The sequence below is a fragment of the Bradyrhizobium sp. CFUWI genome (genome assembly GCF_056429085.1).
Map to the genome: position 1 here is coordinate 114,226 of NZ_JBWJZE010000004.1, position 55,625 is coordinate 169,850.

Genomic DNA, 55,625 nt, shown 5'->3' on the forward strand with positions numbered 1-55,625 from the left:
TTCTCGCCGCGGCCGAAGCGCTCAATTACGACATCCACGTGCTGGCGCAGCGCTTCAATTCCGGGTTCGAGCAGGTCTGCCATCGCCTCACCACCTTGCAGCGGCCGAACGCGCGCGGCATTCCGTTCTTCCTGCTGCGCGTCGACAATGCCGGCAACGTCTCCAAGCGCTTCTCCTCCGGCACGTTCCCGTTCTCGAAGTTCGGCGGCACCTGCCCGCTGTGGAACGTGCATTCGACCTTCGACACGCCGGACCGCCTGCTCAAGCAGGTGATCGAGCTGTCCGACGGAACGCGCTATTTCTCGATCGCACAGATGGTGCGCCGCCCGGTCGCGCCGCACCCGCTGCCGCAACCGCGCTTCGCCATCGGCCTCGGCTGCGAGATCCGTCACGCCGCGCGCCTGACCTATGCTGCCGGCATGGACCTCGAGAAGGCCGAAGGCACGCCGATCGGCGTTAATTGCCGCCTGTGCGAGCGCGAAAACTGCGCCCAGCGCGCCGAGCCGCCGATCACGCGCACGCTGATCCTGGACGAGACGACGAGAAGGGTGTCGAGCTTCGCGTTCTCGAATGCGCGGGAGTTGTGACGTTTGACGGAAGGCACATGCCACTCGTTCCGCTGTCATGCTCCGCGAAAGCGGGGCATCCAGTACGCCGCGGCCTATCGGCTCCATCACTGCCGCCACGGAGTACTGGATCGCCCGGTCAAGCCGGGCGATGACAGTTGAATGCGTGGCGACAGCCAGCGCCTCACGCCAGCGTATGCACGATCACCGGCCCCGCCACGGCGCGCGCGTCGCCGGCCAGCAGCGGGCCCAGATTCTTCTCGATCCAGGCAATGGCGCGTCGGTTCGCCTCCTCGGCCTGCTCGAACTTGTCGAAGATCGAGATCGCAGTGACGGTGTCGTCGCCGGCATAGACGACGTAGTAGGCGCGAAAACCGTCGACGTCGCTGATGATCGGAACGGCGCCGTCCTTGATGCGACGCGCCAACTCCTCCGCGCTCCCGCTCTTCGCCTTGGCCTGACGGATGGCGGCATACATGGCGTCCTCCCTTGTGGGCCCGGTGCCCGGAGAGGATGTTACGCCGAAGCGCGCCGCCGATCCATGCTTGGTTAACCCGGCCCTAATCCGCGCGCACGATCTGCAACCAGCGGTTAAGCACGCCTCAACGTCGGCGCCTTAGTCTTGCCCCACTCACTTTTCGCAAACAACGGTGGCCTATTCTGCCGGGCGAAGTGACATCAGGGGGTTTTCATCATGCGCATTGCGTTGCTGCTGACCGCAACCATCGTCGGCGCGCTCTTCGCCAGTCCATCCGGTGCCGGATCGCTCGATGCCGACGCGGCGCAGCCGCTGCCGCCGGGCTTCCAGAGCTATCGCGGCTACATGTTCGACCTCTCGGAGAATTCCGAGCGCAAGGACGTCGACAAGCTCACCGACAATCTGAAGCAGCAGATCGACCTCGTCGAAGGCGCCGGCCTGTCGCCGCGCGTGTTGCGCTTCTTCCATACCGTGCCGATCGTCGCGAGCGAGCTGGCCTGCCTCGACGAAGGCGCCGCGACCGCGTGCTACGGCCGGGTCACGCCGGACATCCGCCGCACCGCGCCGCGGACCCTCACGGTGTGGGATCCGGACAAGCAGCGCTGGACCAATCCGAACGCCGTCGACCTCGCGGTCGATTCGGGGCTCGGCGTGATCATGCTGCGCCCGGACATGATGCGCTACGAAAAGGAGGCCGTGCTGCTGCACGAGCTGCTGCACGCCTATCATGCGCGGCTGCTGCCGGACGGCTATGCCAACAAGGGCGTGATCGCCTATTACGCCCTTGCCAAGTCCAAGGATCTGTTGCCCAAGGACAGCTATGCGATGAAGAATCCCATGGAGTTCTTTGCGGTGACCGCCAGCATCTTCCTGGCCGGAAAGAGCGAATTCCACGACCCGAAGTCGCGCGAGACGCTCAAGGAGAAGATGCCGGACTATTACAAATACCTGGTCGGCGTGTTCGGATTCGACCCCGAGCCGGCGGCGGCGAACGGTCCGGTTGCCTCGCTGAAGTGAGACGCCTCGCCGAGACGTTCAAAAAGCCGCGCGACATGCGCGGCTTTTTCAGTTTTGGCCCGCTGGAAGCTGCGGATGACGCACAGCCGGGAATTGCCAAGGCGGGGTCCGATCTGCATAGTCCGGCCCGCATCGATAGCGTTTTTTCGAAGGGAATAAGAGAACATGGCGGACGCCGACCTGGATGTCGTGATCCGGCAACTGGCCAGACAGCTGCATACGGGCCTGATGACCCGCGCCAAGGAGCGGCGGGATCGCTTCAACGGCCTGGCGGCCAAGGCCAAGAGCAAGGAGACCGCCGACCGCTTCAAGATGATGGCCAAGGCCACCCTTGAGCAGGCCACCGCCGCCGCCAAGCGCCTCCAGATGTCCGCCGACAACGTCGCCGACAGCTACGCGCGGTCGATGCGGATTGCCGCCAGCACGCCGGTTGCGGTGAAGGTGGCGAAAACGGCGAAGGAAAAGCCGGAGAAGAAGGCCGCGAAGAAAGCCAAAGCGAAGAAGACGAAGTAGCCGTTGCTCGTCCCGGCTCCCGCTGCTCGTCGTCCGGAAGAACTCGTCCGGTTTGTCGGGTCATCTCCGGCGTAATCGGCTCGCGGGCCTCCACCGCAGCAATGTTCGCGTACGATCTTGCCATCCGGACGACGTGCTCTCGAAGTGCGATAGGGTCGGCCAAGACGTGCGAAGCGGCGGCCCCAGCCCCGGGGCTGGCACACGTGCGCTAATACGTGGTCGATTCCTCATCCGTCACATGTAGCGCCTCACACTTTCGAGAAACCGTTGTTTCTCGCCCGGCGCGTAGCCTTGGGACGCTCCATAGTACGGTTCATAGAACTGATTGTACGGTGAGGCCCGGTAGTGGACCGGCGGCCGTGGTGGCACGAAGGTTTGACGGTGCTGACGCCGTTTGTTTCCTCTGGCCGCCGCACTAACGTAGTAGGGATTGAGGACGCACATCTGACCGTTCGCCGACGCCCTGCATTGGTCCATCGTCATGTAGTTGCATCGGTAGTATGGGGTCGTTCCGTAAGAAACGACGTTCAGGCAAACCGGAAAAGCCGGGTCGTATCTTTGGGCCCGGGCGTGCCCCGCTGTCAGGGCGAGACTCAAGGTCAAGATCGTTAAAGCCCATTTCCGCATTGGAACCTCCTCCTAGTCCGCACGACACCGGTGCACTCTGGCCGCGGTCGGCGTTGATCCAAATCAATTCCGGGAGATTGGTTCGAAAGCGCGCCGTGAGTTGGCCGCGACATTATTGATCGGCGGCCGTATCAGTCACAATTCTACGGCGAGCCACCTCTCTCAGACACGGAGCGGGAAGGTGCGGGCGGCGACCGCTGCTCCAGACCCGTCACCTTCTCGACGCGGCAATCGGTGCCGGCTCGGCGCTCGCGAGTTCGGCGAGCTTGGCGCGCGCGGCTTCGCGCGCGCGACTGTCCTTCCCGGGGGGCAGCGCCAGCGCCGCCTCGAAATCGGCGCGCGCGTCATCGGCCTGGCCACGGGCGAGGAACGCCAGGCCACGGTCGAGACGGGCCTCGGCATCCCTGGGATCGAGGCGGACCGCCGTGTTGTAGCTCAGGATGGCGCGATCGAGATCGCCGGTGGCGGCGAGCGCGAGACCGCGCTGGTGATAGGGCGCAGCGACCTTGGGATCATGCGCGATCGCCTCGTCATAATCGGCGATGGCGAGCTCGAAGTCGCCGTTCAGGCGGCGCGCGAGCGCACGGTCGCGATAGAGCGCAGCGCGGTTGGGATTGAGGTGAAGGGCTTCGTTGAAATCGGCGATCGCCCGCCTGAAGTCGCCACGGCGCAGCGCGATCCGTCCGCGCCCTTCATAGGCAAAGGCGATCAGCGAGCCGCGCAGCGGCGAGAAGCCGATCACGGCCGAGCAGATGTCGGGATCGTCCTCGTCACCGCAATTGACGACCATGTGCGTGGACAGTCCGACGAGCACAGCCAGGACGATCAGCAATGGCACGGCAGTTCTGGTCATCTTCGACGGCGGCCGACACTGGGCCGGCCACGCATCCCCTTTCGAAGAAAGCATCATCCGTGCGTGTTAGCACCGGCTCTGGCGATCCTGTGTGCGCCAGGTCACAAAGCCGGTCTCGAATTCTGGCCGGTTCCGTCAGCCCCAAGGACCAGGAGAAGGGCGGCGCGGGGATGAGCGCCCCCACGGGCTGCGAGCGGGATAATTCTCGTTGGCGCCGACCGACGGCGCGGCCCGCGTGCCAAGCTCGGCCGCCAGCTGCTGAAGCGCGGCGATGCGGTTCTGCGTCGACGGATGGGTGGCGAACAGATTGTCCACGCCATGACCCGACAGCGGATTGATGATGAACATGTGCGCGGTCGCGGGGTTTCGCTCGGCCTCGTAGTTCGGGACCTGGTGCGCCGCGCCCTCGATCTTCACCAGCGCGGAAGCCAGCCACATCGGTTGTCCCGCGATGCGCGCGCCGAGATTGTCCGCGGCGTATTCACGCGTGCGGCTGATCGCCATCTGCACCAGCATGGCGCCGAGCGGGGCGAGGATCATCATCAGGATCGAGCCGACGACGCCGAGACCATTGTTGTTGTCGCGATTGCCGCCGAAGAACATGCCGAACTGCGCCAGCATCGAGATCGCGCCGGCGATGGTCGCGGTGATCGTCATCAGCAGCGTGTCGTGATTCTTGATATGGGCGAGCTCGTGCGCGATCACGCCGGCGAGCTCCTCGCGGCTGAGCTGGCGCATCAGGCCGGTGGTAACGGCGACCGCGGCATTTTCCGGGTTGCGGCCGGTCGCAAACGCGTTGGGCTGCGGCTCATCCATCAGGAAGACCCGCGGCATCGGCAAGCCGGCGCGGCCAGCAAGCTCGGCGACGAGCCCGACCAGCTCCGGCGCGGTCGATCGGTCGACCTCATGGGCGCCGTACATCGACAGCACCATGCGGTCGGAGTTCCAGTAGGTGAAGAGATTGGTCGCGGCGGCAATGACGAGCGCGATCATGGCGCCCGAGGCGCCGCCGATCAGATAGCCCACGCCCATGAACAGGGCGGTCAGGCCTGCGAGCAGCATTGCGGTACGAAAATAGTTCATGGCCGTCTCCCGAGACCGGCCGCGGGCGAACCTCCGGCCGGCGTCCACGAGGTATGAATGCGGTGGGAGACCGCAAGGTTCGTGCGTCGCCCCGCCGCACACCTCTGGCGAAGGGCCAGTCTTTCGGCCCTCGCTAAAGCTTGACGGGGATTTGCGCGAAAACATGCGCGGAAGCTTAGCAACCTGGAAAGCGCAATTTCGGATTGAGCCATAGTACCCCGGCACGCAGCACGGTTCCGGCGCATTGACCCCCTCTCGTCGGCATTCCGTCCGCAAGGTGACCATTATGATGGACCGCTCGCGCGCCGCCTCCGTCGATCCCGCACCTGCCCCCTCCCTTGGCCAGACGGCTGATGCGAAAGGCTTGCAGGAGGCGTTGCACGAGCAGCTGTTCGCCAATGACGAGCCCAGCCATGCGCCGGACGGGCAGACGGCGCCGGAATCCGGACGTCGCTGGTCGTATCTGCGGCGCGGTGCCAAGATCGCCATCGGGCTCGCCATCGTCGCCGTGTTCGGCTGGCTGCCGCTGCGCGCGATCTGGGAGAATTCGAGCGTCGAGGCGGTGCTGAATTCCCGCCTCGTCACCTTGCGCACACCCATCGGTGGGCGCGTCGCGGCCGCCCAGCGCGTCACCGACCAGACCGAGTTGGATGCCGGAACCGTCGTCCTGCGCGTCGTCAACTCGCGCGGCGATCGCACCCTGCTCGACAATCTCCGGCGGCAGAAATCGCGCCTGGAGAACGAGCGGCCGAGTCTTGCCGCCAAGCTTGCCTCGGCGCAAGCCGCGCAAAAGGACCTGGCGCGGCAGGCTGCGCAATTCCGCGACGGACGCGTGCTCCAGCTCGAGGCCCGCATCGCCGAGATCCAGACCTCGATCGAGGCGGCAGCGGCGCGGCGCGAGGAGGCCAGCGCCGCCGTCGAACGGGCCTCGTCGCTGGCCAAATCCGGCAATGTCTCGACCGTCGAGCTGTCGCGGCTAACGCGCGAACTCTCCGTGTCGCAGCAGACCGAGCTCGGCGCGCGCAAGCGGCTGGATGCCGCCAGGGTCGAGCTCGCCGCGGCGCAGAACGGCTCGTTCCTCGGCGACAGCTATAACGACCGGCCGAGTTCGGTGCAGCGCGAAGAGGAGATGCGTCAGCGCGCCGGCGACCTCGAAGCTGATCTCGCCCGCACCGACACCGACATCGCCTGGCTTGCCAACGAGATCATCGTCGAGGAGGTCCGCTTCGCCGATCTGTCCGAAGCCAACATCACGACACCCGTCGCGGGGCGCGTCTGGGAGATGATGACCTCGCCCGGCGAGGACGTACAGGCCGGCCAGCCCCTGCTCAAGGTGCTCGATTGCAGCGGCACCGTCATCACCGCCAACGTCACCGAGGCCGTCTACAACCGCCTGCAGCTCGGCGATCGCGCGACCTTCGAGCCGAATGACGGCGGCAAGCCGATCTCCGGGACCGTGGTCAATCTGACAGGCGCCGCCGGCGCACCCGCCAATCTCGCCATCAATCCGGATGCGCTGAGCAAGGAGCCCTATCGGGTGACCGTGGCATCGCGCGATGCCGCGGCCCGCGCCTGCACCGTGGGACGCACCGGCCGCGTCGTATTTGCCCGGCACGAGACAGCGCCGTGGTGATGGCGCTGACGCCCGGCCTGATAACGCTCGGCGCCTTCATGGCGATCGTGCCGCTGCTCAGGCGCGACAGCACGATGGCGCGCTCGTTCCTGACCATCATGTCGGTGGCCCTGCTGCTGCGTTATCTCTATTGGCGGGTCACGTCGACGCTCCCGCCGCCGCAGCTGACCCTCGATGCCATGGTCGGCTACCCGTTCCTGCTGCTGGAAGCGGCCTCGCTCGTCGGGGTCGCGTTGTCGCTGCTGTTCCTGAGCCGGACGCTCGACCGCACCGGCGCAGCGAGAGTCGACGGCCGTGCCACCGATCCGCGTGCGCCGTTGATCGACGTCTTCATCTGCACCTACAACGAGGAACGGTCGATTCTGGAGCGCACCATCATCGGCGCGACCGGCATGGCCTACGGCCACTACCGCGTCTGGGTCCTGGACGACGGACGGCGGCCCTGGCTGCGGCGCCTTTCGGGCGAGCTCGGCTGCCATTATCTCACGCGGCCCGACAACCTCCACGCCAAGGCCGGCAACATCAACCATGCACTCAAGCATGTCGGCGCGCTGTCGGAGCGGCCGGAATTCGTCGCCATTCTCGATGCGGACTTCGTGCCGCGGCCCGATTTCCTTGCGCGTACCACCTCGCTCATGGACGACGAGTCGATCGGCGTGGTGCAGACGCCGCAGCACTTCATCAATCCAGATCCGATCCAGACCAACCTTGCCGCGACCGATGTCTGGCCCGACGAGCAGCGCTTCTTCTTCGACATCCTGCTACCGGCCAAGGACGCCTGGGGTGTCGCGTTTTGCTGCGGCACCTCGTCTCTCATTCGCTATTCCGGGCTGATGCAGATCGGCGGATTTCCGACCGACTCGGTGACCGAGGACTACCTGGTCACGCTGCGCCTCAAGGAATGCGGCCTCAACACGATCTATCTCAACGAGCGCCTGACGATCGGGCTCGCGCCGGAGGGGCTGAAGGAATACATCACCCAGCGCGCCCGCTGGTGCCTCGGCTTGATGCAGATCGTGCGCGGTCGCAGCGGACCGTTGTCGCGGGACTCGAAGCTGTCCTTCATCGACCGGCTCTCGCTGACCGACGCCTTCATGAGCTGGTCGGCGGTGTACGCGTCGAAGGTGGCGGGCCTCGTCGTGCCCTGGTTGTTCCTGCTGTTCGGCATCAAGGCGGTTCAGGCCGACCTCACCGAGCTGTTGCGCTTCTTTCTGCCCTTCTATGTCTGGCATAGTCTCAGCATGGCCTGGCTGTCGCGCGGCCGCTCGCTCGCGATGATGACGGACGTCTCGCAGCTCATCGCGGCGCCTGCGGTGCTCCAGGCGGTGGCGGCCGGCCTGTTGAATCCGACAGGACACAAGTTCAAGGTCACCGCGAAAGGCGGCGACCGCAACAGGCGATTCGTCGAATGGCCCCTGCTGCGGCTCTATGGCGGCGCGCTCGTCATCACGCTCGCAGCCATCGCCTATGCCTTCATCCTGCACCTGCGCGGCGAGAACATCGCCTATGGCGGACTGGCTCTGGCCTGGAGCCTCTACAACGCGGTCATCCTCACCGTGGTCTGCTTCGTCTGCATCGAGCAGCCGCGCAAGCGAAAGGCGGAGCGGTTCAGCCGCAATGAGACCGTCCTGCTGCGCCACGACGGCAGGTCGCATCTCGCGCGGCTCGCCGACATCTCCATCACGGGCGCGCGCCTGATCGACCCCGATCCGCCGGCGCCGGGCAGCACAATCGAATGCCGGATCTACGGCCGCCCGATCGCGGCCATCGTGGTGCGGCGGACCGCGGACGGATTCGCCGTGCGGTTCGAGGAAGGCATGGACACGCGCGTGCACGCGATCAGGGCATTCTATGCCGGCGAGTATGTTCGCGCCTTTCAGGGAGTGAGGGCGCTCCCGGTCGGGAAAGCGCTGCTGATGCGGCTGTTCGGCTAGGCCGATGCAGCATCACCCGCATTCCCTCTGCTGGCGGAGCATCGAAAGGATGGCTTGAGGCCGTCACTTCACCTAAACTTCGGGCGAATCCACGCCCGTCCTTTCCCCGCCGGAACTCCCATGGTCCAGACCCGATTTCTGATCGCGGCCGTCACGCTTGTCGCGTGCACCGCCACCGCTTCCGCCCAGATGCTTCCACCTCCCGCCAGGCCCGCAGCGCCCAAGGCCCCCTCGCCGCGCGCCGCCTCGTGCCACAATGGCGCGAGCTTCGATCGCTTCCTGGCCGAGGTGAAGCAACAGGCGGTGGCGGCCGGCGTGTCGCAGCGGACGATCGCGGAAGCCTCGCCCTACCTCGTCTACGACCAGGGCATCGTCAACCGCGACCGCGGCCAGCGCGTGTTCGGCCAGCTCTTCACCGAATTCGCCGGCCGCATGGCCGCGCCCTATCGCATGCAGAACGGCCAGCAGCACATCAAGCAATACGCGCCTGCGTTCGCGCGCGCGGAGAAGGAATATGGCGTGCCGCCGGCGGTGATCGCCGCGTTCTGGGGGCTGGAGAGCGACTTCGGCGCCAACATGGGCAATCTGCCATCGCTGAAATCGCTGGTGTCGCTCGCCTATGACTGCCGCCGCTCCGAGATGTTCGTGGGCGAGACCATCGCCGCACTGAAGATCATCGACCGCGGCGATCTGCATCCCGACGAGATGATCGGCTCCTGGGCCGGCGAGCTCGGGCAGACCCAGTTCCTGCCCGTGCATTACGTCAACTATGCCGTCGACTATGATGGCGACGGTCGACGCGACCTGTTGCGCTCGCCAGCCGACGTGATCGGCTCGACCGCGAACTACATCGCCAACGGCTTGAAGTGGCGGCGCGGCGAGCCGTGGCTGGAGGAGATCAGGGTGCCGCCAAACCTGCCGTGGGAGAAGACCGATCTCACGGTGCGGGAGCCGCGCTCGACCTGGGCGCAGCTGGGGGTGACCTATCCCGACGGACGGCCGCTGCCGAATGACAATCTTGCGGCTTCCGTGCTGCTGCCGATGGGCCGCTTTGGTCCCGCCTTCCTCGCCTATCCGAATTTCGCGGCCTACACCGAATGGAACAACTCGCTGATCTATTCGACCACCGCCGGCTATCTCGCCTCGCGCATCGCCGGCGCCGCGCCGATGCGCAAGCCCTCCACGCCGGTCGCGCAGCTGCCGTTCAACGAGCTGAAGGAATTGCAGCAACTGCTGGTGCGTGCCGGATACAATGTCGGCAAGGTCGACGGCGTGCTCGGCCAGCAGAGCCGCACTGCCGTGAAGGCGATGCAGCTCAAGTTCGGCCTGCCGGCCGATTCCTGGCCGACCGCCGAGCTGCTCGCCCGTATGCGCGGCGGCACGGCGCAGGCGCCCCAGGCGACGATCCGCTAAACCCTCCTCCGTCATCCCCCGGCTTGACCGGGGCATCCAGTACGCCGCGGCCTATCGGTTCAACCCAAACTGTCTCGGCGTACTGGATCGCCCGGTCAAGCCGGGCGATGACAGCGAGGATGACGCCGTAGAGAACTTTCGCATCGCACAAGCCGCGCTCTGCGATTGTATTTTTCCACGAGGCTCCCATGTGAGTGGCTCAGGTTTTCTCCTGAGATTTCCCATTCACAAGCGAGCATCACATGTCCTTCTACGACGCGGTCGTCCCCGCCTATTTGCAAATGCTGAACAGCGTAACCGGGCTGCTGACCAAAGCCGAGGCGCATTGCGCGGCCAAGAAGATCGATCCCAGCGTCCTGCTTGGCTCGCGCCTCTTTCCGGACATGCTGCCGCTGTCGAAGCAGGTCCAGCTCGTCAGCGATTTCGCCGCCAAGGGCTGTGCCCGGCTGACCCATAGCGAGGTCCCCTCAACGCCCGACACCGAGACGAGCTTTGCGGAGTTGAAGCAGCGGCTGGCGAGGACGATCGACTACGTGAAGTCGTTCAAGCCCGAGCAATTTGAGGGCGCCGATGCCAAGGACGTCACCTTCCCGACCGGGCCCGACAAGACCACGACCTTGAAGGGCCAGCAATTCCTCAGCGCGTTCTCGCTGCCGAACTTCTATTTCCACTGCGCGACCGCCCACGGCATCCTGCGTCACAACGGCGTCGAGATCGGCAAGCGCGATTTCATGGGCTTGAGCTGACTTGCCAATCGCACGCGGCAGTCGAAGTCTGCTGCCGCGGCCGGAATTGCACATGAATTATGCTACGCGGGACTTGCCGCGTAGCTCGCCTGCACTTTCCGTATGGCTCGTCCCTTGCGCATGATGCCGCGATGCACAAGTGTTCCTGACCTTTCACTGTCTGGAACATCCCAAATGAGCCGTTCGACCAAATTGTTTGAGACCTACAAGCTCGGCCCCATCACGCTTGCGAACCGTTTCGTGATGGCGCCGCTGACGCGCAACCGCGCCGTTCCCGGCACGTTCGTCCCCGGCGCGCTCGCCGCCGAATATTACAGCCAGCGCGCCTCCGCCGGCCTTCTGATCACCGAAGCAAGCCAGGTCTCGCAACAAGGGCAAGGCTACCAGGACACGCCTGGCATCTACAGCAAGAACCAGGTCGCGGGCTGGCGCAAGGTCACCGACAAGGTGCATGAGCGCGGCGGCAAGATCTTCATCCAGCTCTGGCATGTCGGCCGCATCTCGCACGTCGATCTGCAGGCAGGTGGCGCAGCGCCGGTGGCGCCGAGCGCGATCCGCGCCAAGGGCAAGACCTTCGTGAACGGCGGCTTCGCCGACGTCTCCGAGCCGCGTGCACTCGAGCTTTCCGAAATTCCGGGGATCATCGACGACTTCAGACGCGCCACGAAGAATGCGCTCGAAGCAGGCTTCGACGGCGTCGAGATTCACGGCGCCAACGGCTACCTGCTCGACCAGTTCGCCAAGGACGGCGCCAACAAGCGCAACGATGCCTATGGCGGCTCGATCGAGAACCGCGCGCGGTTGATGCTGGAAGTGTCCAAGGCCGTCGCCGCCGAGGCCGGCGCGGACCGCACAGGCATCCGCATCTCGCCGGTGACGCCGGCCAACGACATCTCCGACAGCAACCCGCAGCCGCTGTTCGATCATATCGTCGACGGGCTCAACGCGCTCAAGCTGGTCTATCTTCACGTCGTCGAAGGCGCCACCGGCGGGCCGCGCGACATTGCGCCGTTCGACTATGCGTCCTTGCGCAAGCGCTTCTCCGGCGCCTACGTCGCCAACAACGGCTATGATTTCGAGCTTGCGACCAAGGTGCTGGACGCGAACGCGGCCGATCTCATCGCCTTCGGCAAGCCGTTCATCTCCAACCCCGACCTCGTCGAACGGCTGAAGCAGGGTGCGCCTCTGAACGACTGGGACAAGAACACCTTCTACGGCGGCGGCGCCAAGGGCTACACGGACTACCCGACGCTGGCGGCCGAGCCGGCGGAGTGAGGGCCCATCCACCCACGACGCTGTCATGCTCTGCGAAAGCGGGGCATCCAGTACGCCGCGGCCCCTCGTTCAATCACGACCGCCTCTGGAATACTGGATTGCCCGCCTTCGCGGGCAATGACACCGGGTATGTGGGACGCGCGTCCCCACAAGCTCGTCACCACAAGCACAAAACAAAAAGGCCGGGATCGCTCCCGGCCTTTCGTCGTGATGATGCGCTCTGCGCGAGGTTTACTTCGCTTCCGCGCGCTTCGGGGGCTGCGCCGGCCACGACTTGATCAGGGTGTCGTAGTCCACCGTCTCGCCCTTCGGCTTCTCGTTGGCGAGCTTGCGCTGGGGCGCGATGGTGCCGTCCTTCTCGGCCTTCGCGAACCAGTATTCCGGCTTCTCCTTCTTGTGCAGCTTCGGACCGCAGGCGCCCTGCACACCGGACTTCTCGAGGCGCTCCATGACGGAGTCCTGAGCGGCCGCGAGGGCATCCATCGCCTGTTGCGGCGTCTTCGCACCGGACGACGCATCGCCGATGTTCTGCCACCACAGCTGCGCGAGCTTCGGATAGTCGGGCACGTTGTTGCCGGTCGGGGTCCACTGCACGCGGGCGGGCGAGCGGTAGAACTCGACCAGGCCGCCGAGCTTCGGCGCACGTTCCGTGAACGACTTGTCCCAGATGTCGGATTCACGGACGAAGGTGAGACCGACATGGCTCTTCTTCAGCGACACCGACTTGGAGACGATGAACTGGAGATACAGCCACGCTGCCTTGCGACGATCCGGCGGGGTGGACTTCAGCAGCGTGAGTGAGCCCGCGTCCTGATAGCCGAGCTTCATGCCTTCCTTCCAGTACGAGCCGTGCGGCGACGGAGCCATACGCCATTTCGGCGTACCGTCCGCGTTCATCACGGCGATGCCCGGCTTCACCATGTCGGCGGTGAAGGCGGTGTACCAGAACATCTGCTGGGCGATGTTGCCCTGCGCCGGCACGGGGCCGGACTCGGAGAACGTCATGCCCTGGGCCTGCGGCGGCGCATACTTCTTCATCCACTCGAGGTATTTGGTGATCGAGTAGACCGCGGCCGGTCCATTGGTGTCGCCGCCGCGTTCGACCGAGGAGCCGACGGGGCGGCAGCCTTCCATGCGGATGCCCCATTCGTCGACCGGCAGACCGTTCGGAATGCCCTTGTCGCCATTACCGGCCATCGACAGCCAGGCGTCGGTGAAGCGCCAGCCGAGCGAGGGGTCTTTCTTGCCATAGTCCATATGGCCATAGACCTTGACGCCGTTGATCTCCTTGATGTCGTTGGTGAAGAACTCGGCGATGTCCTCATAGGCGGACCAGTTCACGGGCACGCCGAGCTCGTAGCCATACTTGGCCTTGAACTTGGCCTTAAAGTCGGGGTTAGTGAACCAGTCGTAGCGGAACCAGTAGAGGTTGGCGAACTGCTGGTCGGGCAGCTGATAGAGCTTGCCGTCCGGCCCGGTGCCGAACGACTTGCCGATGAAGTCGTTGACGTCGAGCATGGGGTCGGTGACGTCCTTGCCCTCACCGGTCATGTAGTCCGACAGCGCGATGGTCTGGCCGTAGCGGAAGTGGGTACCGATCAGGTCGGAATCGTTGATCCAGCCGTCATAGACGTTTTTCCCGGACTGCATCTGGGTCTGCAGCTTCTCGACGACGTCACCTTCCTGGATGAGGTCGTGCTTGAGCTTGATGCCGGTCAGCTCGGAGAACGCCTTGGCGAGCGTCTGCGCCTCGTATTCGTGGGTCGTGATGGTCTCGGAGACGACGTTGATCTCCATGCCCTTGAAGGGTTCGGCGGCCTTGGCGAACCACTCCAGCTCCTTCTTCTGGTCCTCCTTCGACAGCGTCGAGGGCTGGAACTCGGCGATCCACTTCTGGATCGTGGCCTCGTCGGCGGCGCGAACCGGAGCCGAGAGGGCGAACGAGACCGCAACAATCGCGGCAGCGCTCGACATGGTCAGAAAACTGCTCTTGGTCAATGGACCTTTCCTTCTCCTAAACTGTCGCATGGTGTTCCTCCGTTGCAGCGACAAACTTTTATACAGGTCCGGGTTGCCCCCGGATCTGGCCGTCCCTTCGCGAGCTTCAGACCGTGCGAAAAATAAGCACGGCCGTGGCCAGCGAAATTCCACTTGCGAGCCACAGGCTCGAAATCTCAAACCCCTCCTCGCCGATCGGCAGCGTGGCGAGCGGATCAGTACCGACGAGACCGATCCACACGAGGTGGATGACGGCAGCCACGATCAACGAGACGAACAGTCGATCGCCGCGCGTGGTCGGGATGCGCAGCACGCCGACGCGCTCGGCCTCGGGATAGACCGCGGCGAGCCAGGTCATCACCGCAAGCGTGCAGGCGAGCGCGGCGAAGAAGATCGCAGTCGGCAGCGTCCAGGCCATCCATGCGATTGATTCCATCCTCGCCTCCCCCTCAGACCCGGCCGAGCGCGAAGCCGCGCGCGATGTAGTTGCGGACGAACCAGATGACCAGCGCACCCGGAATGATGGTGAGCACGCCGGCGGCCGCGAGCAGGCCCCAATCCATGCCGGCCGCCGACACCGTGCGCGTCATGATCGCGGCGATCGGCTTGGCATGCACCGACGTCAGCGTGCGCGCGAGCAGGAGCTCGACCCAGGAGAACATGAAGCAGAAGAAGGCGGCAACACCGATGCCGCTCGCGATCAACGGCACCAGGATCTTGATGAAGAAGCGCGGGAAAGAATAGCCGTCGAGGAAGGCGGTCTCGTCGATCTCGCGCGGCACGCCGGAGACGAAGCCTTCGAGGATCCACACCGCCAGCGGCACGTTGAAGATGCAGTGCGCCAGCGCGACGGCCCACGGCGTATCGAACAGGCCGATCGCCGAATAGAGGTTGAAGAACGGCAGCGCATAGACCGCAGCCGGCGCCATGCGGTTCGACAAGAGCCAGAAGAACAGGTGCTTGTCGCCGAGGAAGCGGTAGCGCGAGAAGGCGTAGGCCGCGGGCAGCGCCACCGAGATCGAGATGACGGTGTTGAGGATGACGTATTGGAGCGAGTTGATGTAGCCGGAATACCAGCTCTCGTCGGTGAAGATGCGCTTGTAGTGCTGTAGCGTCGGGGTGTGTGGCCACAGCGTCATCGTCGAGACGATCTCGCTGTTGGTCTTGAAGCTCATGTTGACGAGCCAGTAGATCGGCAGCAGCAGGAAGATCAGGAACAGCCCCATGATGAGGCGGCGGCCGGAGATCGAATGCATCAGGCCACTCCTTCCTTTGGCTTGAGCGCGGGCACGGGCTTGAGCGCGGCCGCAGGCTTCGGCTCCGCAGCCGGTTCACTTTCCGCCTGAACCTTCCGTTCGACACCGGCATTGGTCATGACGGTGTAGAAGATCCAGCAGACGATCAGGATGATCAGATTGTAGACCAGCGACAGCGCCGCGGCCTTGCCGAGGTCGAACTGGCCGAGCGCGATCTTGACCAGCTCGATCGACACGAAGGTCGTGGAGTTGCCGGGTCCGCCGCCGGTGACGACGAACGGCTCAGTGTAGATCATGAAGCTGTCCATGAAGCGGAGCAGCACGGCGATCAGCAGCACGCGATTCATCTTCGGCAGCTGGATCGCCTTGAACACGGCCCAGCGCGAGGCGCCGTCGATCTGCGCGGCCTGGTAATAGGCCTCGGGAATCGACTTCAGGCCGGCGTAGCAGAGCAGCGCGACGAGGCTGGTCCAGTGCCAGACGTCCATCACGATGACAGTGACCCAGGCATCGAACTCGTTGGCGACGTAGTTGTAGTCAATGCCGATGGCGTTGAGGGTATAGCCGAGCAGGCCGATGTCGGGCCGGCCGAAAATCTGCCAGATCGTGCCGACCACGTTCCAGGGAATCAGCAGCGGCAGCGCGAGGATGATCAGGCAGGCTGCAACCGTCCAGCCCTCGCGCGGCATCGACAGCGCGACGACGATGCCGAGCGGCACCTCGATGGCGAGGATCACCAGCGAGAAGAACAGATTGCGGCCGAGGGAAGCGAGGAAGCGGCCGCCGAGATCGGTCGAGGGATCGAGCAGCTCCTTGAACCAGCCGACACCGTTCCAGAAGAACTGGTTGTTGCCGAAGGTGTCCTGCATCGAATAGTTCACCACCGTCATCAGCGGCAGCACCGCCGAGAAGGCGACCACCAGGAACACCGGCAGCACCAGGAACCAGGCTTTTTGGTTGATGGTCTTGTCCATCAGGCGGCTCCCTCCACCAGAAGGCTGTCGGCATAGACGTGGACGTGCGACGGATCGAATTTCAGTCCGGCCATGCCATCCGAACTGGCGAAGCCCGCCGGCGCGCGCGCTGCGAGCTTGGCGTCGCCGAAGCGCGCGCGCGCAAAACGGATGCGGCCGAGATCGTCGAGGCGCTCGATCTTCGCCGTGAGCAGGCCAGGCGCTGGCGCGACGACCTCGACGAATTCGGGTCGGACGCCGATCTCGATCTTCGCGCCGGCCGGCAGGTTGTCGTAAGCGCGGTTGAGCGCGATGACGTTGCCGCCGACCCTGGCCTCGCGCCCCCTCACCTCGGCCGGCAGGATGTTCATGCCGGGCGAGCCGATGAAATAGCCGACGAAGGTATGCGCCGGCTTGTCGAACAGCTCGGCCGGCGTGCCGCTCTGCACCACGCGGCCGTCATGCATGACGACGACGGTGTCGGCAAAGGTCAGCGCCTCGGTCTGGTCGTGGGTGACGTAGATCATGGTGAGGTCGAGCTCGCGATGCAGCGCCTTCAGCTTGGAGCGCAGCTGCCATTTCAGCTCGGGATCGATCACCGTCAGCGGCTCGTCGAACAGCACGGCGGCGACGTCGGAACGGACAAGGCCGCGGCCGAGCGAGATCTTCTGCTTGGCGTCGGCGGTCAGTCGCGTCGCCTTGCGGTTCAGATAGGGCTCGAGGTCGAGCAGGCGGCCGATCTCGGCCACGCGCTTGTCGATCTCGGCCTTCGGCACGCCGCGGTTCTTCAGCGGAAACGCCAGGTTCTGCCCCACCGTCATGGTGTCGTAGATCACCGGAAACTGGAACACCTGGGCGATGTTGCGCTTCTGGGTTGACAGCGGTGTGATGTCCTTGCCGTCGAACAGGATTTTCCCCCGCGACGGGGTGATGATGCCGGAGATGACGTTGAGCAGCGTGGTCTTGCCGCAGCCGCTCGGCCCGAGCAGCGCATAGGCGCCGCCCTGCCGCCAAGTCATCGTCACCGGCTTCAGCGCGAAAGTCTCCTGCGGCGCGTTGTTGCCAGCGTAGGAATGGGCGAGATCGACGAGGTCAATGCGGGCCATGGCGCACTCCTCAGGAGCTCGGTGCTGCGACGAGGCGATCCGCCGCGTCGAACACGAAGACATCGTTGGGATCGAGCACGGCGTCGAGCGTCTGGCCGGGCTCGAACTCGTGCACGCCATGCAGCACCGCCACCCAGTTCGATCCGTCGCGGGTCAGATGCACGAAACTCTCCGAACCGGTGATCTCGGTCACCGTGACAGTGGCGTGGAACGCATGGCGGTCGGCCTCGCCGTTGGCGAGTGTGAGCTGATGCGCGCGGAAGCCGACGCGATAGGCCCCGTCGGCGAGGCCTGAATAGAGACCGGAGGCCGGCGAAGCCGTGCCGCCGGCATATTGCACGGAGCCGTTCTTCTTCTCGATGCCGACGAGGTTGAGCGGCGGATCGGAAAACACCTGCGCGACGCGCAGCGTCTGCGGCCGGCGATAGACACTGGTCGTCTCGCCCATCTGCAGCGCCCGGCCTTCCCACATGCAGACCGTGTTGCCGCCGAGCAGCAGCGCCTCGGTCGGCTCGGTGGTGGCATAGACGAAGATCGCACCCGAGGCCTCGAAGATGCGCGGCAGCTCGGCGCGCAGCTCCTCGCGGAGCTTGTAGTCGAGATTGGCGAGCGGTTCGTCGAGCAGCACGAGATCGGCGCCCTTGACCAGGGCGCGCGCGATCGCGGTGCGCTGCTGCTGGCCGCCGGAAAGTTGCAGCGGGGTGCGCTTCAGGAACGGCTCGAGCCGCAGCAGCTTTGCGGCCTCCGCCACCCGCGCCTCGATCTCGCTGCGGGGCTTGCCCTGCACGCGCAGGGGCGAAGCGATGTTCTCATAGACCGTGAGCGAGGGGTAATTGATGAACTGCTGGTAGACCATGGCGACCGAACGCTGACGCACGTCGGCGCCGGTGACGTCCTTGCCGTTCACCACCACCTTGCCCGTGGTCGGCTTGTCGAGACCGGCGAGCAACCGCATGATCGAGGTCTTGCCCGATAGCGTCGGCCCGAGCAGCACGTTCAGCGTGCCGCTCTCGAACGTCAGCGAGACATCGCGGATGTGGGGAATTCCATCGACGGTCCGGGTCACGTGGTCGAGTGTCACGGTCATGAGCGTCCTCCCGCTTCCAGCAGGGGACTTTGCGGCACGGCGTGGGTCCTGATCCAGTCGTCAAGCGCGGCGATCTCGTCGGCAGATAGTCGCAGGCCGAGCTTGGAACGGCGCCAGACCACGTCCTCGGCGGTCACGGCCCATTCATTGGCCATGAGGTAGCGAACCTCGCGCTCGGTCAGCGTCGCGCCAAAGGACTGGCCGAGATCGGCTGCCGATTTCGCGTCGCCGAGCAGCTTGACGGCCATCGTGCCATAGGCGCGCGCGAGCCGCCGCGCATGCTCGTGGCTGAGGAAGGGATAGCCACGCTGGAGCTCGGCGATCAGCCCGTCGATATCGGACACGTTCATGTCACCGCCGGGCAGCGGCCATTTGCCGGTCCAGCCCTCGCGCGCCTTCGCGCTGCGCAAGTAAGGCGCGAGCCGCTCCAGCGCCTCTTCGGCGAGGCGGCGATAGGTCGTGATCTTGCCGCCATAGATCGACAGCAGCGGCACCCCGCCGGGCGTGTCGAGCTCGAACACATAGTCGCGCGTCGCGGCCTTGGCTTCGCTGGCACCGTCGTCATAGAGCGGGCGCACGCCGGAATAGGTCCAGACCACGTCATCCGGCCTTACCGGCTTGGCCAGATATTCGCTCGCCGCCGTGCAGAGATACTGAATCTCCTCGGTCGTCGCCTTCACCTTGGCGGGATCGCCGTCATAGTCGCGGTCTGTGGTGCCGATCAGCGTGAAATCATCCTGATAGGGGATCACGAAGATGATGCGGCCGTCGGCATTCTGGAACATGTAGGCGCGGTCGTGGTCGTAGAGCTTCCTGACAACGATGTGCGAGCCTTGCACCAGGCGCACCTTGGCCTTGGCGTTGACGCCGGCGCCGCGGCCGAGCACGTCCTCGACCCAGGGGCCGCCGGCATTGATCAGCGCCTTGGCCTGGATCTGCGAGCGCTCGCCGGTCAGCGTGTTGACCATGCCGACGGTCCAGAGGCCGCCGGACTGGCGGATCTCGGTGGCGCGGGTGCGGGTGCGAATCTCGGCGCCCTTGTCGGCAGCATCGCGCGCATTGAGCACGACGAGACGGGCGTCATCGACGAAGCAATCCGAATATTCGAAGGCGCGGCTGTAGCGATTCGGGATCAGCGGCTTGCCGACCTCGTCACGCCCGAGATCGACCGAGCGGGTCGCCGGCAACAGATGGCGGCCGCCAATGTGGTCGTAGAGGAAGAGGCCGAGGCGCAGCAGCCAGGCCGGCCGCAGGCCGGCATGATGCGGCAGAACGAAACGTAGCGGGCGGATGATGTGGGGGGCGATGCCCCAGAGAACCTCGCGCTCGATCAGCGCCTCCCGGACCAGGCGAAACTCGTAATATTCGAGATAGCGCAGGCCGCCGTGCACAAGCTTGGTCGACCAGGACGATGTCCCGCTCGCCAAATCGTTCATTTCGCACAGGAAAACGGTATTGCCGCGGCCTACCGCGTCGCGCGCGATGCCGCAGCCGTTAACACCGCCTCCAATGATGGCGAGATCGAAAATACGCTCCAACAGACGCATCCCCCGGCGACCGCTCGTTCCGTCGAGCGGCTACTTTCGCTTTTGATTAGATCATACCAGAAAACGAAAGCAAGATGAAAGAGAAGCGAAAGGAAGCGAAAGCAGACATTTTTCCACGGCATGACGGCGTAAAAATCGGCAGCAAAACCGACAGATATTAAGGCACCCGGCTCCATCGAGTCGCACGGAACCCGTTTTCCCGCACCCTCTCCATGCCAAGAGCTTGCATGTAGTAACATATCTACATATGCTTACGAGCGATGTGGCGCTGCGACCAATGAGACGCTGACGATGGTGACCACCCTAACCAGCCGAGAGTTCAATCAGGATACGAGCGGCGCCAAGAAGGCGGCGTCGAAGGGGCCTGTCTTCATCACCGATCGTGGCCGCCCGGCCCATGTCCTGCTGACAATCGAAGACTATCTACGCCTGAGCGGCGGGCACATGAGCCTCGCCGAAGCTCTGGCACAAGCGAATGCGGCGTTCGATTTCGATCCACCTCGCATCGCCGGCGGAATCTCCAGGCCCACCGATCTCGACTGATGTTTCTGCTGGACACCAATGTCATTTCCGAACTGAGGCGGCCGGACAAGGCCGATCGCAAGGTCCTCGCTTGGGCCAATGCGCTGCCCGCGGCAAATTTCTTCATATCCGCCATCTCGATCCTTGAAATTGAACTTGGCGCACGACTGATCCAGCGCAAGGACGCGGCGCAAGGTGCCGTCCTGCGCGCCTGGATCGACGATCACATTCTGGTCCACTTCGAGGGGCGAATCCTGGCGATTGATACGGCTGTGGCGCAGCGTTGCGCGCAATTGCACGTTCCCAACCCGACGGCTGAGCGCGATTCACTTATTGCAGCAACCGCGCTTGTTCACGGCCTGACCGTCGCTACGCGTAATGTGGGGGATTTCGAACCAACTGGCGTGGCACTGCTTAACCCATGGAGCAGTCCGTAAGCCTCAGCGCAGCCGCACCACCGGCGCGGCTTCAGGCACCGCATCCTGGGCGTCGGCCGGCGCATCGTCGATGTCCGCGTCCTTCGGCATCGCCGCGACCACTTCGATGCCCTTGCTGTGGCAGATGGTGGCGAGGCGCTCGGGAAGCTCCTGATCGGTGACGAAGGTCTGGATCTGCGTGATATGGGCGATGCGCACCGGCGCGCTGCGACGCAGCTTGGTGGAATCGGCGACCAGCATGACGCTGCGGGCATTGGCGATGATGGCCTGCGCCACCTGGACCTCGCGATAGTCGAAGTCGAGCAGCGCGCCCTCCTCGTCGATCGCGGACGCGCCGATGATGGCGTAGTCGACCTTGAACTGGCCGATCAGCTGCGTCGCGGTCGAGCCGACCACCGCGCCGTCGGCGCGCCGGACCGTGCCGCCGGCCACGACCACCTCGATGCGGGGATGGCGGTAGAGCAGCATCGCGACATTGAGATTGTTGGTGATGACGAGGAGATCCTCGTGCGAGGTCAACGCGCTCGCGACCTCCTCCGTCGTGGTGCCGATATTGATGAAGAGCGAGCAGCCGTTCGGGATCAGCGAGGCGGCTGCAGCTCCGATCGCCTTCTTCTCGTCGGCGGCGACGAAGCGCCGCGCCTCATAGGCGAGATTCTCGACGCCGGAGGCGATGATGGCGCCGCCATGGATGCGGGTCAGCGATCTGCGCTCGCAGAGATCGTTGAGATCCTTCCGGATGGTCTGCGCCGAGACCTCGAAGCGGCGCGCGAGCTCCTCCACCATGACGCGGCCCGAGGCGCGCGCGATGTTGAGGATTTCGGCTTGGCGATGGGTCAGTCCGGTCACGGCAAGGGCCTCAAATCAGGAAGCTGCATGGTGCGGCGGTTCGCAGCTGCGGTCAATGCGCGCGCCGATCACGGTTAACGGATGAGGCGGAGCTCACCACGCCATCGCGGCGCCAAGGCGCGCGAGCAGATCCGGGTCGTCGAAGGCGCTTGCAGAGGCAACAGCGCCGGCACCGACAAGATCGTCATGGCTGAGGCTGGTCCGGATTCCGATCGTCGGAATGCCGGCGGCGGCGGCCGATTGCACGCCGGAGCGGGAATCCTCGAACGCAATCGAGGATTCGGCACTGGCCCCGACGAAGCGCAACCCTTCCTGATAGGGCAGCGGATGCGGTTTGCCGTAGGGCAGCTCGTCGCCGATCACGATCGCCTTGAACCGCTCGGTGATGCCGAGGCCCGACAGCAGCAGCTCGGCGTTGAGACGCGGCGCATTGGTCACGGCAACCATGGGAACGCCGGCCGCGTCCGCGCGGTCTAGCAGCGCCAACAGCCCCGGCAACGGTTCGACCTGTCCGACCACGAGCGTGCGGAAGATCTCTTCTTTCTCGGCGAGAATCGCGGCGCGCCGCGCCGGCGTTTCGTCGGGCAGAAAGCGGTCGCCGATCGACACATTGGCGAAACCCTGCAGCTCCCTGGAGAATCGCGCGTGGTCGAACACATGGCCGCGCGGCCCCAGCACCTGGTTGAAGGCCTTGAGATGCAGCGGGTCGGTGTTGGCGAGCGTGCCGTCGATGTCGAACAACAATGCCCTGCCGATTGCCTCGATCATTTCCCTACTTTCCCAAATCCGCGACGCATTAATGCGGAAGACGTATCAATACGGGTTCGAACGCGCAATGACGCATCGACATGACGACAATGCACCACTCGACAAAGCCGGGCGCGGCTGCAACACTCCTTGCAAGATCAAAAAGGAGGAAACGATGATCAACCGACGCGACCTTGCTCTTTCGGCTCTCGCGGTCTCCGCGCTTGCGCTCACGGCACCGGCGCTCGCCGCCTCGGCAGACGAAGAGGCGGTGGCAAAAAAGGTCGAGGCCTTCCGTCTCGCCCAGATCGCGGCCGACCCGAAGGCGCTCGCGGGGCTGTGCTGGGACGATCTCAGTTACAGCCATTCCAGCGGCAAGGTCGAGGACAAGGCGACCTTCATCGCCAACGCCACCGACGGCAAGTCGAAGTTCCTCTCCATCGAATACAAGGACCCCACCATCAAGATCGTCGGCCCCGCCGCCATCGTGCGCTTCCATTGGCTGGGCGAGCAGGAAATGGCGGCCGACGGGAAGAAAGTGTCGACCAATCTTCACATCCTGATGAACTGGCAGAAGCAGGGCGACGAGTGGAAGCTTCTGTCGCGGGCGGCAACGAAGCTGTGATGAATGGCGTCATTCCGGGACGCGCCGAAAGGCGCGGGCCCGGAATCCATTGGTCGGCAATTTCTGCAGCATGATAGATTCCGGGCTCGCGCTGCGCGCGCCCCGAATCGACCGGCAGCCGCTTATGCGGCTTCCTTCATGTCGCCGTTCACCAGCTTGCGCGCAGCGCGCTCGGCTTCGCGGGCGTTGCGAAAGAGCTGGCCTTCGAGACGGTTGAAGCGGTGCGATGAGGCGAAGAAGCAGTAGCCTCCCTGAGAACGAACGACGATACCTGCGGTCTGCGAATCGACTTCGATAATGTAGCTGTCCGGCATGGTCCGTGGTTTCCTCAGTGCGGGCAAATAACGGTGCTCCTGCCCAATGGTTCCCAGGCATTTGAGGCCGTTTCCACCCCGAATCGACACGCAATGGAGTACGCCGGGACCTCATCCGTTTTATGACTGGTTCTTGACTGGTTCTTGGCGAAGCCGCGACGAAGATGACCTGCTGGCGCCGCGTTTGGCGGCGGGGCACACATTCGCGAGATGAGGCAGCGCGTCGCGCGCGATTACGTCGCGATCGTCGTCTCGGTCGCGCGGACCGCTTGCGGACGGCCGTGCTCGTCGATCGAGACATAGGTAAAATTGCCGTCGGTGACGAGGAACGGATGCTCCTCGCCGCGACGCAGCGCCCAGGCTTCCAGATGCACGGTGAGGGAAGTTCGTCCGACGCGGACGAGATTGGCATAGACCGAGACGAGATCGCCGACATAGACCGCCTTGCGAAAATTCATCGCCTCGATCGCGACTGTCACGGTACGCGACTTCGCGACCTTCGAGGCAAACACGCCGCCGCCGACGTCCATCTGGCTCAGCAGCCAGCCGCCGAAGATATCACCATTGGCATTGGTGTCGGCCGGCATCGCCAGCGTGCGGATGCAGAGATCGCCGCGCGGCACGGTATTCGCCTGTTCGTTCATGTCTCTCTCACTTGAAACTGTCCCAGCCCGGATCGGGCGCGAACCGCTGGCCGAACCTTTCGGCGAGCCCGCGCAAGGTGGATACGACATTCTCCACACCACGGGTGCGCGCATAGTTCAGCGGACCGCCACGGAACGGTGCATAACCCGTGCCGAAGATCATGGCACCGTCGACCGCGTCGGCGTCGTCGACGATGCCTTCGCGAAGCGCAGCAACGCAGACGTTGGACATCGGCAGCACCAGGCGGTCGATCATCTGGTCGGTGACGCGCGGACCGGTCTCGGGGAGCGGCGCCTTTTCCGCCTTGCCATCCTTCCAGGTGTAGAAGCCCTTGCCGGTCTTGCGGCCGAGCTCGCCCCTGGCGACCTTGTCGCGCAGCCAGGCCGGCGTCGGCGGCAAGAGATCGCCGAACTTGGTGCGCAGCATGTCGCCGACGTCGAGGCAGATGTCGAGCCCGACCTGGTCGGCGAGCTCGATCGGTCCCATCGGCATGCCGAACTGCTCGGCCGCGGCGTCGATCAGGCGCTGGTCGATCTTCTCGTCCAGCATCACCATGGCTTCCAGCATGTAAGGCGTCAGCGCCCGGTTAACGAGGAAGCCGGGCGAGCTCTTCACAGGCAACGGCAGGCGGTCGATCGCACCGACGAAGGCAAGCGCGTCCTTCAATACCTGCGCGTCGTTGCCGTCGTGACTGACGACTTCGACCAATTGCAGCCGCGACACCGGATTGAAGAAGTGCAAGCCGACCAGCCGCTCCGGCCGCGCCAGTGTGGGACGCAGGTCCTGAAGCGGAATGCTCGACGTGTTGGTGGCAAGGATCGCACTCGGCTTCATCCGCGGCTCGAGCCCCGCATAGACCTTCTGCTTGAGCTCGAGCTTTTCCGGGACCGCCTCGATGATGAGATCGGCGTTGCGGACGCCCTCCCCGTCCATGTCGGGGATGAGCCGATCGAGTGCGTCGCGTACCTCAATCGGCTTGCGGATGATCTTGCCGTAAAGCTCGGCGGCGCGCTTCACCGCGCCCGCGATCGGCTCGGCCTTCATGTCGGCGAGCGAGACGCGTAGCCCCTGCCCGGCTACCCAAGCCGCGATATCGCCGCCCATGGCGCCGGCGCCGATGACGTGGACATGCTTGATGGTGTTGCCGGAGCCTGCCGCCTTCTTCATCTGCTCGCGCAGGAAGAACACGCGGATCAGGTTCTGCGCGGTCGGCGTCACCATCAGTCTGGCGAAGGACGCCTGCTCTGCCTTCAGCATCGCGGCCTTGCTGCCGCCATGGCTCTCCCAGAGGTCGATCAGTGCGTAAGGCGCGGGATAGTGCTCGCTGGACGCGGCCTTTGCCGCCTCGGAGCGCATGCGCTTTGCCAGGAGCCCGCGCACTGGGCCGAGTTTGGCGGCGCGCGTCAGAAGACCCGGACGCGCGCGCTTCAGGCGTCCGAACAGCGCACCCTTCACCGCGCCCGAGACATGACGCTCCTGCGTGACGGCGTCGACGAGGCCGAGCGACTTGGCGCGGCGCGCATCGATGGTGCGGCCGGTCAGCATCAAGGCCATCGATTGGGTCGGATTGACCAGCGCCGTGAACCGCGCGGTGCCGCCGAGGCCGGGGTGCAGACCGAGCATCACCTCCGGGAAGCCGAATCGCGCGCCGTCGATCGCGATGCGCGATTGGCAGGCCAGCGCAACCTCGAGCCCCCCGCCGAGGCAGAAGCCGTGGATCACCGCGACCGTCGGCAGCTTCAATGCCTCCAGATGATCGACCACAGCGTGCGCGGCGCGGATACGGGTCTCCACCATGCCGGGGTCGGAGGCACCGCGGAATTCGTTGACGTCGGCGCCGGCAATGAAGCCCGACGATTTTGCGGAGCGGATCACGAGGCCGGCCGGACGCTCGGTCTCGATCGCCGCGAGCACCGCGTCGAACTCCTCCATGACGTCGGAGGACAGCGTGTTGGCACTTGCGTCAGTGCGGTCGAACAGCAGCCAGGCGACGCCGTCGGCGTCGCGCGTCAGCTTGAAGTGCTTGTACGGGCTGTCCGGCGCGGGCTGGGGCCCGAGCGTCAGGACGCGACCCGCGAGTGCGGTCATGATCTTGGAATCCATGGTCACACCGCCTCGATCAGCATGGCGCCGCCGAGCCCACCACCGATGCATTCGGTGGCGACGCCGCGCCGCGTACCAAGCCGCTTCATCGCGTTGACGAGATGCAGCACGATGCGGTTGCCGGACGTGCCGACGGGATGACCGAGCGAGATCGCCCCGCCATCGACGTTGAGCTTGTCGCGGTCGATCTCACCGGCCGCGCCGTCGAGTCCGAGGATCTCGCGGCAGAATTTATCGTCGTTCCAGGCCGCGAGACAGCCGAGCACCTGGGTGGCGAAGGCCTCGTTGAGCTCCCAGGTCTCGACATCCTTGATGGTGAGGCCATTGCGTTGCAGCAGCGGCGTCACTGACATCACCGGACCGAGCCCCATGATGCCAGGATCGAGCGCGGCCCAATGGCTGTCGACGATCGCGGCTTTCGGCGTGAGCTTGTACTTTGCCACCGCCGCGTCGGAGGCGAGGATCACCCAGGAGGCGCCGTCAGTGATCTGCGAGGAATTGCCGGCCGTGACCTGGCCCCACGGCCGCTCGAACACCGGCCGGAGTTTCGCGAGCGTCTCCGTCGTGGAGTCCGGCCGCACGCCATCGTCATGGTCGAAGAACTTGCCGTCGCGCGCGAACGCTGTCTCGACCTCGCCCTTGAGAAGCCCAGCACCCTGCGCATGCGCGAGCCGGCGATGGCTCTCGGCTGCATAGGCATCGGATTGTGCGCGCGTAATGCCGAAGAGATGGCCGACGACCTCGGCGGTCTGGCCCATGTTCAGATCGGTGATCGGATCGGTCAGCCCGCGCTCCAGGCCGATGATCGGCTTGAGATCGCGCGGGCGGAGCCTGAAGGCCGCGGCGAGCTTCGCGGCGACGCCCCTGGCGGTGGCAAGGCCGGCGAACCAGCGCACACCGGAATTGGGCCAGACCAGCGGCGCGTGGCTCAGCGCCTCGGTCCCGCCGGCGAGGATCATGTCGGCATGGCCTTCGCGAATGTAGCGGTAGGCGGTGTCGATCGACTGCATGCCCGAGCCGCAATTGATCTGCACGGTGAAGGCGACCATGTCCTCGCCCATGCCGAGCCGGAGTGCCGCGACGCGCGCCGGGTTCATCTCGTCGGCGATGACGTTGACGCAGCCGAGAATGACCTGGTCGAAGCTATCGGGCGCAAACGGCTGACGCGCCAGCAGCGGCCGGCCGCATTGCACGGCGAGATCGACCGGCGTGAACGGTCCGGGCCCCGAGCGCGCCTTCAGGAACGGCGTCCGGCTGCCGTCGATAATGAATACCGGTCGTGCCATCAGCCCGCCGCCCTCTGTTCACCGAGTTCCTGGAAGAACTGATGCACATTGACGGTTTTCTTGTAAATCGGCGACAGCGCCTCCGGCGCAAAATCGTCGACTTCGATCACTTTTGTGACGGCTTCATGAGCAGCGGCCAGTTGCTCGCCCTCGGCCTGCGTGATCACGCCCTTGGCGACGGCATCCTTCCAGTCGCGGATATGCGCGGCTCGCATGCGCTTGGCGATAGCCTCAGTGCCGGTGACCAATTTGAAAGCACGCTCCAGCCGGGCAAAGCCGCCGTCGTCATCGACATGAGCCAGATCCGGCGTGAGGCGGTCGCGCGCGGCAGAGGGCTCCAGCACGATGCTGGCGCACTGATGCACGACGCGGTCGGACGGGCCGAGCACGCGGGCGCCGAACGGCTGGACCACGAGCTTGAGAAACATTGCGACGAAGCGGTTGGGCAGATTGGCGAGGATTTCGGCGAGCCGGTTCTCGATCGTCCTGAAGCCGCTCGCCATGCACCATTCCAGCGCGGCAAAGTCCTCCTTCTGCCGGCCCTCATCCTGCCAGCGCTTCAGCGCCGCGGAGAGCAGATACAGCTCGGACAGGATGTCCCCGAAGCGCGCCGACAGCATCTCCTTGCGCTTGAGCGCGCCGCCGAGCGTCAGCAGCGCCATATCGGCGCAGAGCGCAAACGCCGCCGAATAGCGCGAGAGCTGCCGATAGAACGGCGTGGCGTCGCCCGCATCCGGCGCAAGCGCGAAGGCGCCAAACGTCCAGCTCCGGCCGAAAGCACGAAACAGCGTCTGAAAATTGTGGCCGACATGCTTCCAGAAGGCTTTGTCGAACGCGGTGAGACCACGCTCGCGGTCGGTATCGGCGAGTGCATTCATCTCGTCGAGCAGATAGGGATGCGCGCGGATCGCGCCCTGCCCGAACACGATGAGATTGCGCGTCAGGATGTTGGCACCCTCGACCGTAATCCCGACCGGAACGGCGCGGTGCAGATTGCCGAGATAGTTTTGCGGGCCGTCGATCACGGCCTTGCCGCCGTGGATGTCCATGGCATCGTCGATGGCGGTGCGCATCCGTTCGGTCGCATGCAGCTTCATGATGCCGGAGATGACAGCGGGATGGACGCCGGCATTCAGCGCCGCGCAGGTCAGCCGGCGCGCCGCATCGAGTTGGTAGGCGGTCGCGACGATGCGCGCGAGCGGCTCTTCGACGCCTTCGAATTTCGAAATGGAGATGCCGAACTGCTCGCGGATGCGGGCGTAGGCGCCGGAGGTGCGCGCTGCATAGGCGGCCCCCGCGGCAGAGAGCGACGGCAGCGAGATGCCGCGGCCGGCGGCAAGCGCGGTCATCAGCATCTTCCAGCCCTGCCCGAGCCGCTCCTTGCCGCCGATGACATAGTCGAGCGGAATGAAAACGTCGCGGCCCCGGTTTGGGCCGTTCTGGAACACCTGCATCGACGGCAGATGGCGCTGGCCGATCTCGACGCCGGGCAGATCGGTCGGGATCAGCGCGACGGTGATGCCGAGCTCTTCCTGAGGGCCGACGAGATGATCAGGATCAAAGGCCTTGAAGGCAAGGCCGAGCAGCGTCGCGACCGGGCCGAGCGTGATGTAGCGCTTGTGCCAGTTGAGCCTGAGCCCGACGACCTCGCGGCCCTCGAACTCGCCCTTACAGATGATGCCGCTGTCGACCATCGAGGCGGCATCGGAGCCTGCTTCCGGACTGGTGAGGCCGAAGCAGGGAATGTCGCGGCCGTCGGCAAGCCGCGGCAGCCAGCGCTCCTGCTGCTCTGTGGTGCCAAAGCGCATCAGGAGCTCGCCGGGGCCGAGCGAGTTCGGCACCATCACCGTGACCGCGGCTGCGATCGAGCGGGTCGAGATCTTGCGCACCACCTCGGAATGGGCATAGGGGGAGAAGCCGAGGCCACCGAACTCCTTCGGGATGATCATGCCGAAGAATTTCTCGCGCTTGACGAAGTGCCAGACGTCCTGCGGCAGGTCCCGCCATTCCCAAAAGATCTTCCACTCGTCGAGCATGGCGCAGAGCTCGTCGACGGGTCCGTTGAGAAAGGCCCGCTCCTCCTCGGTCAATTTGGCTGGCGCAATTTTCAGCAGCTTCGACCAATCGGGATCGCCGGTGAAGAGATCGGCGTCCCACCAGACATCGCCCGCCTCCAGCGCCTCGCGCTCGGTGTCGGACATCGCCGGCAGCACGCCGCGCGCCCAGGAGAAGATCGGCTTTGTCAGGGTGTCGCGGCGGAAGCTCATGGCTGACCTCATGCATCGGCGCGTTTCGCGGGTATTTTAGCGGAAAGTGGGTGGCGGATGTGAAGACTTCGGCTGCGATATTGACGCGGCCGGGCGGCCCCGGACCATAACGACCGGGGTACTGGGGCGGTTCCGGGAGGGGCAATGGGGAGATGTCATTCCGGGGCACGCGAAGCGTGAGCCCGGAATCCATCGTGCGGCAGCGTCGGCGGATGAATGGATTCCGGGCTCGACGCTACGCGTCGCCCGGAATGACATGTGGAGAGAGAAGCGCCGGCCTAATCTGGCCGGATCATCTCGAACATGTTTTCCTGCTTGATCTCGAAATAATCGCCGCGGCGGCCGGCGCGGACGATCGGGCGAGCAGCGGCGGTCTGGTAGACGCCGTCCTTGATCATGGCCTTGTCGATGTGCACGGCGACGACCTCCCCTAACGTCAGCCAGGCGTCGGCCTCTTTGCCATCGGCGCCCTTGAGGCGGACGATGTCCGACACCTTGCATTCGAAGGCGACCGGACTTTCGCCGACGCGCGGCACGTTGACGAGCTTGCCGGGCACGGCGGTGAGCCCCGCAAGCTTGAACTCGTCGACCTCGGGCGCGACATGCGCGGCGGTCGCGTTCATGTGCTTGGCGAGGTCCATCGTGGTGAGATTCCAGACGAACTCGCGGGTCTGCTCCATGTTCGACACCGTGTCCTTCCAGTTGGTGGAGGAGAAGCCGATGATCGGCGGCACGTAGCAGAAGGCGTTGAAGAAGCTGTAGGGCGCGAGGTTGACGTGGCCCTTGCTATCGCGAGAGGAGATCCAGCCGATCGGCCGCGGCGCGATGATGGCGTTGAAGGGATCGTGCTTGAGGCCGTGGCCCTTGGAGGGCTCGTAGAAATAAAGGTCTTTGTCGGTCACGCGGGTGCTTCCTTTTCGTCATTGCGAGCGCAGCGAAGCAATCCAGAATCCCTCCGCGGAGACAGTCTGGATTGCTTCGCTGCGCTCGCAATGACGGAGTTTGTTGGTCCGTCCTGTCCGCCTCCAGCCGGTCAGCCCGGGGCGGCCGGCTGCTTATAGAAGGAAACCCGCCGCCTCGTCAGTGGCGCGGCGACAGACCCGCGATGACGAAATCGATCATCTGGTCGATGGTCGGGCCCGGCTTGGTGGCGCACTGGGCGATCATCTGGGGGTGGAAGAACCGCATCATCGCGGTGCAGGCGCACAGCGAGGCCAGCTGGAGGTCGGGAGCCTCGAACTCGCCGGAGGCGACGCCTTGCGCGATCATCTGGCCGACCACGCCGGCGATACACTCCATATGATTGACGCAGACCTCCCAATCCTCCTGCATCGCGATCTCGACCATCTCGTGCAGCTTGTTGTCGCCGACATAGCGCTCGGTGTTCATGCGATGGATGGTGGTGAGCAGCTCGCGGAAGCGCTCCGGCACCGGGCCCGGCCTTGCCACGATCCGCTGCGCCTCGAGCTCGACCTCGCCCATGAGCGAGCGGGCCACCGCCTGATGGATCGCCTTCTTCGATTCGAAGAAGCGATACACGTTGGCGGGGCTCATCCTGAGCTCCTTGGCGATGTCGCCGACCGTGGTCTTCTGGTAGCCGATCTGGCGGAACAGCCGCTCAGCCACCTCGAGGATACGATCCCGGGTGTCGCCTTCGATATGTTCCGAAATAAGGGCCATCAGTCAGGACTCATCGATCAGCACTTCATCTCACTTATTCAGCCGCTTCAGCAAGCGGAATTGCTGGATGGTCATCGCTGCCATGTTGCGGCGCGGCAGGCTGCTCGGGGTTACCCGCCTCGTCCAGGCTCTTCCTGAACCACAGCGCATAGAGGCCCGGCAGGTACAAGAGGGTGAGGAAGGTCGCAACGAACAGGCCGCCCATGATGGTGATCGCCATCGGGCCCCAGAACGCCGAGCGCGACAGCGGGATCATGGCGAGGATGGCGGCGAGCGCCGTCAGCACCACCGGACGGGCGCGGCGGACGGTGGCCTCCACGATCGCCTCGCGCCGGGTCAGGCCGTGGGAGACGTCGGTCTCGATCTGGTCGACCAGGATGACGGTGTTGCGCATGATCATGCCGGCGAGCGCGATCAGGCCGAGCAGCGCCACGAAGCCGAACGGGGCGTTGGCGACGTTGAGGCCGAGCGAGGCGCCGACGATGCCGAGCGGCGCGGTCAGGAACACCAGGATCAGGCGCGAGAAGCTCTGCAGCTGGATCATCAGCAGCGTCAGCATCACCATGACCATCACCGGGAAGAGGATGAAGATCGAGGCGTTGCCCTTGGCGGATTCCTCGAACGCGCCGCCCGCCTCGATGCGGTAGGCCGGCTCGAGGTGGTCAATGATCGGCTTGAGCTTCGGCGTGATCTGGCTGGTGACATCAGGGGCCTGCACGCCATCGACGACGTCGGAGCGCACGGTGATGGCCATGTCGCGGTTGCGCCGCCACATGATCGGGTCCTCGTGGGCGTACTCGATCTTGGCAATCTGCTGGAGCGGCACAGCGACGCCGTTCCGCGAGGTGATGGTGAGATCGCCGACTGAGCCGAGGTCGAGACGCTCGGACGAGACGGCGCGGGCGACCACGGCCACCTTCTCGATGCCGTCGCGGATGGTCGTGACCTGCGCGCCGGAGATCAGCATCGCCAGCGCCTGTGAAACGTCCTGCGGCGTCAGGCCCATGGCACGGGCGCGGTCCTGGTCGACGACGAGCTTGAGGTAAGGCGACTGCTCGTTCCAGTCGAGCTGGACGTCCTTGACGCTCTTGTTCTGCCGCATGACGTCGCGGACCTGATAGGCGATCTCGCGCACCGTATTGGCGTCGGGCCCGATCACGCGGAACTGGACGGGGAAGCCGACCGGAGGACCGAAATTGAAGCGGTCGACGCGGACGCGCGCCTCGGTCAGCATGCCGTCGGCGACCGCGTTCTCGATCTTGGCCTTGATGCGCTCGCGCGCCTCGACCCCCTTGGCGACGATGACGATCTCGGCAAACGCCTCGTTCGGCAGCTGCGGATTGAGGCCGAGCCAGAAACGCGGCGAGCCCTGGCCGACATAGGACGTATAGGTCTCGATGTCCTTGTCGTCCTTGAGCAGCGTCTCGGCCTTCTTCACCGTTTTTTCGGTGACGTTGAAGGCGGTGCCCTCGGGCAGGCGGAGCTGGAGGAACAGCTCGGGCCGCTCCGACAGGGGGAAGAATTGCTGCTGGACCTGGCCGAACCCGACGATCGAGGCGATGAAGACGCCGACGGTCGCGGCCACCACGGTGATGCGGTGGTTGACGCACCATTGCACCATGGCGCGCAGGCCGCGGTACATGCGGGTCTCGTAGACCGCGTGCGGATCGTGGTTGTGGTGCGCCTTCATGTCAGGCAGCAACATGACGCCGATATAGGGCGTGAAGATCACCGCGACGAACCAGGAGGCGACCAGCGCGATCGCCACGATCCAGAAGATGCTGCCGGCATATTCGCCGACCGCGGAATTGGCAAAGCCGATGGGGAGGAAGCCAGCGGCCGTGACCAGCGTTCCCGTGAGCATCGGAAACGCAGTTGATTCCCAGGCAAAGGACGCCGCACGCATGCGGTCCCAGCCCTGCTCCATCTTCACCACCATCATCTCGACCGCGATGATGGCGTCGTCGACGAGCAGACCGAGCGCGATGATCAGCGCGCCGAGCGTGATGCGATGCAGGTCGAGCGACATCGTGTTCATGACGATGAAGACGATGCCGAGCACCAAGGGCACCGACAGCGCGACCACGATGCCGGTGCGCCAGCCGAGCGCCAGGAACGAGACGAACAGCACGATGACGAGCGCTTCCATGAAGGAGTGCACGAACTCGCCGACGGCGTGCTCGACCACCTTGGGCTGGTCGGCGATCAGCTTGACGTCGATGCCCTGCGGCACCGCCTTCATGAAGTCAGCCGTCGCCTTCTCGACCTCCTTGCCGAGCTCGAGGATATTGGCGCCCTTGGCGGTGACGACGCCGACGCCGATCGCCGCCTTGCCTTCCTGGCGGACGACGAAGCTCGGCGGATCGACGTAGCCATGCGTGACGGTGGCGATATCACCCAGGCGGAACACGCGGCCATTGCTCTCGACCGGCGTCTCGGCAACCGCCTTGACGCCGTCGAGCGCGCCGGTGACACGCAGCGGCACGCGCTGCGAGGAGGTCTCAACCGTGCCGGCCGGCGTCACGTTGTTCTGCTTGGCGAGCGAATCGAACAGCGCCTGCGGCGTGATGCCGAGGGTGGCGAGCTTGGCATGGCTGAACTCGACGAAGATGCGCTCGTCCTGGTTGCCGTAGACGTCGACCTTGGTCACGCCAGGCACCTTGAGCAGGCGCTGACGGAAGCCTTCCGAGACCTTCTTGAGCTGGGCGTAATCGGCGCCGTCGCCGGTCATCATGTAGAGGATGGAATCGACGTCGGAGAACTCGTCGTTGACGACAGGTCCCAGAATGCCCGACGGCAGCTGGCCCTGCACGTCGACCAGCTTCTTGCGCAGCAGATAGAAGAGATAAGGCACCTCCTTCGGCGGCGTGTTGTCGCGGAAGGTGACCTGGAGCGCGGTGAAGGCGGGCTTGGAATAGGTCTGCACCTTCTCGAAATAGGGCAGCTCCTGGATCTTCTTCTCGATGGGATCGGCGACCTGGGTCTGCATCTCCTGCGCGGTCGCGCCCGGCCAGATCACGGAGACGTTGACCACCTTCACCGTGAAGAACGGATCCTCGGCGCGTCCGAGCTTCTCATAGGAGAAGAAGCCGGCGACGCCGAGAATGATCATGAGGAAGAGAACCAGCGTCGGATGGCTGACGGCCCAGGCCGAAAGGTTGAAGCGCTTCATCGCTCTCTCCGAAAAGACGATCCAATTGCCAAAGACACGACAGCCACTCTGTTCAACCCATCATCGCGAGGCAGCGAAGCAATCCAGGGGGCTGGGCAGGTTCTGGATCGCTTCGCCGCTTCAGCCCAAGCATTTGCGCCGGGGCCGAAACTCGCCTTGCAACGAGGAACTCGTAAACGAACTTAGAAAGTCAGTGACGACACGACCCGCACCCTCTGGCCCGGATCGAGCTTCTGCACACCGAGGGCAACGATCTTGGCGCCCTCTTCGACGCCGCCGGTGATGACGACGTCGTTGCTCTCGTAGGACTTCACCGTCACCGGCTTCAAGGTGAGCGCGCCGTTGTCGTCGACGACGTAAAAGGACGGCTTGCCGCCTTCGTTGAACAGCGCCGACAGTGGCAGTCGCGCGACGCGCTCGGTCGCGGCATCCGACAGCGTCAGCGTCGCGGTCATGCCGAGCGAGACCTTGTCGTCGGCCTCGGGCAGCGAGAATTTCGCAAGATAGGTGCGCGTGGCCGGATCGGCCGTCGGCGCGATCTCGCGCAGCTTGGCCGTGTACTTCTTGCCCGGCTCGGACCAAAGAGTGACGCTGGCGGCGCCCGACTTGGCACGTCCGACCAGCGTCTCAGGGATCGCGACGACCGCTTCCTTCTCGGCAAAGCGGGCGACACGGATCGAAGCCTGGCCCGCGGCGACCACCTGGCCGGGCTCGATCAGCGTTGCGGTGACGACGCCACGGGCATCGGCAACGAGCGTCGCGTAGGAAAGGGAATTCTTGGTCAGTTCGACCGAGCGCTCGGCGCGGTTCAGGCGGGCGCGGGCTTCGTCCGCCGCGGCGCGGCTCGAATCCATCTGCGCGTCCGTCGTCCAGCCCTTGGCCTTCAAATCCTTGGCGCGCTGCTCGGCAGCGGCAGCTTGGGCCAGCACGCCGGTCGCAGCTGTCTGTTCGGCAACCGCCTGCTCGGCCTGGAGCTTCAAATCGACCTCGTCGAGGGTGGCGAGCGGCTGGCCGATTTCGACGGTCTGCCCGACTTCCACGAGGCGCTTGGCAACCTTGCCGGCGACGCGGAAGCCGAGATCACTCTCGATCCGGGGCCTGATGGTGCCGACGAAGCTCCGCTCCGGCGTCTCGGCATCATAATGCGCGGTTGCGACCAGAACCGGCCGCGGCGGCTCGGCCTTCTCAGCGACGGTGTCATTGCACCCGGCCAGGGTCGCGGCCATCAGGGCCAGCGACACCCCTGCCAACAGCCTGGAATAGCTCGATAAAACCGACCGGACGAACATCGAAGGACACTCCTGCATCTCGAATGAGAGGAATATCGACTTATCACTGATGAAAGTCAATAATCGTCAGTCATCAGAAATCCGTGATCGTTAAGAGATGGTGAGGATGGGAATGGCGGGGCTCTAAGGGTGCTATTGTAGGGTAGGCAAAGCGGCAGCGTGCCCACCAACCTGGCCAGCGTAGGGAAGATGGTGGGCACAGCGCGCAAGGGCGCGCCTTGCCCACCCTACAAGACTAATGCCCTACCCGCTCCTGCCCGGCGAACTCGTGCTTGCTGTCGTGGCCGCCGACGAAGACCAAAATACCGGCAAGCAGCGGCAGCAGGGCGAGCACGAGCAGGCCGGTCGAGGTCTGGCCCGTGGCTTCCTTGACCCAGCCGATCAGATACGGCCCGCCGAAGCCGGCAAGGTTGCCGATCGAGTTGATCAGGGCGATGGCGCCAGCGGCCGCGGTGCCTGAGAGCCAAGCGGTCGGCAGGGTCCAGAACACGCCGAAGCAGCAGAACACGCCAATGGCCGCGATCGTCAGCACCACCATCGTCAGGGCGGGATCGGTGAGAGAGGAGGACACGCCGAGTGCGACCGCCGTCAGCAGCAGCGGCGCGCCGACATGCATGACGCGTTCGCGCGTCGCATCGGAGTGCCGCGCCCACAGGATCATGGCGATGGTGCCGAACAGATAGGGAATCGCAGTGACGAAGCCGGTCTGGGTGTTGGTCAGCCCGAACGCCTTGACGATCTGCGGCAGCCAGAACTGCATGCCGTAGAGCGCCCCGACGAAGCCGAAATAGATCAGGCTGAGCGCAATCACCTTGGGCGAGGACAGCGCTTCGCCGAGCGAGACATGCTTCACCGCCTGCTTGGCAGCAATCTCCGAATCGAGCTTCGCCTTGAGCCAGGCCTTTTGCTCGGCCGAGAGCCAGTCCGCCTTCTCCGGCCTGTCGGTGAGATAGAACCAGGTGACGATGCCGAGCAGCACGGAGGGGATGCCCTCGATGATGAACAGCCACTGCCAGCCCTTCAGGCCCATCCAGCCGTCGAGCCCGAGCAGCAGGCCTGAGATCGGCGCACCGATCACGGTCGAGACCGGCACCGCGATGGCGAAGGCCGCCAGGAAGCGGGCGCGATATTCGGCCGGATACCAGTAGGTGAGATAGAGGATGATGCCGGGGAAGAAGCCGGCCTCGGCGACGCCGAGCAGGAAGCGCAGGACGTAGAAGCTGGTCACGCCGCTGACCATCGCCATCAGCGCCGAGATGATGCCCCAAGTCACCATGATGCGGGCAATCCAGCGGCTGGCGCCGAATTTCTCCAGCGCCAGATTGCTCGGCACCTCGAAGATGAAATAGCCGATGAAGAAGATGCCGGCGCCCCAGGAGAAGATCAACGGCGTGAACTTCAGGTCGGCATTCATGGTCAGAGCTGCGAAGCCGAGATTGACGCGGTCGAGATAGGAGAAGAAGTAGGCCAGCACCAGGAAGGGAATCAGGCGCCAGGAGATGGCGCGAATGGTCGAGGTTTCGATCTCCGACTTGATGGCTCCGGCGGAACCGGCATAGGTGGTCTGGCTCATGTCATCTTCCCGGGGTTGTTGCTTTTTTTCGGGTCAGCGGCCGTTTTCAGCATCGCGGGCAAAGAGTCAATGGAGCGAGCAATGCACGGGACGCAGCCGGATCAAGCCATTGCGCCGATGCAGAAGGCGATGATCCGCGCCGCTCTCGCCCTGATCGTCATCGCCTGCGGACTTTCCTTGCGCTGGTACGGCTTTCCGCTCGGGCTGCCTGCGTTCGTGGTGAAGTATGGCGGCTCGCTGCTATGGGCGACCATGGTGCTTCTGCTGGTCGGAGCTTTGCTGCCACGACTGACGCGTGCGCAGATCGCGGCGATTGCGGTAGCGATCGCGGCGGCGGTCGAATTCTCCCGGCTGGTGCACACGCCATGGCTCGATGCGTTCCGGCTGACGACGGCCGGCGCGCTGCTGCTGGGGCGCATCTTCTCGCTGTGGAATCTGGTGGCGTATGCTGTGGGGATTGCGTTCGGCATCTGGATCGATCGGCTCGCCACGACGCACGCTCTCGTGTGGTGGGCAAAGCGAAACGCGCCCACCACAAGCAGATGGTGGGCACGGCGCTAACGCGCCTTTGCCCACCCTACGAGACCGATGCCAAGCCTCACTCCGCGAGCTGAAACCGCTCGAACCGATCGAGCTCCTCCTCGATCCCCTGCTTCAACTCCTTGCGGCCCGCGGACTTCTTCCCCTGCCCGACCCAGGTCCATTTCTGCATCAAGAGCTTCTTGGCCTGCCGGTCGGTCTTCAGATCGAGCGCGGCGACGATCTCGTCGCCGACCAGCACCGGCAGCGCGAAATAGCCGAGCTTGCGCTTGGCCTTCGGCACATAGGCCTCGAACAGATGGTTGTAGCCGAAGAAGAGATTGGTGCGCTTGCGCTGGATGATCAGCGGATCGAACGGCGAGAGGATGTGGACCAGATCGGGCGAGACCGCCTCACTGTTCGGCTCGAGCACGGCGGGCGCGGCCCAATGCTCCTGCTTGCCGGCGCCGTCGATCGCAACGGGCACGAGCTCGCCGCGGCGGACGCGGGAGGCAATCAGACCGGCCACCGCCTTCTTGCGCGGCGCGTCGAGGTGGCAGATCGAATCGAGGCTCACCACGCCTTGCGAGCGCAATGCGCGGTCGAGCAGATAGGTCGTGATCTCCCTTGCCGAGGCTGGCCTCGGCAGCCTGTCCCAGCCGAAATGGCGCGCCATCAACTCGTAGGTCTTGAGCATGCCCTGCCGTTCGCTGACGGTGACGGCGCCGGTATAGAAGGCCAGCTGCAACGCCCGCTTGGAGGGCTTGCGGCTCTGCCACAGGTGTTCCTTCTCGACGAGCACGTCATCCTCGATGTCGCGGATCGTCAGCGGACCGGCCCGCAGCAGCCGCATCACCTTGCGCATGTCGGCGGGCTTCACCGAGGCGAACCATCTGTGCCCCTCGCGCCGATGCTCGCGCATCGCCGGCAGGAACATGCGGAAGTCGCCGGTCGGCACGTAGGAGAGCGCATGGGTCCAATACTCGAACACGCTTTTGTCGATGCTCTGGGCATGACGCAGATCGGCCCGGCGATAGGACGGGATCCGGCTGAACAGGATGTGATGATGGCAGCGTTCGATGACGTGGATGGTGTCGATCTGCACATAGCCGAGATGAGCGACCGCATCCGCGACGGCCTGTGCTCCCTGGCCGAACGGGGTGCGCTGATCCAGCCGCTGGGCGTGCAGCCAGATCTGCCGGGCCTGTTTCGTGGTGAGGGGATGGGGTTTGGGCGTGCGTGACATTGCAGAATGCAATGTAGCGAGATTCGCGCCAAGGCAAAGAAGCGGGAACGAAAAAGCCGCGCTGCCATCTGCTGCCAGCGCGGCCATGTGTGAGACGGCGGAGATTACTTCATCGCCATCGCCTTCTCGGCGTTCAGATAGTGCTTGCAGGCGCCGCGCATGTTGCCTTTGCTCATGTCAGAATTGGCCGAGGCCATCGACTTCCTCGCTGCGATCTTGCCCGGCGTGTCTTCGCCACCCATCCCGGCAACGACCTTTGCCATGTTTGCACTGGTGCACGCCATCTTGGCAGCCGACGCGGGAGTCAGAGCGAGTGCCACGAATGCCGTCGCAAGCAACAGGGTCTTCATCAAATTTTCTCCTCAAGAAAGGAAGCCGGCTTGATGCCGGCCACGCACGGACATTCTTCAGCGACAAATTTATCAAGGAGAAGACATTTTCCTTGCTGCGCCGCAGCGCCAGCGCATCATCAGCGTGCGGCTTTTGGGCGCTCCCCGACGCTACCGGTCGCGACATCTGGCTCACAGGAGGCCTTGCCGCGTCCCTCGGACTGGCAGCGATAGACCTCGCCGGTGAGCCGGTCGACCAGCCACATATTTTCCTCGGTCGGCGCTTCCAGCCCGACATAGCGGGAGGTCAGCCCCGCGATCAGCGTCGAAAGCAGAATCGCCACCGCGATCATCGCTGCGCCGATATAGATCGGCATTGAGCTCACGAACACCGTCCGATCCGGCGGGCCGCTGCGATGAGACTGGTTGTCACGTTGATAGTCGCGCGGCCTCAGCACTGGATGGAACTCAGCCCCTCTCACCAACAAAATGTCGAGTGATCGAAACGTGCTAGGCGGCCATCTGGACGAATTCTTGTTCGCGGGCCGGCCGCGAGGCGTCGCCTTTGCGACGATGGGGCAGTGCAGCTTCGAGGTTCCCAGCTGCGAATCAGGCCGCAGACGATCCAACCGGATCGGAGTCTTCGCCCGTAATCTCGAATGTGACGAAGATCACATCGAGGCCTTTGAACCTGCTCTAGGCTCGCAGCATCAAATCGCCAACAGGCGTAACAGCGAGGATACGACAATGACCCGTTTTGATAAGTTTTTTGGACTGAAGGCGATTACTTTCTCCGCCGCCCTGTCGATGACGGCGGGGCTGGCTCTGGCCGGCGACAACAACGTCTCCACTGGCCAGATCCTGGATGCACTGAAGCCGAAGCCGGCGACCCGCGGCCTGTCCGTCGGTCCGCAGACCGATACGACCGCACAGGCCAAGGAAGCGACCTTCCTGAATACCGTGCGCAATCGCTCGACCCGGTCGCTCTCGACGGGCGAGCGCGAGCAGATCGCCGAGCTCGCGGCGACCAAGCCGAAGATCGATCTGGAAATCCAGTTCGACTACAACTCGGCCGATATCGCCAAGACCTCGATGCCGTCGGTGCAGGCGCTCGGCAAGGCGCTGTCCGATCCGGCGCTCAAGGGCTCGACCTTCGTGGTCGCCGGCCACACCGACGCGACCGGCGGCGAAGTGTACAATCAAGGCCTCTCCGAACGGCGCGCCGACACCATCAAGAAGTACCTGGTGCAGAACTACGGCCTCAACGGCAACGATCTCGTCACGGTCGGCTACGGCGAGACCAAGCTGAAGGACGCAGCCAACGGCGCCGACCCGATCAACCGCCGCGTCCAGGTCGTGAACATGGACACCAAGACCGCGTCGAAATAACTCGTCATCATCGCGCGAACACGCCGCCTGCAGCAGCCCGGCAGGCGGCGATGTCATATCCAGCTCTGGAACAGCATCAGCCGGTTGAAGCTCCGCATCGAGGTGCCGATAAAGGCCGCCGAGATCGGCAGCATGACCGCAAAGCCGATCGCCGCAACCCCGACATAGGCCCAGAGCAGCCAGCGCGGCAGGCCGTCCCGGCGCAGCACATAGACCAGCGCGAGCGAGGCCGCGGTGGCGGCCGGCAGATAATAGTAGATGAAGCCCAGCGTGCGCGGCAGCAACGCCCAGGCGAGCCAGGGACCGAAATAGAACGCGGCGATCAGAAACGCATCCCAGCGGCGCTCGACGACGAAATCGCGCAGCACGAGCGCGAGCGCGAGAAGCGCCGGCCACAATACCAGCGGATTGCCGAGGAAGACGACAGCGGAGACATTGTCCTCCGCGGTCTTGTCGAACAGAAACCACACCGGCCGCGCGAGCAGCGGCCAGGACGGCCATGAACTCATGTAGGTGTGCCCGGCAATCGCGGTCGTGGTGTTGTCGGCGAAGATCCGGCGCTGCGCCTCGACCAGCTCCGGCACTGACACCCCATAGAGCGGAACGAAGGCGGCGAGATAAGCCACGGCTGGCAAGATGGCGAAGCACAGCGCGACATGATGCAACCGAAGGCCGGACCAAAGGTCCGGCCGATACCAGTCGTCCGGCTTCGCGTCGGCGAACAGCGTGCGCCAGCCCTGCATCAAGCGGACCACGGCAACGATGACGATGCAGACGCCGATCGGAAACAGGCCGCTCCATTTGCAGGCAGCAGCACAGCCGAACAGGCTGCCCGCGAGCGCGAACAGCGCCTGCGGCCGTTCTCGTCGAAACCCATGCATGAAGGCGGCGGTCGCGAGCAGACCGAACCCGAGCGCAAAGATGTCGAGCATGGCGATGCGCGCCTGCACGTACAGCATCTGGTTCAGCCCCGCGATCAGCGCCGCGGCGATCGCGGGGCCTTGCGCCGAGAACAGCGCGAGGCCGCATAGATAGATCGCGACGATCGCCAATGCGCCAAACAATGTCGCGGGATAGCGCCAGCCAAGCGCGTTGTCGCCGAAGGCCACCATCGAGATCGCGATCAGCTCCTTGGCCAGCGGCGGATGCATCGGATTGAGCATCGGCTGCGACATCGCCGGGGCCAGCATCTGCCGCGCCGCCGGCACGTAATGCACCTCGTCGAAGACGAATTTTTCCGGCGTCGTCAGACCGATCAACAGCGCGAGATGCGCGACCAGGAAAATCGCGACAGCAATGACTGCGCTCCGCGACACCTTGGGAACTGCGGATGATTGAAGCGGCTGCTGAAGGGCTGTTTTGCGTGGCAAATTTGCGTCACCGCGGACAAAAGTGAAAGCTTCGTTTTTCATTGAACGCATTCTGCCGCAACTGTCACTAAGCATGACGCACGTCCCGCGCCGCTTGTGATAATTCCGCCACATCACAAGCAAGCGCGATCCGGTACGATCAGGGACATATCGATCGGTTGCGAAATGAATCTGCGTTTCTGGCTTTTCCCCATTCTGTTGTCGGCCGCATTGTGCGCAGGTCCTTCCGCGCTGGCACAGACGCGCGTCGGCGAAGCCGTCGTGATCCAGAACGAGGTGGTGCGCGTCGCTGCGACCACGACGCCGATCAATGTCGGCGACAGCATGCTGCGCGACGAGACCGTGCGCACCGGCGCCGACAGCGCCGCGCGTTTCGTGATGGCCGACAGCACCAATCTGTCGCTCGGGCCGAGCGCGACGCTGAAGCTCGACCGCACCGTCTTCAACGACGAGCACAGCTATCGCGACGTCGCGATCCGCATGACCACCGGCGCCTTCCGCTTCGTTACCGGCAGCTCCGACAAGTCCGCCTACAAGATCACGACCCCGCTCGCGACCATCGGTGTACGCGGCACCACGCTCGACATCCTCTCGCAGCGCGGACGCTCCGTGGTCGTGCTTCAGGACGGCGCGGCCAGCGTCTGCACGAGAAGCGGCCAATGCCTGCAGCTCACCCAACCCGGCGACACCGCGATCATCACCTCGACCGGCGGCAAGGTCGGCATCACCAAGTCCAACACGCCGCCCTGGACCTTTGCCGCCAATTGTGCAGCGAGTGCCGGGCTGTGCGCGGTCAACCAATACGCCGGCGCCTCGCCGACCCTGACGCCTGCCGTCCAGGACGACGGCATGCTGTGCGGACGCTGACGATGGCAAAATTCACCGTCCGGCGCCTCATCCTTGCCGCTGCGCTGGCCGCAATCGCGGCGTTTGCGCTCGTCACTTTCAACGCCCGCCCGGCGGCTGCGCAGAATTCGGAGTGCGGGTCCGAGTGCGGTGAACCAGAGCCCACTCCGTCCCCGACCTATTCTCCGTCGCCATATCCGTCCCCGACCTATTCGCCGTCGCCTTCGCCGTCACCCACTCCGATCCCCTCCCCGTCACCGAGCCCTTATCCGTCGCCTTCGCCGAGCCCGTATCCTCCTCCGTCGGGACCGACCGGCGCGGATTCCAGCGGCAACTCGGTCGGCGGTCTTGCCAATCAGCGCTTCAACCAGATGATCACCAACCGGGTGCTCGGCACGGTGCTGCTCGGCGTCAACGAGCAGGTCAATTGCGGCGACTGCGTCAGCGCGTTCGGCTCGGCCGGCTCGTTCTCGGCCGGCATCCACGGCCGCAAGCAACTGACTAACAATCTGTCGCTGCTCGCCGGCATCGCTTACACGCACTACGAAGGGGGCGGCTACGAGATCACGAGCGCACCGATCGGCGCTTTTGCGTTACGCTATGACTTCACCGATTGGGGCTCGTCGCGCCCGTTCTTCGACGTCGGCACGATCCTGACGCCGTGGGAGAAGGCGCGCTACACCCGCAGCTACGACACCAGCCTCGGCCCGGTGAGCGTGACCAGCTCGACCAACGCCTCGAACTACGCCGTCTATGGCCGGGCCGGCTGGATCAGCCGCCTCTCGCCGCGCGACGAGGTCGCGGCCTCGATCGAGGTCTGGCAGCTCTGGCAACGCGTGTCCGGCTACAGCGACAGTGCAGTGGCATTCAATCCATTCAACGCCACCATCGCGACCGGCACCGACCGCACCAGCCTGGTCAAGATCGGCGGCCAGTGGACGCATCTGTTCGGCAGCAACGTCGAGACCAACATCAATGGCGGCTGGGTGCAGTCGTTTGCAAGTCACAGCGGCATCGTGGCAACCGTGACCGGCCAGGGCACCGTGGTGCCGACCATGGGCAACCAGGGCTGGTTCGAATATGGCGGCCGCCTCGGCTTCCGCGTGCAGAAGGGCTGGATCGTCGACCTGTTCGCCAACGGCACGCTCGGCCCGCAGCCGGTGGGCAACACCATCCACGGCGGCGTTGGGCTCAGGATCAATTATTAGCGGCGGCCAGCTCTCTTAGGGTGGGCAAAGCGACTTGTCCGCCGTAGCTCAAAGAGCGAAGGCGGAAGCGTGCCCACGACTTTTCTAACCAGGGATGGTGGGCACGGCGCAAGAGCGCCTTTGCCCACCCTACCGCACCGGCGCTGATGTCACGCCGCCGACTTGCCCTCGAACGCGCGGCGCAACGCGTCGACATCCAGCTTCACCATCTTCATCATCGCCTGCATCGCACGCGCGGCGGCGGCCTTGTCGGGGCTCGACAGGAATTCGAACATCACCTTCGGCACCACCTGCCAGGCCACGCCCCAGCGATCCCTGAGCCAGCCGCACTGCTCTTCCTTGCCGCCATGAGCGAGAAAGGCATTCCAGACGCCGTCGACCTGGGCCTGGTCGTCGCAATGGATCATCAGCGAGATGGCGTGAGTGTACTCCATCTTCATGCCGCCGTTGAGCGCGACCAGCGGCTGCCCGGCCACCGTAAACTCGACGACCAGCACGGAGCCCTCCTTGCCGGAAGGACCATCCGAGACGTTGCGCTGAACGTGCGTGATTGCCGAGTTTGGCACTAGTGAGGTGTAGAACTTCGCGGCTTCCTCGGCATCGCCGTTGAACCACATGCAGGGTACGACCTTGGACATCGTGAATGCTCCTCTAGGATTTGACGTCGGGTACGGCGATCAGGCATTCGCCATGGCGGGCTGCGGAGGGACAGCCGCCATATCCAGCCAGTTCACACCCCACATATGGCCATCCGGATCCTCGAAGCTGCGGCCGTACATGAAGCTGTATTCGTCCTTGGGGCTGGGATCGGCCACCCCGCCCGCGGCCTCGGCCCTGCCGACGAGATCGTCGACCTCGTGGCGGGTGTCGGCGGACAGGCAGAACAGGGCCTGGTTCGAGGTCTTTGCATCGGCGATCGGCTTGGGCGTGAACTGCCGGAATTTGTCGTGGGTCGTCAGCATCGCGTAGATGGTCTCGGAGAAGACCATGCAGCTCGCCGTGTCGTCACTGAATTGCGGGTTCCGGGTCGCCCCGATCGCCTCATAAAAGGCGGTCGCACGCTTGAGGTCGGTCACGGGCAGATTGAGGAAAATCATCCTGGGCATCGGAAGCTCCTTGGGCGGGGTTCTGCCCAAGGACGGATGGGCCGACAGCCATCCGACAGCGCTTCCGGATATTTTTTAAGGCCCCCTGCCGCGTCTGCGCAGGCGGCCCGTCAGGCCTATTTCTTCTCGTTCGGATCCCGATGCACCGGATCGATCCACAGCACGGTCTCGGGCTTCTCGACGGGCTCGATGTCGAGATTGATCGCCACGGCCTCGCCGTCGCTGCGCACCAGCACGCATTCCAGCACCTCGTCCGGGCTGGCGTTGATCTCCTGATGCGGCACGTAAGGCGGGACGAAAATGAAGTCGCCTGGGCCGGCTTCCGCGGTGAATTGCAGGCGCTCGCCCCACCTCATCCGCGCCTTGCCCTTCACGACGTAGATCACGCTTTCGAGATGGCCGTGGTGATGCGCGCCTGTCTTGGCATCGGGCTTGATGCTGACTGTGCCCGCCCACAATTTCTGCGCGCCGACGCGCGCGAAATTGATCGCGGCCGCACGATCCATGCCGGCCGTGGACGGCACGTTGGTATCGAGCTGGTTGCCGGGAATGACACGCACGCCGTCATGTTTCCAGCGATCGTCATGATCGTGATCATGGTGGGAATGCGAGTGGTCATGGCCGGTCATTGGGCTTGCTTTCTGTTGGTTCCGTGCGCGGCAAACTAACCCGAAGCCCCGCCCGCGAGCCATACCAAAATCGGAACTCTCTTAGCTGCGGGACGTTGTCCTCGCGAGCAAAATGAAAAGGAGAGTTTCATGGGCAGCACGACCGACAAGATCAAAGGTAACGCCAACGAGGCGATCGGCAAGGCCAAGCAGGGCATCGGTGAAGCCACCGGTTCCGACCGCCTGAAGGGCGAAGGCGCGGTGCAGGAAGTGAAGGGCAAGGGCCAGCAGGCCATGGGCGATGCCAAGGACGCCGCCAAGGATGCGATCGACCGCGCCGCGGCAGCCGCAAGGCGCGCGGCCGAGTGACGGCCCGGCAATCCGAATGCGAAAAGACCGGCCGAAAGGCCGGTCTTTTTGTTTCGACTGCTCTCTACGTGACGTCCGGCTACGCCGTCACTTCACCGCGAGCAATTCCACATCGAACATCAGCGTCGCATTCGGCGGGATCACGCCGCCGGCGCCGCGCGCGCCGTAGCCGAGCTGCGGCGGGATGATCAGCGTGCGCTTGCCGCCGACCTTCATAGAGGCGACGCCCTCGTCCCAGCCGGCGATGACGCGGCCCTTGCCGATCGGGAATTCGAACGGCTCCTTGCGATCGACGGAGCTGTCGAATTTCTTGCCCTTCTGGCCGTTCTCATAGAGCCAGCCGGTATAGTGCATCACGCAGATCTGGCCGGGCTGCGGCGAGGCACCGGTGCCGACGGTGGAATCAATGATCTGCAAGCCTGAAGCTGTGGTCATGGTCTTTCCTGCGGTCTGGGCCGAGGCCGTGGTGGAAACGAAATGCGACACGCCGGCGATCACGGTGATCGCGAGCGCCGACATCAGGGTGAGGAGCGCGCGCTGGAAACGCTGCATAAGGCACCTTCCGTTTGAGGCGGAAGGTGTCTAGCGCAACGCGGGTGGGGTTTCCACCCCTCACACCTCGATATTTTCCAGCCGGACCGGGAGCTTGCGGATGCGCTGGCCCGTAGCGTGATAGATCGCATTGCAGATCGCCGCATTGGTGCCGACATTGGCGAGCTCGCCGACGCCCTTCACGCCGACGGGATTGATGCGGTCATCCTGCTCGGACAGCAGAATGACCTCGACGTTTGCGACGTCCGCATTCACGGGCACGAGGTAGTCGGCGAGATTGTCGTTGACGTAGCGCGCATTGCGCTCGTCGATCTCGGTCGCCTCCAGCAAGGCCGAGGACATGCCCCAGATCAGTCCGCCCATCAGCTGGCTGCGCGCAGTGCGCGGGTTCATGATGCGGCCCGGCGGCGAAGGCGCCGACCAGGCGGGGGCAGCGGATTTCATGCGTGAAGCGATTGACGCGGACCTCGACGAACTCCGCGCCGAACGCATAGGCGATCTGGTCCTTCATCTGGTGACCGCCCACGAGCCGCACCTGCCCGCTATGCATGGCGCGGAAGGAATCCAGCGGCGCGCCTTCCGGCTTCCACTCGCCATATTCCTCGACGACGCCGACCCCGAGGGCGTCGAACGCCTTCTCCAAATCCAGCGGCCGGTCGCCCTTCGCTGCCTGCGTGGCCGGCGTCTGGCCGATACCAACAGTCTCCCTGGCCTTGTCCGTCAGGCTTTGGCCCGGCATCACCGCCTTGAACAGGCGCTGCCGGATCTGGTCGCATACCATCGTCACCACTGAGCAGGTGCTGGCCGTGGAGTTCGAGCCTCCGGCAACGGGGGCCGGCGGCAAATCGCTGTCGCCGATGAAGACCGCGACCTTCTCCAGCGGCACGCCGAGCCTTTCGGCCGCAGTCTGGGCAATGACGGTGTAGGCGCCAGTGCCGATCTCGTGGCCGGCGATCTCGACCCGGGTGCGGCCGTCGCGCTGCAGCCGTACGCGCGCTGCCGCGGGTCCCATATGCGCCGGATAGCAGGTTGCGGCACAGCCATAGCCGATCAGCCAGTCCCCGTCCGACATCGATTTCGGCTGAGGCGAGCGCTCCGCCCAGCCGAAAGTCTTGGCGGCCTCGTCGAAACAGGCCATCAGCGAGCGCGAGGTGTAGGGCTTGCCGCCGATGGGCTCGTTGGTGGTGTCGTTGATGCGGCGAAGCTCGACCGGATCCATGTTCAGCTTGACCGCGAGCTCGTCCATCGCGCTTTCCAGCGCGAACAGATACGGCACTTCCGGTGGCGAGCGCATGAAGCCGGGCGTATTGCGGTCGGCCCGCACGATCGAGACGAGGCTGTCGACATTCGGACAGGCATAGAGTCGCGTCGTCGTCTTGGTGCCGCCGACGCAATAGGCGTCGGGGCGCGACGACACCTCGGCGCCCTCATGTCTGAGCGCGACCAGCTTGCCGTCAGGGCGCGCGCCAAGCTTGATCTCGTGGCGGGTCTCAGCACGGTGAGTGGTGATGGTAAAGCCCTGGTCGCGGGTCGGGACCAGCTTGACCGGCCGGTTCAGGCGCTTGGCAATAGCCGCGATGATGGCGGTGCGCGGCGTCATCGAGCCGCGCGCGCCGAAGCCGCCACCGACATAGGGGTTAACCACGCGCACCTTGTCGGCGTCGATGCCGAGCTGTTCGGCGACCCCATACTTCAGGCCGTAGACGAACTGGCTCGGCTCGTAGATGACGAGCTCGTCGCCCATCCAGGAGCAGCTCGTCGAGAACAGCTCCATCGGATTGTGATGCTGCGTCGGCGTCTCGTAGGAGGCGGTCAGCTTGACCTCGGCCTCGTCGAATGCCTTGGCGAAATCGCCGACTTTCGGGTCTTCCTTGAACTGGGCATTCTGCCCCTTCGCAGCCGCAATGGTCGTCCCGGGCGAGTCGAAGGTCGCGCTTGGCGTGGTGGCGGTGTAGCTGACCTTGACGCGGTTGGCGGCATCCCGCGCGGACTCGTAGGTCTCGGCAACGACAACCGCGATGATCTGGCCGTCATGGGCGATATCGGCCGATTTCAGCGGCTGGATCGTCGTGCCCGCATAGCCGCCGTTGCTGAAGAGCTTGGAGTCCTTCAGCTTCGGTGCGTTTTCGTGGGTGACGATATCGATCACGCCGCGGACACGCCTGGCCTCATCGAGATCGAGGCTGTCGATCCGCCCCCTGGCGATGGCGCTGGTGACGAGGAAGGCATAGGCGGGGTCGGAGAGCGGCATGTCGGACGCATAGGTTGCGCGTCCCGTCACCTTTACGACCGCGTCATAGCGCGGCACGGGCTGGCCCATATTCGTCTTCGGCTGGGGAGCAGCAGCGGTCATGATCAGATCTCCATCGTTACGGCCTGCTGGAGCGCACGTGCCACGACGCGCTTGCCGAGCGCGATCTTGAAGCTGTTGTGCCGCCGCCCCTTGGCCTCCGCGAAGGCGGCATCGGCAACACGCTGCGCCAGGCCGTCATCGAATCTCTGTCCCTTCAATAGCGCCTCCGCCTCGCGCGCCCGCCAGGGCACGGTGGCGACACCGCCAAGCGCGACGCGCGCATCGCGGATCGTGCCGTTCTGCACGTCGAGCGCGACCGCAGCCGAGGACAGCGCAAACTCGTAGGACTGCCGGTCGCGCGCCTTGAGATACACCGAACGGGGCCAGCGTCCGGAAATGGAGAACGCCGAGATCAGCTCACCCGGTTGCAGCGTGGTCTCGATCTCGGGTGTGTTACCGGGCGCCTTGTGTAGCTGGGCAAACGGCAGGGTACGGGCACCGGATTTTCCGGTGATTTCGACAGTTGCATCGAGCGCGATCAGCGCCTGCGCGAAATCGCCGGGATAGGTCGCGATGCACTGGTCGGAGACGCCGAGCACCGCATGCATGCGGTTGACGCCGTCCATGGCGGCGCAGCCGGAGCCGGGATTGCGCTTGTTGCAATTCTCGTAGGACACGTCGCGGAAATAGCTGCAACGCGTTCGCTGCATCACGTTGCCGCCGAGCGTCGCCATGTTGCGCAGCTGGGCGCTGGCCGCGAGCTTCAGCGAATTGGCGATCACCGGATAATTGCGCTGGATTTCGTCATGCGCGGCGACATCCGACATCTTCGCCAGCGCGCCGAGGCGCACGCCATCGCCCTTGGGCTCGATTGCCGACCAGTGGCTTGCCAGCGGATTGATGTCGACGATCGCGGCGGGCCGCATCACGTCGAGCTTCATCAAATCAATCAGCGTGGTGCCGCCGGCAAGCGGCTGCGCGCGGGCCTGGGTCAGCGGATTGTTCGCAGCCGCAGCGACGCCGAGCGCCCGCACGGCCGCATCAGGGTCTGTTGCCCTTTGGTACGAAAACGGTCGCATGCGCCTAGCCTTTCATGATCTCGGGCGCGGCCTGCTTCACCGCGGCGACGATGTTTGGATAGGCGGCGCAGCGGCAGATGTTTCCGCTCATATATTCGCGGATGTCGGCCTCGCTGCCCGCATGCCCCTCCTTGACGCAGGCAATTGCGGACATGATCTGGCCGGGCGTGCAATAGCCGCACTGGAACGCGTCGTTGTCGATGAAGGCCTGCTGCATCGGATGCAGGCGATCGTCGGTGGCGAGGCCCTCGATCGTCGTGACCTCCTGCCCCTCGGCCGCGAGCGCGAGCGTCAGGCACGACACCACCCGCCGGTCGTCGATCAGCACCGTGCAGGCGCCGCACTGGCCGTGATCGCAGCCCTTCTTGCTGCCGGTGAGCTTGAGATGATCGCGCAGCGCATCGAGCACCGTGGTTCGCGCATCGATGTGCAGGCGCTTGTCCTTGCCGTTGACCCGCAGCGTGACGTCGACGGGAAGTGCCGGATCCTGAGCCGCCGGGACCCTGGCCTCCTCTGCGGCCGCGCGCGCCGTGATCGGGACGAGCGCGCTGCCGGCCGCGCCGGCCATGAAGGCGCGCCGATCGAATGCTGATTGTCTGGAACTTGGTGTGTCGGACATCGACGCCTCCGCCGCTGATCTCTCAAAGCAGCGCACGCCTGCACCGCTCATCGCCCCTTAACCTGAAGCAATGAGGTCCGTTCCGAACGGGGAAAGGGCGATGCGGCAAATGCCGCATCGCCCTTCGTCAACTTTTCCTGATGTCGCGCGGGGAACTCGCGCTGCGATCAATAACCCAGCGCGCAGCCGTCCTTACGCGGATCGGAACCGCCGGTGAGCGTGCCCTTGTCCCAATCGATCCAGATCGCTTGCGCGCCGCCGAGCGGACCGACCACGCTGGTGGTCTTGTGGCCGAGCTTCCTCAGGCCCTCGACGATTGCGGCCGGCACGCTGTCCTCGAGCTGATACTGGCCCTCGTAGTGCAGGCCGCGCGGCATGTCGATCGCTTCCTGCACGTCGCAGCCATAGTCGAGGATGTTGGTCAAGACATGGGTCTGGCCGGTCGGCTGATACTGTCCGCCCATCACGGCGAACGGCATCACGGAGCGTCCACTCTTGGTGAGCAGGCCCGGCATGATCGTATGCAGCGGGCGCTTGCCGCCTTCGATGCAGTTGGGATGGCCGGGCTGGATGCGGAAGCCGCCGGCGCGATTCTGCAACAAGATACCGGACTTATTCGACACGATGGCGGAACCGAAGGAATGCGCGATCGAGTTGATGAACGAGCAGACGTTGCGGTCCTTGTCCACGACCGTGATGTAGATGGTCGAGGGGTTCATCGGCGGCGCGACATTCGGCAGGTCGAGCATGCCGTCCATGCGGATCTTGCTGATGTACTCGTCGGCAAAGCCCTTCTCGAGCATCTCGGCGACGTTGATCTTCATGTGCTCGGGAGAGGCGACGTGCATCTCGCGGTTCATGTAGGCGATGCGGGCGGCTTCCGCTTCGAGATGGAAACGCTCGACGCTGACGGGCGCGTACTTGGTCAGATCGAAGCGCGACAGGATGTTGAGCATCAGGAGCGCGGTGACGCCCGGGCCGTTCGGCGGGCACTGCCAGAAGTCATAGCCCTTGTACATGGTGCCGATCGGCGTCGTCGTCTCGGTGGTGTGCGCGGCGAAGTCGTCGAGCGTGTGCAGGCCGCCGATTGCCCTGAGGGTCTCGACCATGTCTTCCGCGATCGGGCCCTTGTAGAAGGCGTCGCGGCCGTCCTTGGCAATCGCCCGCAGGGTCTTGCCGAGCTCCGCCTGGCGGATGACGTCGCCGGCCACCGGCGGCTTGCCGCCCGGCAACAGGTAGCGGACGGTGTTGGTGCCGGCCTTCAGCTTCTCGAACTGGTTCTTCCAGTCGAAGGCGATGCGGGGCGCGACCACGTAGCCCTCCTCGGCCGCCTTGATCGCGGGCTGGAGCAGCCGGTCGAAGCCGAACTTGCCGTGATCGCGCAAGACGGTGGCGAAGGCATCCACCACGCCGGGGATCGAGACCGCATGGGCCGAGGTCAGCGGCACGGAGTGGATCTTGCGTTCGAGATACCAGTCGGCATTCGCCGCCTTCGGCGCGCGGCCGGAGCCGTTATAGGCGATGATCTTGCCTTCGCCGCGCGGCTGGACCAGCGCGAAACAGTCGCCGCCGATACCGGTCGATTGCGGCTCGATCACACCGAGCACCGCCGAGCCCGCCACGGCCGCGTCCACCGCGGTGCCGCCCTCGCGCAGCACCTCGATCGCCGCGAGCGAGGCCTGCGGGTGCGAGGTCGCGACCATCGCGTTGGTGGCGTGGACCGTGGACCTGCCGGGGAAATGGAAGTTTCTCATCGAATTTCTTGCTCTCTTGGCCGTGGGCGCAGGTTGCGCGCCATCTCGGAAAACCGGGTCTACATGGCACATTCCCGCGGCCCTCGGCAATGCTGGCATGCCAGCGAAATGGCTGCCATCCGCTGGACGTATAGAGCTTCGAGGCCGGCAGCCCTGTGGGTTTTCCGAGCGGCGGGCGCCTGCTAAACGAGCCGACATGTCTGATCCGCATTCGGTCACCAAGGTCGCCGCCTTCTACCAATTCGCCGCCCTCCCGGATTACCGCGAGCTGCGCGAGCCCCTGCGCGCGTTCTGCGCCGGCCTGAAGCTGAAGGGCAGCGTGCTGCTGGCGCAGGAGGGCATCAACGGCACGCTCGCCGGCGCGCCGGACGCGATCGACGCCCTCGCCCATGAGCTGGCGCACGGCGACATGTTCGACGGCAGGCTCGACAATCTCGAATTGAAATTCTCGACCGCCGGGGCGATGCCGTTCGGGCGGCTCAAGGTGCGGCTGAAGAAGGAGATCGTCACCCTTGGCGATAAGGCTGCCGATCCGACCCGCCAGGTCGGCACCTATGTCGATGCGAGCGAATGGAACGCACTGATCTCCGCGCCCGACACGCTGCTGCTCGACACCCGCAACGCCTTCGAGGTGGCGATGGGGACGTTCGAGGGCGCGGTCGACCCCGGCATCAGGAGCTTCGGCCAGTTCAAGGATTTTGCCGCCGAGCGGCTCGATCCGGCAAGGCATCGCAGGATCGCGATGTTCTGCACCGGCGGCATCCGCTGCGAGAAGGCGAGCGCGCATCTGCGCGCGCGCGGCTTCGCCGAGGTCTATCACCTCAAAGGCGGCATCCTCAGATATCTGGAAGAGGTGCCGGAGGCGCAGAGCCGCTGGCGCGGCGAATGCTTCGTGTTCGACGAGCGCGTCGCGCTCGGCCATGGTCTGCGCGAACGGAATAAGGACGCAACGCGTGACGAATGAGATCAGGACGCTGAGCGAGCGCATCGACACGCTGGAGACGCGGCTCGCCTATCAGGACGACACGATCGAGACGCTGAACCAGACCATCACCGCGCAGTGGAAGCAGATCGACGTGCTGACGCGGAAGATCGCGGAGCTCGGCCAGCGGCTGCAGGAGGCCGAGGCCAATGCGCCTGGACCGGCCAACGAGCCTCCGCCGCATTATTGAGCGGCTTACTGGCCGGACGCCTTGGGCATCAGATTCATGAGTTCGCCGGACATCATCAGGCGGTTGCGGCCTGCGTCCTTGGCGGCGTAGAGCGCGCGGTCGGCCGCTTCGACCAGCGAGCTCACGCCCGCCGTGCGCTCCAGCGCGGGCCGGCAGGTCGCACCGCCGACCGAGGCGGTGACGCATCCGGCGGCCTTATTGCTGCCATGAACAAGGCCGGCCTCGCGAATGGCCTTGAGGATCCGTTCGCCGACCTGGGCGCAGCCGGCGGCATCGGTGCTCGGCAGCAGCATGGCGAACTCCTCGCCGCCATAGCGCGCCGCCAGATCGCCGGCGCGCTGCGTCTCGGCCGCGATGATTTGCGCGACCAGGCGCAGGCAGGCATCGCCCGCGGGGTGGCCGTATTCGTCGTTATAGGCCTTGAAGTGATCGACATCGATCATCAGCAAAGCGAGGCTGGAGCGGTCGCGATAGGCGCGCGCCCATTCCTCCTTCAGCCGCTCGTCGAAGCGGCGGCGATTGGCAAGGCCGGTGAGGCTGTCCTCGATCGCCAGCGTCTCGAGCCTGGTTTCCAGCTTCTTGTGCTCGGAGATGTCGCGGGAGATCGCGACCACGCCGTCGACGCGGCCATTGTCCTTGCGCGTCACCCGCATGGTCGATTCCAGCCAGACTTCGCCGTTCTGCCGATGCGAGTTGCGGTAGGTGAGGCGCGCCTCCTCCCGCTCGCCACGCTTCATGGCGTCGACGATGGCCTGGACCGCCGGCAGATCCTCCGGATTGATGCCCGCCAGCGCCGGCGTGCCGATTAATTGATTGGGGCGCCATCCGACGACGCGCACGGACGAGGGCGAGACATAGCGCAGGCGCTCGTCGAGCCCGATGCGGGTCACCATGTCGCTGGAGCCTTCGGCGAGCAGGCGGAAATGCGCCTCCTTCTCGACCAGCGCCGCGGCCATGCTCTGGCCGCGCTGCAGCTGCCGCACCAGCACGGCGCCGATGACCGCGATCAGCATTACCAGCGCGACGACATAGAGCATGCGGGAGATTGCCGCGGCACGCCAGGGCGCGAGCAACTCGTCCTTGTCGACTGTCGCAAGCAGAAGCAGCGGGAAGCGGCTGCTGCGCTTGAAGAAGCTGACGCGCTCGGCACCGTCCAGCGGCGACTTGAAATGATAGGCGCCGCTCGGCCGTTGCAGGCTGGCGTCGCGGAACAACGGCTTGTCGGAAACGCTGCGTCCGACGAACGCCTCGTTGCTGGGATTGCGCGCGATCATCAGGCCGTCGCCATGCGTGAGCGACACCGAGCTGTTGCGGCCGATCTCGAACTGCTCGTAGAAATGCGAAAGATACTTTGAGCTGATGGTCGCGAGCACCACGCCGCCGAAGCTGCCGTCCGGCTTGTTGAAGCGGCGCGACAACGTGACCACCCATTCTCCATCCAGGAGGCTCTTTACGGGACGGCCGACATGGGGCTCTCGCTTCGGGGAGAGCTGATGATAGCGGAAGAACGCATCATCGCTGAGCGTTGACCCGATCGTACCGGGCGAGGTCAGCCAGTTGCCCTGATCGTCG

Annotated in this window: 53 protein-coding genes and 1 pseudogene (2 of these 54 only partly in view); 18 read left to right on the top strand and 36 right to left on the bottom strand. The window is 64.8% G+C overall.

Going from position 1 to position 55,625, the window contains the following annotated elements:
• On the top strand, positions 1-587 hold the end of the coding sequence (locus AC066S_RS10990) for a helix-turn-helix domain-containing protein (protein ID WP_478269649.1). Its footprint begins 859 nt before the window's first position; only the last 587 of its 1,446 coding nucleotides appear in the window; its start codon lies beyond the left edge, outside the window; the stop codon is at positions 585-587.
• Between the two features lie 163 nt (positions 588-750).
• On the opposite strand, the gene AC066S_RS10995 is transcribed toward AC066S_RS10990, so the two are convergent.
• Positions 751-1,044 carry an antibiotic biosynthesis monooxygenase gene (locus AC066S_RS10995; protein ID WP_035676462.1) on the bottom strand — a complete coding sequence of 98 codons (294 nt, stop codon included), beginning with the start codon at positions 1,042-1,044 and terminating at the stop codon, positions 751-753.
• A gap of 216 nt (positions 1,045-1,260) precedes the next feature.
• On the opposite strand from AC066S_RS10995, the gene AC066S_RS11000 reads away from it, so the two are divergent.
• Both AC066S_RS11000 and AC066S_RS11005 read left to right on the top strand, forming a co-directional pair.
• The gene (locus AC066S_RS11000) at positions 1,261-2,061 is read left to right on the top strand and encodes a hypothetical protein (RefSeq protein ID WP_126260487.1); all 801 of its coding nucleotides are present in this window, start codon (positions 1,261-1,263) and stop codon (positions 2,059-2,061) included.
• A gap of 165 nt (positions 2,062-2,226) precedes the next feature.
• On the top strand, positions 2,227-2,574 hold the full coding sequence (locus AC066S_RS11005; RefSeq protein WP_126260488.1) for a hypothetical protein: 348 nt from the start codon (positions 2,227-2,229) through the stop codon (positions 2,572-2,574).
• A gap of 234 nt (positions 2,575-2,808) precedes the next feature.
• On the opposite strand, the gene AC066S_RS11010 is transcribed toward AC066S_RS11005, so the two are convergent.
• The 3 genes from AC066S_RS11010 to htpX all read right to left on the bottom strand — a co-directional run bounded on the left by AC066S_RS11010 (position 2,809) and on the right by htpX (position 5,137).
• A complete protein-coding gene (locus AC066S_RS11010) occupies positions 2,809-3,201 on the bottom strand; it encodes a DUF3551 domain-containing protein (RefSeq protein WP_126260489.1) in 393 nt (130 codons plus the stop codon).
• Between the two features lie 211 nt (positions 3,202-3,412).
• Positions 3,413-4,054: a tetratricopeptide repeat protein gene (locus AC066S_RS11015; RefSeq protein ID WP_205680531.1), complete on the bottom strand. Its 642-nt coding sequence runs from the start codon at positions 4,052-4,054 to the stop codon at positions 3,413-3,415.
• Positions 4,055-4,189: 135 nt separating this feature from the next.
• Entirely contained in the window at positions 4,190-5,137 is a 948-nt protein-coding gene (htpX, locus tag AC066S_RS11020; RefSeq protein ID WP_135166256.1) for a zinc metalloprotease HtpX, read from the bottom strand.
• 286 nt (positions 5,138-5,423) lie between these two features.
• Between htpX and AC066S_RS11025 the strand changes: the two genes are divergently transcribed.
• The 5 genes from AC066S_RS11025 to AC066S_RS11045 all read left to right on the top strand — a co-directional run bounded on the left by AC066S_RS11025 (position 5,424) and on the right by AC066S_RS11045 (position 12,138).
• Positions 5,424-6,770: an HlyD family secretion protein gene (locus AC066S_RS11025; protein WP_478269650.1), complete on the top strand. Its 1,347-nt coding sequence runs from the start codon at positions 5,424-5,426 to the stop codon at positions 6,768-6,770.
• Entirely contained in the window at positions 6,764-8,704 is a 1,941-nt protein-coding gene (locus AC066S_RS11030; RefSeq protein ID WP_478269651.1) for a glycosyltransferase, read from the top strand. The genes AC066S_RS11025 and AC066S_RS11030 overlap by 7 nt, the downstream gene beginning before the upstream one ends.
• A gap of 120 nt (positions 8,705-8,824) precedes the next feature.
• On the top strand, positions 8,825-10,117 hold the full coding sequence (locus AC066S_RS11035) for a lytic murein transglycosylase (RefSeq protein WP_478269652.1): 1,293 nt from the start codon (positions 8,825-8,827) through the stop codon (positions 10,115-10,117).
• A 242-nt stretch (positions 10,118-10,359) separates the two neighbouring features.
• Positions 10,360-10,863, top strand: a complete 504-nt coding sequence (locus tag AC066S_RS11040) for a DUF1993 domain-containing protein (protein ID WP_126260496.1) — start codon at positions 10,360-10,362, stop codon at positions 10,861-10,863.
• A 174-nt stretch (positions 10,864-11,037) separates the two neighbouring features.
• Positions 11,038-12,138: an alkene reductase gene (locus AC066S_RS11045; RefSeq protein WP_478269653.1), complete on the top strand. Its 1,101-nt coding sequence runs from the start codon at positions 11,038-11,040 to the stop codon at positions 12,136-12,138.
• A 231-nt stretch (positions 12,139-12,369) separates the two neighbouring features.
• Here AC066S_RS11045 and AC066S_RS11050 read toward each other — a convergent pair whose 3' ends face one another.
• The 7 genes from AC066S_RS11050 to glpD all read right to left on the bottom strand — a co-directional run bounded on the left by AC066S_RS11050 (position 12,370) and on the right by glpD (position 20,085).
• Positions 12,370-14,112 (bottom strand): ABC transporter substrate-binding protein, encoded by a 1,743-nt coding sequence (locus AC066S_RS11050; RefSeq protein WP_164718948.1) that lies wholly within the window; start codon positions 14,110-14,112, stop codon positions 12,370-12,372.
• A 130-nt stretch (positions 14,113-14,242) separates the two neighbouring features.
• A complete protein-coding gene (locus tag AC066S_RS11055; protein ID WP_126260499.1) occupies positions 14,243-14,572 on the bottom strand; it encodes a DUF2160 domain-containing protein in 330 nt (109 codons plus the stop codon).
• A gap of 13 nt (positions 14,573-14,585) precedes the next feature.
• Positions 14,586-15,392, bottom strand: coding sequence for a carbohydrate ABC transporter permease (locus tag AC066S_RS11060; RefSeq protein WP_478269654.1), 807 nt, complete (start codon positions 15,390-15,392; stop codon positions 14,586-14,588).
• Positions 15,392-16,366: a carbohydrate ABC transporter permease gene (locus AC066S_RS11065; protein WP_135167741.1), complete on the bottom strand. Its 975-nt coding sequence runs from the start codon at positions 16,364-16,366 to the stop codon at positions 15,392-15,394. Before AC066S_RS11065 ends, AC066S_RS11060 begins: the two co-directional genes overlap by 1 nt.
• Positions 16,366-17,451 (bottom strand): ABC transporter ATP-binding protein, encoded by a 1,086-nt coding sequence (locus AC066S_RS11070; protein ID WP_126260502.1) that lies wholly within the window; start codon positions 17,449-17,451, stop codon positions 16,366-16,368. The genes AC066S_RS11065 and AC066S_RS11070 overlap by 1 nt, the downstream gene beginning before the upstream one ends.
• 10 nt (positions 17,452-17,461) lie before the next feature.
• Positions 17,462-18,538, bottom strand: a complete 1,077-nt coding sequence (locus AC066S_RS11075; protein WP_478269655.1) for an ABC transporter ATP-binding protein — start codon at positions 18,536-18,538, stop codon at positions 17,462-17,464.
• Positions 18,535-20,085, bottom strand: a complete 1,551-nt coding sequence (gene glpD, locus AC066S_RS11080; RefSeq protein ID WP_126260504.1) for a glycerol-3-phosphate dehydrogenase — start codon at positions 20,083-20,085, stop codon at positions 18,535-18,537. The genes AC066S_RS11075 and glpD overlap by 4 nt, the downstream gene beginning before the upstream one ends.
• A 291-nt stretch (positions 20,086-20,376) precedes the next feature.
• Between glpD and AC066S_RS11085 the strand changes: the two genes are divergently transcribed.
• Both AC066S_RS11085 and AC066S_RS11090 read left to right on the top strand, forming a co-directional pair.
• Positions 20,377-20,628 carry a type II toxin-antitoxin system prevent-host-death family antitoxin gene (locus tag AC066S_RS11085; RefSeq protein ID WP_478269656.1) on the top strand — a complete coding sequence of 84 codons (252 nt, stop codon included), beginning with the start codon at positions 20,377-20,379 and terminating at the stop codon, positions 20,626-20,628.
• The gene (locus AC066S_RS11090; protein WP_478269657.1) at positions 20,628-21,044 is read left to right on the top strand and encodes a PIN domain-containing protein; all 417 of its coding nucleotides are present in this window, start codon (positions 20,628-20,630) and stop codon (positions 21,042-21,044) included. Before AC066S_RS11085 ends, AC066S_RS11090 begins: the two co-directional genes overlap by 1 nt.
• Before the next feature lie 3 nt (positions 21,045-21,047).
• Here the strand turns inward: AC066S_RS11090 and AC066S_RS11095 are convergent, their stop codons facing one another.
• Both AC066S_RS11095 and AC066S_RS11100 read right to left on the bottom strand, forming a co-directional pair.
• Positions 21,048-21,893 carry a DeoR/GlpR family DNA-binding transcription regulator gene (locus tag AC066S_RS11095; RefSeq protein WP_126260507.1) on the bottom strand — a complete coding sequence of 282 codons (846 nt, stop codon included), beginning with the start codon at positions 21,891-21,893 and terminating at the stop codon, positions 21,048-21,050.
• Between the two features lie 93 nt (positions 21,894-21,986).
• Positions 21,987-22,661: an HAD family hydrolase gene (locus tag AC066S_RS11100; protein ID WP_478269658.1), complete on the bottom strand. Its 675-nt coding sequence runs from the start codon at positions 22,659-22,661 to the stop codon at positions 21,987-21,989.
• A gap of 154 nt (positions 22,662-22,815) precedes the next feature.
• Between AC066S_RS11100 and AC066S_RS11105 the strand changes: the two genes are divergently transcribed.
• Positions 22,816-23,265 (top strand): nuclear transport factor 2 family protein, encoded by a 450-nt coding sequence (locus tag AC066S_RS11105; RefSeq protein ID WP_478269659.1) that lies wholly within the window; start codon positions 22,816-22,818, stop codon positions 23,263-23,265.
• 122 nt (positions 23,266-23,387) lie between these two features.
• Here AC066S_RS11105 and AC066S_RS11110 read toward each other — a convergent pair whose 3' ends face one another.
• The 10 genes from AC066S_RS11110 to AC066S_RS11155 all read right to left on the bottom strand — a co-directional run bounded on the left by AC066S_RS11110 (position 23,388) and on the right by AC066S_RS11155 (position 37,594).
• Complete coding sequence (locus tag AC066S_RS11110) at positions 23,388-23,579, bottom strand: hypothetical protein (RefSeq protein WP_478269660.1); 192 nt, start codon at positions 23,577-23,579, stop codon at positions 23,388-23,390.
• 233 nt (positions 23,580-23,812) lie between these two features.
• Positions 23,813-24,223 (bottom strand): acyl-CoA thioesterase, encoded by a 411-nt coding sequence (locus AC066S_RS11115; RefSeq protein ID WP_135167737.1) that lies wholly within the window; start codon positions 24,221-24,223, stop codon positions 23,813-23,815.
• Positions 24,224-24,230: 7 nt separating this feature from the next.
• Positions 24,231-26,327, bottom strand: coding sequence for a 3-hydroxyacyl-CoA dehydrogenase NAD-binding domain-containing protein (locus AC066S_RS11120; protein ID WP_478269661.1), 2,097 nt, complete (start codon positions 26,325-26,327; stop codon positions 24,231-24,233).
• A gap of 2 nt (positions 26,328-26,329) precedes the next feature.
• Positions 26,330-27,613 carry an acetyl-CoA C-acetyltransferase gene (locus AC066S_RS11125; RefSeq protein ID WP_135167735.1) on the bottom strand — a complete coding sequence of 428 codons (1,284 nt, stop codon included), beginning with the start codon at positions 27,611-27,613 and terminating at the stop codon, positions 26,330-26,332.
• Positions 27,613-29,880 carry an acyl-CoA dehydrogenase gene (locus AC066S_RS11130; RefSeq protein ID WP_478269662.1) on the bottom strand — a complete coding sequence of 756 codons (2,268 nt, stop codon included), beginning with the start codon at positions 29,878-29,880 and terminating at the stop codon, positions 27,613-27,615. The genes AC066S_RS11125 and AC066S_RS11130 overlap by 1 nt, the downstream gene beginning before the upstream one ends.
• Before the next feature lie 278 nt (positions 29,881-30,158).
• Positions 30,159-30,782, bottom strand: a complete 624-nt coding sequence (locus AC066S_RS11135) for a flavin reductase family protein (protein ID WP_478269663.1) — start codon at positions 30,780-30,782, stop codon at positions 30,159-30,161.
• Between the two features lie 178 nt (positions 30,783-30,960).
• Positions 30,961-31,560, bottom strand: a complete 600-nt coding sequence (locus tag AC066S_RS11140; RefSeq protein WP_126260515.1) for a TetR/AcrR family transcriptional regulator — start codon at positions 31,558-31,560, stop codon at positions 30,961-30,963.
• Between the two features lie 34 nt (positions 31,561-31,594).
• The gene (locus AC066S_RS11145) at positions 31,595-34,732 is read right to left on the bottom strand and encodes an efflux RND transporter permease subunit (RefSeq protein ID WP_126260516.1); all 3,138 of its coding nucleotides are present in this window, start codon (positions 34,730-34,732) and stop codon (positions 31,595-31,597) included.
• Between the two features lie 182 nt (positions 34,733-34,914).
• Complete coding sequence (locus tag AC066S_RS11150) at positions 34,915-36,021, bottom strand: efflux RND transporter periplasmic adaptor subunit (protein ID WP_478269664.1); 1,107 nt, start codon at positions 36,019-36,021, stop codon at positions 34,915-34,917.
• Between the two features lie 235 nt (positions 36,022-36,256).
• A complete protein-coding gene (locus AC066S_RS11155; RefSeq protein ID WP_478269665.1) occupies positions 36,257-37,594 on the bottom strand; it encodes an MFS transporter in 1,338 nt (445 codons plus the stop codon).
• An 81-nt stretch (positions 37,595-37,675) separates the two neighbouring features.
• Between AC066S_RS11155 and AC066S_RS11160 the strand changes: the two genes are divergently transcribed.
• The gene (locus AC066S_RS11160; RefSeq protein ID WP_167767297.1) at positions 37,676-38,155 is read left to right on the top strand and encodes a ribosomal maturation YjgA family protein; all 480 of its coding nucleotides are present in this window, start codon (positions 37,676-37,678) and stop codon (positions 38,153-38,155) included.
• A gap of 37 nt (positions 38,156-38,192) precedes the next feature.
• On the opposite strand, the gene AC066S_RS11165 is transcribed toward AC066S_RS11160, so the two are convergent.
• The 3 genes from AC066S_RS11165 to AC066S_RS11175 all read right to left on the bottom strand — a co-directional run bounded on the left by AC066S_RS11165 (position 38,193) and on the right by AC066S_RS11175 (position 40,065).
• A complete protein-coding gene (locus AC066S_RS11165) occupies positions 38,193-39,359 on the bottom strand; it encodes a winged helix-turn-helix domain-containing protein (protein WP_126260520.1) in 1,167 nt (388 codons plus the stop codon).
• Between the two features lie 104 nt (positions 39,360-39,463).
• The gene (locus AC066S_RS11170) at positions 39,464-39,709 is read right to left on the bottom strand and encodes a hypothetical protein (protein WP_478269828.1); all 246 of its coding nucleotides are present in this window, start codon (positions 39,707-39,709) and stop codon (positions 39,464-39,466) included.
• Positions 39,710-39,828: 119 nt separating this feature from the next.
• Positions 39,829-40,065: a hypothetical protein gene (locus AC066S_RS11175; RefSeq protein WP_126260576.1), complete on the bottom strand. Its 237-nt coding sequence runs from the start codon at positions 40,063-40,065 to the stop codon at positions 39,829-39,831.
• Positions 40,066-40,435: 370 nt separating this feature from the next.
• On the opposite strand from AC066S_RS11175, the gene AC066S_RS11180 reads away from it, so the two are divergent.
• The gene (locus AC066S_RS11180; protein ID WP_126260522.1) at positions 40,436-41,077 is read left to right on the top strand and encodes an OmpA family protein; all 642 of its coding nucleotides are present in this window, start codon (positions 40,436-40,438) and stop codon (positions 41,075-41,077) included.
• Positions 41,078-41,130: 53 nt separating this feature from the next.
• On the opposite strand, the gene AC066S_RS11185 is transcribed toward AC066S_RS11180, so the two are convergent.
• Positions 41,131-42,561: a phospholipid carrier-dependent glycosyltransferase gene (locus AC066S_RS11185; RefSeq protein ID WP_478269666.1), complete on the bottom strand. Its 1,431-nt coding sequence runs from the start codon at positions 42,559-42,561 to the stop codon at positions 41,131-41,133.
• A gap of 51 nt (positions 42,562-42,612) precedes the next feature.
• Here AC066S_RS11185 and AC066S_RS11190 point away from each other — a divergent pair, with 51 nt between their 5' ends.
• A complete protein-coding gene (locus AC066S_RS11190) occupies positions 42,613-43,314 on the top strand; it encodes a FecR family protein (RefSeq protein ID WP_164718941.1) in 702 nt (233 codons plus the stop codon).
• Between the two features lie 2 nt (positions 43,315-43,316).
• Entirely contained in the window at positions 43,317-44,501 is a 1,185-nt protein-coding gene (locus AC066S_RS11195) for a hypothetical protein (protein WP_478269667.1), read from the top strand.
• A gap of 149 nt (positions 44,502-44,650) precedes the next feature.
• Here the strand turns inward: AC066S_RS11195 and AC066S_RS11200 are convergent, their stop codons facing one another.
• The 3 genes from AC066S_RS11200 to AC066S_RS11210 all read right to left on the bottom strand — a co-directional run bounded on the left by AC066S_RS11200 (position 44,651) and on the right by AC066S_RS11210 (position 46,236).
• Entirely contained in the window at positions 44,651-45,139 is a 489-nt protein-coding gene (locus tag AC066S_RS11200; protein ID WP_126260526.1) for a VOC family protein, read from the bottom strand.
• 39 nt (positions 45,140-45,178) lie between these two features.
• Positions 45,179-45,607: a VOC family protein gene (locus AC066S_RS11205; RefSeq protein ID WP_478269668.1), complete on the bottom strand. Its 429-nt coding sequence runs from the start codon at positions 45,605-45,607 to the stop codon at positions 45,179-45,181.
• A 116-nt stretch (positions 45,608-45,723) separates the two neighbouring features.
• Positions 45,724-46,236, bottom strand: coding sequence for a cupin domain-containing protein (locus AC066S_RS11210; RefSeq protein WP_126260528.1), 513 nt, complete (start codon positions 46,234-46,236; stop codon positions 45,724-45,726).
• A gap of 129 nt (positions 46,237-46,365) precedes the next feature.
• On the opposite strand from AC066S_RS11210, the gene AC066S_RS11215 reads away from it, so the two are divergent.
• Positions 46,366-46,584, top strand: coding sequence for a CsbD family protein (locus tag AC066S_RS11215; protein ID WP_126260529.1), 219 nt, complete (start codon positions 46,366-46,368; stop codon positions 46,582-46,584).
• A gap of 87 nt (positions 46,585-46,671) precedes the next feature.
• Here the strand turns inward: AC066S_RS11215 and AC066S_RS11220 are convergent, their stop codons facing one another.
• The 5 genes and pseudogenes from AC066S_RS11220 to ggt all read right to left on the bottom strand — a co-directional run bounded on the left by AC066S_RS11220 (position 46,672) and on the right by ggt (position 52,881).
• The gene (locus AC066S_RS11220; protein ID WP_018323238.1) at positions 46,672-47,136 is read right to left on the bottom strand and encodes an FKBP-type peptidyl-prolyl cis-trans isomerase; all 465 of its coding nucleotides are present in this window, start codon (positions 47,134-47,136) and stop codon (positions 46,672-46,674) included.
• Positions 47,137-47,196: 60 nt separating this feature from the next.
• Positions 47,197-49,489, bottom strand: a pseudogene (locus AC066S_RS11225) (xanthine dehydrogenase family protein molybdopterin-binding subunit).
• Positions 49,490-49,491: 2 nt separating this feature from the next.
• Positions 49,492-50,508, bottom strand: a complete 1,017-nt coding sequence (locus AC066S_RS11230) for an FAD binding domain-containing protein (RefSeq protein ID WP_478269669.1) — start codon at positions 50,506-50,508, stop codon at positions 49,492-49,494.
• Positions 50,509-50,512: 4 nt separating this feature from the next.
• Entirely contained in the window at positions 50,513-51,076 is a 564-nt protein-coding gene (locus AC066S_RS11235) for a (2Fe-2S)-binding protein (RefSeq protein ID WP_126260577.1), read from the bottom strand.
• Positions 51,077-51,294: 218 nt separating this feature from the next.
• Positions 51,295-52,881, bottom strand: coding sequence for a gamma-glutamyltransferase (ggt, locus tag AC066S_RS11240; protein ID WP_478269670.1), 1,587 nt, complete (start codon positions 52,879-52,881; stop codon positions 51,295-51,297).
• Between the two features lie 196 nt (positions 52,882-53,077).
• Between ggt and trhO the strand changes: the two genes are divergently transcribed.
• Together trhO and AC066S_RS11250 are read left to right on the top strand one after the other, a co-directional pair.
• Positions 53,078-53,845, top strand: a complete 768-nt coding sequence (gene trhO / locus AC066S_RS11245; protein ID WP_478269671.1) for an oxygen-dependent tRNA uridine(34) hydroxylase TrhO — start codon at positions 53,078-53,080, stop codon at positions 53,843-53,845.
• On the top strand, positions 53,835-54,053 hold the full coding sequence (locus tag AC066S_RS11250) for a SlyX family protein (protein ID WP_135166296.1): 219 nt from the start codon (positions 53,835-53,837) through the stop codon (positions 54,051-54,053). Before trhO ends, AC066S_RS11250 begins: the two co-directional genes overlap by 11 nt.
• 5 nt (positions 54,054-54,058) lie before the next feature.
• Here AC066S_RS11250 and AC066S_RS11255 read toward each other — a convergent pair whose 3' ends face one another.
• On the bottom strand, positions 54,059-55,625 hold the 3' portion of the coding sequence (locus AC066S_RS11255; protein WP_478269672.1) for a diguanylate cyclase. The gene runs 338 nt beyond the window's last position; the window shows 1,567 of its 1,905 coding nt (coding positions 339-1,905); its start codon lies off the right edge, out of view; the stop codon is at positions 54,059-54,061.

Excerpts from the sequence above, each read along its gene's own strand:
- AC066S_RS10995 (WP_035676462.1), bottom strand. The coding sequence starts at position 1,044 with ATGTATGCCGCCATCCGTCAGGCCAAGGCGAAGAGCGGGAGCGCGGAG.
- AC066S_RS11000 (WP_126260487.1), top strand. The coding sequence starts at position 1,261 with ATGCGCATTGCGTTGCTGCTGACCGCAACCATCGTCGGCGCGCTCTTC.
- AC066S_RS11005 (WP_126260488.1), top strand. The coding sequence starts at position 2,227 with ATGGCGGACGCCGACCTGGATGTCGTGATCCGGCAACTGGCCAGACAG.
- AC066S_RS11010 (WP_126260489.1), bottom strand. The coding sequence starts at position 3,201 with ATGCGGAAATGGGCTTTAACGATCTTGACCTTGAGTCTCGCCCTGACA.
- AC066S_RS11015 (WP_205680531.1), bottom strand. The coding sequence starts at position 4,054 with ATGACCAGAACTGCCGTGCCATTGCTGATCGTCCTGGCTGTGCTCGTC.
- htpX (WP_135166256.1), bottom strand. The coding sequence starts at position 5,137 with ATGAACTATTTTCGTACCGCAATGCTGCTCGCAGGCCTGACCGCCCTG.
- AC066S_RS11025 (WP_478269650.1), top strand. The coding sequence starts at position 5,424 with ATGATGGACCGCTCGCGCGCCGCCTCCGTCGATCCCGCACCTGCCCCC.
- AC066S_RS11035 (WP_478269652.1), top strand. The coding sequence starts at position 8,825 with ATGGTCCAGACCCGATTTCTGATCGCGGCCGTCACGCTTGTCGCGTGC.
- AC066S_RS11040 (WP_126260496.1), top strand. The coding sequence starts at position 10,360 with ATGTCCTTCTACGACGCGGTCGTCCCCGCCTATTTGCAAATGCTGAAC.
- AC066S_RS11045 (WP_478269653.1), top strand. The coding sequence starts at position 11,038 with ATGAGCCGTTCGACCAAATTGTTTGAGACCTACAAGCTCGGCCCCATC.
- AC066S_RS11050 (WP_164718948.1), bottom strand. The coding sequence starts at position 14,112 with ATGTCGAGCGCTGCCGCGATTGTTGCGGTCTCGTTCGCCCTCTCGGCT.
- AC066S_RS11055 (WP_126260499.1), bottom strand. The coding sequence starts at position 14,572 with ATGGAATCAATCGCATGGATGGCCTGGACGCTGCCGACTGCGATCTTC.
- AC066S_RS11060 (WP_478269654.1), bottom strand. The coding sequence starts at position 15,392 with ATGCATTCGATCTCCGGCCGCCGCCTCATCATGGGGCTGTTCCTGATC.
- AC066S_RS11065 (WP_135167741.1), bottom strand. The coding sequence starts at position 16,366 with ATGGACAAGACCATCAACCAAAAAGCCTGGTTCCTGGTGCTGCCGGTG.
- AC066S_RS11070 (WP_126260502.1), bottom strand. The coding sequence starts at position 17,451 with ATGGCCCGCATTGACCTCGTCGATCTCGCCCATTCCTACGCTGGCAAC.
- AC066S_RS11075 (WP_478269655.1), bottom strand. The coding sequence starts at position 18,538 with ATGACCGTGACACTCGACCACGTGACCCGGACCGTCGATGGAATTCCC.
- glpD (WP_126260504.1), bottom strand. The coding sequence starts at position 20,085 with ATGCGTCTGTTGGAGCGTATTTTCGATCTCGCCATCATTGGAGGCGGT.
- AC066S_RS11085 (WP_478269656.1), top strand. The coding sequence starts at position 20,377 with ATGGTGACCACCCTAACCAGCCGAGAGTTCAATCAGGATACGAGCGGC.
- AC066S_RS11090 (WP_478269657.1), top strand. The coding sequence starts at position 20,628 with ATGTTTCTGCTGGACACCAATGTCATTTCCGAACTGAGGCGGCCGGAC.
- AC066S_RS11100 (WP_478269658.1), bottom strand. The coding sequence starts at position 22,661 with ATGATCGAGGCAATCGGCAGGGCATTGTTGTTCGACATCGACGGCACG.
- AC066S_RS11105 (WP_478269659.1), top strand. The coding sequence starts at position 22,816 with ATGATCAACCGACGCGACCTTGCTCTTTCGGCTCTCGCGGTCTCCGCG.
- AC066S_RS11110 (WP_478269660.1), bottom strand. The coding sequence starts at position 23,579 with ATGCCGGACAGCTACATTATCGAAGTCGATTCGCAGACCGCAGGTATC.
- AC066S_RS11115 (WP_135167737.1), bottom strand. The coding sequence starts at position 24,223 with ATGAACGAACAGGCGAATACCGTGCCGCGCGGCGATCTCTGCATCCGC.
- AC066S_RS11120 (WP_478269661.1), bottom strand. The coding sequence starts at position 26,327 with ATGGATTCCAAGATCATGACCGCACTCGCGGGTCGCGTCCTGACGCTC.
- AC066S_RS11125 (WP_135167735.1), bottom strand. The coding sequence starts at position 27,613 with ATGGCACGACCGGTATTCATTATCGACGGCAGCCGGACGCCGTTCCTG.
- AC066S_RS11130 (WP_478269662.1), bottom strand. The coding sequence starts at position 29,880 with ATGAGCTTCCGCCGCGACACCCTGACAAAGCCGATCTTCTCCTGGGCG.
- AC066S_RS11140 (WP_126260515.1), bottom strand. The coding sequence starts at position 31,560 with ATGGCCCTTATTTCGGAACATATCGAAGGCGACACCCGGGATCGTATC.
- AC066S_RS11145 (WP_126260516.1), bottom strand. The coding sequence starts at position 34,732 with ATGAAGCGCTTCAACCTTTCGGCCTGGGCCGTCAGCCATCCGACGCTG.
- AC066S_RS11150 (WP_478269664.1), bottom strand. The coding sequence starts at position 36,021 with ATGTTCGTCCGGTCGGTTTTATCGAGCTATTCCAGGCTGTTGGCAGGG.
- AC066S_RS11155 (WP_478269665.1), bottom strand. The coding sequence starts at position 37,594 with ATGAGCCAGACCACCTATGCCGGTTCCGCCGGAGCCATCAAGTCGGAG.
- AC066S_RS11160 (WP_167767297.1), top strand. The coding sequence starts at position 37,676 with ATGCACGGGACGCAGCCGGATCAAGCCATTGCGCCGATGCAGAAGGCG.
- AC066S_RS11165 (WP_126260520.1), bottom strand. The coding sequence starts at position 39,359 with ATGTCACGCACGCCCAAACCCCATCCCCTCACCACGAAACAGGCCCGG.
- AC066S_RS11170 (WP_478269828.1), bottom strand. The coding sequence starts at position 39,709 with ATGAAGACCCTGTTGCTTGCGACGGCATTCGTGGCACTCGCTCTGACT.
- AC066S_RS11175 (WP_126260576.1), bottom strand. The coding sequence starts at position 40,065 with ATGCCGATCTATATCGGCGCAGCGATGATCGCGGTGGCGATTCTGCTT.
- AC066S_RS11180 (WP_126260522.1), top strand. The coding sequence starts at position 40,436 with ATGACCCGTTTTGATAAGTTTTTTGGACTGAAGGCGATTACTTTCTCC.
- AC066S_RS11185 (WP_478269666.1), bottom strand. The coding sequence starts at position 42,561 with ATGTGGCGGAATTATCACAAGCGGCGCGGGACGTGCGTCATGCTTAGT.
- AC066S_RS11190 (WP_164718941.1), top strand. The coding sequence starts at position 42,613 with ATGAATCTGCGTTTCTGGCTTTTCCCCATTCTGTTGTCGGCCGCATTG.
- AC066S_RS11195 (WP_478269667.1), top strand. The coding sequence starts at position 43,317 with ATGGCAAAATTCACCGTCCGGCGCCTCATCCTTGCCGCTGCGCTGGCC.
- AC066S_RS11200 (WP_126260526.1), bottom strand. The coding sequence starts at position 45,139 with ATGTCCAAGGTCGTACCCTGCATGTGGTTCAACGGCGATGCCGAGGAA.
- AC066S_RS11205 (WP_478269668.1), bottom strand. The coding sequence starts at position 45,607 with ATGCCCAGGATGATTTTCCTCAATCTGCCCGTGACCGACCTCAAGCGT.
- AC066S_RS11210 (WP_126260528.1), bottom strand. The coding sequence starts at position 46,236 with ATGACCGGCCATGACCACTCGCATTCCCACCATGATCACGATCATGAC.
- AC066S_RS11215 (WP_126260529.1), top strand. The coding sequence starts at position 46,366 with ATGGGCAGCACGACCGACAAGATCAAAGGTAACGCCAACGAGGCGATC.
- AC066S_RS11220 (WP_018323238.1), bottom strand. The coding sequence starts at position 47,136 with ATGCAGCGTTTCCAGCGCGCGCTCCTCACCCTGATGTCGGCGCTCGCG.
- AC066S_RS11230 (WP_478269669.1), bottom strand. The coding sequence starts at position 50,508 with ATGCGACCGTTTTCGTACCAAAGGGCAACAGACCCTGATGCGGCCGTG.
- AC066S_RS11235 (WP_126260577.1), bottom strand. The coding sequence starts at position 51,076 with ATGGCCGGCGCGGCCGGCAGCGCGCTCGTCCCGATCACGGCGCGCGCG.
- ggt (WP_478269670.1), bottom strand. The coding sequence starts at position 52,881 with ATGAGAAACTTCCATTTCCCCGGCAGGTCCACGGTCCACGCCACCAAC.
- trhO (WP_478269671.1), top strand. The coding sequence starts at position 53,078 with ATGTCTGATCCGCATTCGGTCACCAAGGTCGCCGCCTTCTACCAATTC.